General features: G+C 57.3%; 48 protein-coding genes and 4 pseudogenes (1 of these 52 running past the window's edge). 23 read left to right on the top strand and 29 right to left on the bottom strand.

What is annotated here, in order from left to right:
* The 6 genes from ACQRAX_RS14620 to exbB all read right to left on the bottom strand — a co-directional run.
* A protein-coding gene (locus tag ACQRAX_RS14620; RefSeq protein ID WP_412040371.1) for an aminoacyl-tRNA deacylase and HDOD domain-containing protein crosses the window boundary here: on the bottom strand, nt 1–263 show its start. It extends 1,138 nt beyond the left edge of the window; only the first 263 of its 1,401 coding nucleotides appear in the window; its start codon is at nt 261–263; its stop codon lies beyond the left edge, outside the window.
* 78 nt (nt 264–341) lie between these two features.
* Nucleotides 342–2,417: an ATP-dependent DNA helicase RecG gene (gene recG, locus ACQRAX_RS14615; RefSeq protein WP_412040370.1), complete on the bottom strand. Its 2,076-nt coding sequence runs from the start codon at nt 2,415–2,417 to the stop codon at nt 342–344.
* A gap of 9 nt (nt 2,418–2,426) precedes the next feature.
* Nucleotides 2,427–3,347 carry a hydrogen peroxide-inducible genes activator gene (locus ACQRAX_RS14610; RefSeq protein WP_107024495.1) on the bottom strand — a complete coding sequence of 307 codons (921 nt, stop codon included), beginning with the start codon at nt 3,345–3,347 and terminating at the stop codon, nt 2,427–2,429.
* A 93-nt stretch (nt 3,348–3,440) separates the two neighbouring features.
* Nucleotides 3,441–4,178, bottom strand: a complete 738-nt coding sequence (locus ACQRAX_RS14605) for an energy transducer TonB (RefSeq protein WP_412040369.1) — start codon at nt 4,176–4,178, stop codon at nt 3,441–3,443.
* Complete coding sequence (exbD, locus tag ACQRAX_RS14600) at nt 4,175–4,600, bottom strand: TonB system transport protein ExbD (protein WP_412040368.1); 426 nt, start codon at nt 4,598–4,600, stop codon at nt 4,175–4,177. Before exbD ends, ACQRAX_RS14605 begins: the two co-directional genes overlap by 4 nt.
* A gap of 3 nt (nt 4,601–4,603) precedes the next feature.
* Nucleotides 4,604–5,599 carry a tonB-system energizer ExbB gene (exbB, locus tag ACQRAX_RS14595; protein WP_412040367.1) on the bottom strand — a complete coding sequence of 332 codons (996 nt, stop codon included), beginning with the start codon at nt 5,597–5,599 and terminating at the stop codon, nt 4,604–4,606.
* A 196-nt stretch (nt 5,600–5,795) separates the two neighbouring features.
* On the opposite strand from exbB, the gene ACQRAX_RS14590 reads away from it, so the two are divergent.
* A complete protein-coding gene (locus ACQRAX_RS14590; RefSeq protein ID WP_412040366.1) occupies nt 5,796–6,653 on the top strand; it encodes an SDR family oxidoreductase in 858 nt (285 codons plus the stop codon).
* Between the two features lies 1 nt (nt 6,654).
* On the opposite strand, the gene ACQRAX_RS14585 is transcribed toward ACQRAX_RS14590, so the two are convergent.
* The 5 genes from ACQRAX_RS14585 to ACQRAX_RS14565 all read right to left on the bottom strand — a co-directional run bounded on the left by ACQRAX_RS14585 (nt 6,655) and on the right by ACQRAX_RS14565 (nt 11,374).
* Nucleotides 6,655–7,389, bottom strand: coding sequence for a hypothetical protein (locus ACQRAX_RS14585; protein WP_412040365.1), 735 nt, complete (start codon nt 7,387–7,389; stop codon nt 6,655–6,657).
* A gap of 59 nt (nt 7,390–7,448) precedes the next feature.
* Nucleotides 7,449–7,829, bottom strand: coding sequence for a RidA family protein (locus tag ACQRAX_RS14580; protein WP_045186183.1), 381 nt, complete (start codon nt 7,827–7,829; stop codon nt 7,449–7,451).
* Nucleotides 7,830–7,852: 23 nt separating this feature from the next.
* The gene (gene spoT, locus ACQRAX_RS14575) at nt 7,853–9,961 is read right to left on the bottom strand and encodes a bifunctional GTP diphosphokinase/guanosine-3',5'-bis pyrophosphate 3'-pyrophosphohydrolase (RefSeq protein WP_412040364.1); all 2,109 of its coding nucleotides are present in this window, start codon (nt 9,959–9,961) and stop codon (nt 7,853–7,855) included.
* Between the two features lie 60 nt (nt 9,962–10,021).
* A complete protein-coding gene (gene rpoZ / locus ACQRAX_RS14570) occupies nt 10,022–10,288 on the bottom strand; it encodes a DNA-directed RNA polymerase subunit omega (RefSeq protein WP_412040363.1) in 267 nt (88 codons plus the stop codon).
* Nucleotides 10,289–10,495: 207 nt separating this feature from the next.
* A complete protein-coding gene (locus tag ACQRAX_RS14565; RefSeq protein ID WP_412040362.1) occupies nt 10,496–11,374 on the bottom strand; it encodes a LysR family transcriptional regulator in 879 nt (292 codons plus the stop codon).
* Nucleotides 11,375–11,618: 244 nt separating this feature from the next.
* Here ACQRAX_RS14565 and ACQRAX_RS14560 point away from each other — a divergent pair, with 244 nt between their 5' ends.
* The 4 genes from ACQRAX_RS14560 to ACQRAX_RS14545 all read left to right on the top strand — a co-directional run bounded on the left by ACQRAX_RS14560 (nt 11,619) and on the right by ACQRAX_RS14545 (nt 16,973).
* On the top strand, nt 11,619–13,001 hold the full coding sequence (locus ACQRAX_RS14560; RefSeq protein WP_412040361.1) for a glutamine synthetase family protein: 1,383 nt from the start codon (nt 11,619–11,621) through the stop codon (nt 12,999–13,001).
* Nucleotides 13,002–13,019: 18 nt separating this feature from the next.
* Nucleotides 13,020–14,513, top strand: coding sequence for an aldehyde dehydrogenase (locus ACQRAX_RS14555; protein WP_412040360.1), 1,494 nt, complete (start codon nt 13,020–13,022; stop codon nt 14,511–14,513).
* Between the two features lie 14 nt (nt 14,514–14,527).
* The gene (locus ACQRAX_RS14550; protein WP_412040359.1) at nt 14,528–15,307 is read left to right on the top strand and encodes a gamma-glutamyl-gamma-aminobutyrate hydrolase family protein; all 780 of its coding nucleotides are present in this window, start codon (nt 14,528–14,530) and stop codon (nt 15,305–15,307) included.
* A 112-nt stretch (nt 15,308–15,419) separates the two neighbouring features.
* The gene (locus ACQRAX_RS14545) at nt 15,420–16,973 is read left to right on the top strand and encodes an APC family permease (RefSeq protein ID WP_412040358.1); all 1,554 of its coding nucleotides are present in this window, start codon (nt 15,420–15,422) and stop codon (nt 16,971–16,973) included.
* A gap of 21 nt (nt 16,974–16,994) precedes the next feature.
* Here ACQRAX_RS14545 and gmk read toward each other — a convergent pair whose 3' ends face one another.
* Both gmk and ACQRAX_RS14535 read right to left on the bottom strand, forming a co-directional pair.
* Nucleotides 16,995–17,615 carry a guanylate kinase gene (gmk, locus tag ACQRAX_RS14540; protein WP_412040357.1) on the bottom strand — a complete coding sequence of 207 codons (621 nt, stop codon included), beginning with the start codon at nt 17,613–17,615 and terminating at the stop codon, nt 16,995–16,997.
* Nucleotides 17,616–17,628: 13 nt separating this feature from the next.
* Nucleotides 17,629–18,492 (bottom strand): YicC/YloC family endoribonuclease, encoded by an 864-nt coding sequence (locus tag ACQRAX_RS14535; protein WP_412040356.1) that lies wholly within the window; start codon nt 18,490–18,492, stop codon nt 17,629–17,631.
* A 240-nt stretch (nt 18,493–18,732) separates the two neighbouring features.
* On the opposite strand from ACQRAX_RS14535, the gene rph reads away from it, so the two are divergent.
* The gene (gene rph, locus ACQRAX_RS14530) at nt 18,733–19,455 is read left to right on the top strand and encodes a ribonuclease PH (RefSeq protein ID WP_045186166.1); all 723 of its coding nucleotides are present in this window, start codon (nt 18,733–18,735) and stop codon (nt 19,453–19,455) included.
* Nucleotides 19,456–19,479: 24 nt separating this feature from the next.
* Nucleotides 19,480–19,848, top strand: a complete 369-nt coding sequence (locus ACQRAX_RS14525; protein WP_045186164.1) for a DUF4870 domain-containing protein — start codon at nt 19,480–19,482, stop codon at nt 19,846–19,848.
* 63 nt (nt 19,849–19,911) lie between these two features.
* Here ACQRAX_RS14525 and ACQRAX_RS14520 read toward each other — a convergent pair whose 3' ends face one another.
* Nucleotides 19,912–20,691: an exodeoxyribonuclease III gene (locus tag ACQRAX_RS14520; protein ID WP_028942456.1), complete on the bottom strand. Its 780-nt coding sequence runs from the start codon at nt 20,689–20,691 to the stop codon at nt 19,912–19,914.
* An 80-nt stretch (nt 20,692–20,771) separates the two neighbouring features.
* Between ACQRAX_RS14520 and pyrE the strand changes: the two genes are divergently transcribed.
* Nucleotides 20,772–21,413, top strand: coding sequence for an orotate phosphoribosyltransferase (gene pyrE / locus ACQRAX_RS14515; RefSeq protein WP_412040355.1), 642 nt, complete (start codon nt 20,772–20,774; stop codon nt 21,411–21,413).
* 265 nt (nt 21,414–21,678) lie between these two features.
* A complete protein-coding gene (locus ACQRAX_RS14510) occupies nt 21,679–22,680 on the top strand; it encodes a formylglycine-generating enzyme family protein (protein ID WP_412040354.1) in 1,002 nt (333 codons plus the stop codon).
* Between the two features lie 166 nt (nt 22,681–22,846).
* On the opposite strand, the gene ACQRAX_RS14505 is transcribed toward ACQRAX_RS14510, so the two are convergent.
* Nucleotides 22,847–23,224 carry a hypothetical protein gene (locus ACQRAX_RS14505; protein WP_412040353.1) on the bottom strand — a complete coding sequence of 126 codons (378 nt, stop codon included), beginning with the start codon at nt 23,222–23,224 and terminating at the stop codon, nt 22,847–22,849.
* A gap of 341 nt (nt 23,225–23,565) precedes the next feature.
* Between ACQRAX_RS14505 and ACQRAX_RS14500 the strand changes: the two genes are divergently transcribed.
* Nucleotides 23,566–24,558 carry a formylglycine-generating enzyme family protein gene (locus ACQRAX_RS14500; RefSeq protein WP_412040352.1) on the top strand — a complete coding sequence of 331 codons (993 nt, stop codon included), beginning with the start codon at nt 23,566–23,568 and terminating at the stop codon, nt 24,556–24,558.
* 52 nt (nt 24,559–24,610) lie between these two features.
* Here ACQRAX_RS14500 and ACQRAX_RS14495 read toward each other — a convergent pair whose 3' ends face one another.
* The 5 genes and pseudogenes from ACQRAX_RS14495 to coaBC all read right to left on the bottom strand — a co-directional run bounded on the left by ACQRAX_RS14495 (nt 24,611) and on the right by coaBC (nt 31,635).
* Nucleotides 24,611–27,109 carry a LysM peptidoglycan-binding domain-containing protein gene (locus ACQRAX_RS14495; protein ID WP_412040351.1) on the bottom strand — a complete coding sequence of 833 codons (2,499 nt, stop codon included), beginning with the start codon at nt 27,107–27,109 and terminating at the stop codon, nt 24,611–24,613.
* 407 nt (nt 27,110–27,516) lie between these two features.
* Complete coding sequence (gene argB / locus ACQRAX_RS14490) at nt 27,517–28,422, bottom strand: acetylglutamate kinase (protein ID WP_045181313.1); 906 nt, start codon at nt 28,420–28,422, stop codon at nt 27,517–27,519.
* Between the two features lie 29 nt (nt 28,423–28,451).
* Nucleotides 28,452–29,828 (bottom strand): annotated as a pseudogene (locus tag ACQRAX_RS14485) (phosphomannomutase/phosphoglucomutase); the annotation flags it as partial.
* 136 nt (nt 29,829–29,964) lie between these two features.
* On the bottom strand, nt 29,965–30,420 hold the full coding sequence (gene dut, locus ACQRAX_RS14480; RefSeq protein ID WP_412040350.1) for a dUTP diphosphatase: 456 nt from the start codon (nt 30,418–30,420) through the stop codon (nt 29,965–29,967).
* A 6-nt stretch (nt 30,421–30,426) separates the two neighbouring features.
* Nucleotides 30,427–31,635: a bifunctional phosphopantothenoylcysteine decarboxylase/phosphopantothenate--cysteine ligase CoaBC gene (gene coaBC, locus ACQRAX_RS14475; protein WP_412040349.1), complete on the bottom strand. Its 1,209-nt coding sequence runs from the start codon at nt 31,633–31,635 to the stop codon at nt 30,427–30,429.
* A 134-nt stretch (nt 31,636–31,769) separates the two neighbouring features.
* Here coaBC and radC point away from each other — a divergent pair.
* The 7 genes and pseudogenes from radC to ACQRAX_RS14440 all read left to right on the top strand — a co-directional run.
* Nucleotides 31,770–32,282: pseudogene (gene radC, locus ACQRAX_RS14470) on the top strand (RadC family protein); the annotation flags it as partial.
* Nucleotides 32,283–32,567: 285 nt separating this feature from the next.
* Nucleotides 32,568–33,356, top strand: coding sequence for a hypothetical protein (locus tag ACQRAX_RS14465; RefSeq protein ID WP_412040348.1), 789 nt, complete (start codon nt 32,568–32,570; stop codon nt 33,354–33,356).
* Between the two features lie 410 nt (nt 33,357–33,766).
* Complete coding sequence (locus ACQRAX_RS14460) at nt 33,767–34,336, top strand: hypothetical protein (RefSeq protein WP_412040347.1); 570 nt, start codon at nt 33,767–33,769, stop codon at nt 34,334–34,336.
* A gap of 529 nt (nt 34,337–34,865) precedes the next feature.
* Nucleotides 34,866–36,875 carry an alkyl/aryl-sulfatase gene (locus tag ACQRAX_RS14455; RefSeq protein ID WP_412040500.1) on the top strand — a complete coding sequence of 670 codons (2,010 nt, stop codon included), beginning with the start codon at nt 34,866–34,868 and terminating at the stop codon, nt 36,873–36,875.
* A gap of 112 nt (nt 36,876–36,987) precedes the next feature.
* Nucleotides 36,988–37,649, top strand: a pseudogene (locus tag ACQRAX_RS14450) (DUF3313 domain-containing protein).
* A gap of 656 nt (nt 37,650–38,305) precedes the next feature.
* Nucleotides 38,306–38,548 (top strand): cold-shock protein, encoded by a 243-nt coding sequence (locus ACQRAX_RS14445; RefSeq protein ID WP_412040346.1) that lies wholly within the window; start codon nt 38,306–38,308, stop codon nt 38,546–38,548.
* A 121-nt stretch (nt 38,549–38,669) separates the two neighbouring features.
* Nucleotides 38,670–39,782: a hypothetical protein gene (locus ACQRAX_RS14440; RefSeq protein ID WP_412040345.1), complete on the top strand. Its 1,113-nt coding sequence runs from the start codon at nt 38,670–38,672 to the stop codon at nt 39,780–39,782.
* Between the two features lie 150 nt (nt 39,783–39,932).
* On the opposite strand, the gene ACQRAX_RS14435 is transcribed toward ACQRAX_RS14440, so the two are convergent.
* Nucleotides 39,933–40,103, bottom strand: coding sequence for a hypothetical protein (locus ACQRAX_RS14435; RefSeq protein WP_412040344.1), 171 nt, complete (start codon nt 40,101–40,103; stop codon nt 39,933–39,935).
* Nucleotides 40,104–40,406: 303 nt separating this feature from the next.
* Between ACQRAX_RS14435 and ACQRAX_RS14430 the strand changes: the two are divergent.
* The 3 genes and pseudogenes from ACQRAX_RS14430 to ACQRAX_RS14420 all read left to right on the top strand — a co-directional run.
* Nucleotides 40,407–41,012, top strand: a pseudogene (locus tag ACQRAX_RS14430) (HAD family hydrolase); the annotation flags it as partial.
* 162 nt (nt 41,013–41,174) lie between these two features.
* Nucleotides 41,175–42,740 carry an arylsulfatase gene (locus ACQRAX_RS14425; protein WP_412040343.1) on the top strand — a complete coding sequence of 522 codons (1,566 nt, stop codon included), beginning with the start codon at nt 41,175–41,177 and terminating at the stop codon, nt 42,738–42,740.
* 920 nt (nt 42,741–43,660) lie between these two features.
* Nucleotides 43,661–44,811 (top strand): IS3 family transposase gene (locus ACQRAX_RS14420; protein ID WP_274071371.1). Its coding sequence is split into 2 segments (ribosomal slippage): nt 43,661–43,904 and nt 43,904–44,811, totalling 1,152 coding nucleotides; the frame shifts between segments, so codons are not numbered across the junction.
* 462 nt (nt 44,812–45,273) lie between these two features.
* Here ACQRAX_RS14420 and ACQRAX_RS14415 read toward each other — a convergent pair.
* Nucleotides 45,274–45,501, bottom strand: a complete 228-nt coding sequence (locus ACQRAX_RS14415) for a hypothetical protein (protein WP_412040342.1) — start codon at nt 45,499–45,501, stop codon at nt 45,274–45,276.
* Between the two features lie 297 nt (nt 45,502–45,798).
* Between ACQRAX_RS14415 and ACQRAX_RS14410 the strand changes: the two genes are divergently transcribed.
* The gene (locus ACQRAX_RS14410) at nt 45,799–45,984 is read left to right on the top strand and encodes a hypothetical protein (protein ID WP_412040341.1); all 186 of its coding nucleotides are present in this window, start codon (nt 45,799–45,801) and stop codon (nt 45,982–45,984) included.
* A gap of 1,121 nt (nt 45,985–47,105) precedes the next feature.
* On the opposite strand, the gene ACQRAX_RS14405 is transcribed toward ACQRAX_RS14410, so the two are convergent.
* The 3 genes from ACQRAX_RS14405 to ACQRAX_RS14395 all read right to left on the bottom strand — a co-directional run bounded on the left by ACQRAX_RS14405 (nt 47,106) and on the right by ACQRAX_RS14395 (nt 50,161).
* On the bottom strand, nt 47,106–47,555 hold the full coding sequence (locus ACQRAX_RS14405) for a VOC family protein (protein ID WP_412040340.1): 450 nt from the start codon (nt 47,553–47,555) through the stop codon (nt 47,106–47,108).
* 226 nt (nt 47,556–47,781) lie between these two features.
* Nucleotides 47,782–48,447, bottom strand: coding sequence for a carbonic anhydrase (locus tag ACQRAX_RS14400; RefSeq protein ID WP_412040339.1), 666 nt, complete (start codon nt 48,445–48,447; stop codon nt 47,782–47,784).
* A 409-nt stretch (nt 48,448–48,856) separates the two neighbouring features.
* Entirely contained in the window at nt 48,857–50,161 is a 1,305-nt protein-coding gene (locus tag ACQRAX_RS14395) for an MFS transporter (RefSeq protein WP_412040338.1), read from the bottom strand.
* A 233-nt stretch (nt 50,162–50,394) separates the two neighbouring features.
* On the opposite strand from ACQRAX_RS14395, the gene ACQRAX_RS14390 reads away from it, so the two are divergent.
* Nucleotides 50,395–53,172: an AMP-binding protein gene (locus ACQRAX_RS14390; RefSeq protein ID WP_412040337.1), complete on the top strand. Its 2,778-nt coding sequence runs from the start codon at nt 50,395–50,397 to the stop codon at nt 53,170–53,172.
* A 75-nt stretch (nt 53,173–53,247) separates the two neighbouring features.
* Here ACQRAX_RS14390 and ACQRAX_RS14385 read toward each other — a convergent pair whose 3' ends face one another.
* From ACQRAX_RS14385 to ACQRAX_RS14370, 4 genes are all read right to left on the bottom strand, one after another.
* Nucleotides 53,248–53,397 (bottom strand): hypothetical protein, encoded by a 150-nt coding sequence (locus tag ACQRAX_RS14385; protein ID WP_412040336.1) that lies wholly within the window; start codon nt 53,395–53,397, stop codon nt 53,248–53,250.
* A 127-nt stretch (nt 53,398–53,524) separates the two neighbouring features.
* Nucleotides 53,525–53,842, bottom strand: coding sequence for a YciI family protein (locus ACQRAX_RS14380; RefSeq protein WP_412040335.1), 318 nt, complete (start codon nt 53,840–53,842; stop codon nt 53,525–53,527).
* Between the two features lie 824 nt (nt 53,843–54,666).
* A complete protein-coding gene (locus ACQRAX_RS14375; protein ID WP_412040334.1) occupies nt 54,667–55,644 on the bottom strand; it encodes a c-type cytochrome in 978 nt (325 codons plus the stop codon).
* A gap of 88 nt (nt 55,645–55,732) precedes the next feature.
* The gene (locus ACQRAX_RS14370) at nt 55,733–56,422 is read right to left on the bottom strand and encodes a c-type cytochrome (RefSeq protein WP_412040333.1); all 690 of its coding nucleotides are present in this window, start codon (nt 56,420–56,422) and stop codon (nt 55,733–55,735) included.
* 305 nt (nt 56,423–56,727) lie between these two features.
* On the opposite strand from ACQRAX_RS14370, the gene ACQRAX_RS14365 reads away from it, so the two are divergent.
* Entirely contained in the window at nt 56,728–57,648 is a 921-nt protein-coding gene (locus tag ACQRAX_RS14365; RefSeq protein ID WP_412040332.1) for a malate dehydrogenase, read from the top strand.
* The last annotated feature ends 23 nt before the right edge of the window (nt 57,649–57,671 follow it).

The following is a 57,671-nucleotide window of genomic DNA, read 5'->3' as shown; positions in this document are numbered from 1 at the left end:
TGCTTGAGGCGGTCCAGTGGCACGGCGGCCAGTTTGCGCCCGGTCAGTTCGGCCAAGCGATTGAGGTCGAGCAGTTGGTTCTGCGGGAACAACACCATCAGTGCACCGACTTCGTCATCGAGCAGCACCGCCTGGACCTTGCGCTCAGGCAACAGGTTGGGGCGGTCGAGTACTTCGCGATAGGCGATGCCGAGCTTTTCCAGCAGCAGCCGGATAACAGACGGAGCGTGGGGGGTTGCGGTGTCCAAGGCAACTTCAGTCATGGTCTGCATCCAGAAATTTTACAATCGCAAGAGTATAACCAGCTTGAGCCTTCAGCTGGATCCATTCTGGGACGGGCGTCACACCTGTCCATATTGCTGGCCATGGCGCAGCCAACGCTCCAGAAGCGGGCTGACATGCTCCGGCCAACGTGCCTGCAACGCCTGCGCGGCATCACGTACCGCCGGTAGCAGGTCGGCATCTCGCATCAGGTCGGCGACCTTGAACTGCAACAGGCCGGTCTGGCGGGTGCCCAGCATCTCACCCGGGCCGCGCAATTCGAGGTCTTTCTCGGCAATGATGAAGCCGTCGTTGGTTTCGCGCATGATCCCCAGGCGCTCACGGCCTATTTGTGACAGCGGCGGATGGTAGAGCAGTACACAATGGCTGGCGGCGCTGCCGCGGCCAACCCGGCCACGCAACTGGTGCAGTTGGGCCAGGCCCAGGCGTTCGGGGTTTTCGATGATCATCAGGCTGGCGTTGGGTACATCGACACCGACCTCGATTACCGTGGTCGCCACCAGTAATTGCAGGTGGCCTTGTTTGAACTCCGCCATGACTGCGGCCTTTTCGGCGGGCTTCATGCGCCCGTGGATCAGACCGACACGCAACTCGCCCAGGGCGCTGCCGAGCTCTTCAAAGGTGGTTTGCGCGGCTTGGCAGGTCAGCTCCTCAGACTCTTCGATCAGGGTGCAGACCCAATACGCCTGACGTCCTTCGGCGCAGGCAGCACGCACCCGTTCGACCACTTCGAAACGGCGGCTGTCAGCCACCAGCACGGTGTTGACCGGGGTGCGTCCGGGCGGCAACTCATCTAGGATCGAGGTGTCCAGGTCGGCGTAGGCGCTCATTGCCAGGGTGCGCGGGATCGGCGTTGCGGTCATGATCAGCTGGTGCGGGCAGAGCTGGCCGCCGACACCTTTCTGGCGCAGGGCCAGGCGTTGCTGAACGCCGAAACGATGTTGTTCGTCGATGATCGCCAGGGCCAGATTCTTGAACTTCACTTCTTCCTGGAACAGGGCATGGGTCCCGACCACCATGGGGGCACCACCAGCAATCTGTTCCAGAGCACTGGCCCGGGCCTTGCCCTTGAGCTTGCCGGCCAGCCAGGCGACTTCAATGCCCAGTGGTTCCAGCCAGCGCTTGAAGGTCACGAAGTGCTGTTCGGCGAGAATCTCGGTGGGGGCCATCAGCGCGACCTGATAGCCGGCCTCCAGGGCCTGCAGGGCCGCGAGGGCGGCAACCACGGTCTTGCCGGCACCAACGTCACCTTGGACCAGGCGCAACATCGGCTCCGGCTGGCTGAGATCGTAGGCTATCTCGTTGCCGACCCGTTGCTGGGCGCCAGTCGGGGAAAATCCGAGGTTGGCCAGGTATTGCTGGGGCAAGCGTGTGGCTTTGGGCAGTACCGGTGCCTGTTGTGCGCGCAGGCTTTCGCGCAGGCGCTGCTGCGATAACTGATGGGTCAATAGCTCTTCGAACGCCAGACGATGCTGGGCCCAGTGCTGGCCTTCGGCAAGCTCATCGACATCGGCATCGGCGGGCGGGTGATGCAGGTAGCGGATGGCGTCGGCGAGTGGCGCCAGTTGATAATCCCGAGCCAGTTCGGCTGGCATCCAGTCGGGCAGGCTGCGCGGGCCGAGCATCGCCAGGCTCTGCTGGCACAGCTGGCGCAGGCGTTGTTGGGTCAGACCTTCGGTGGTTGGATAGATCGGTGTCAGGGTCTGTTCCACCGGTACCGGTTCGTCGCCAGTCAGGGCGCGGTACTCCGGATGGTAGATCTCCAGGCCCGAGGCACCGGGACGTGCTTCGCCGTAGCAGCGCAGATGGGTGCCGCGTTTCATGCCTTCCTTCTGCGCGTTGCTGAAGTGGTAGAAACGCAGGCTCAACACGCCAGTACCATCACCCAGACGTACCAACAGGCTACGGCGCTTGCCCATGACCACGTCGGTGCCGCTGACCACGCCTTCGATGACCGCATCCTGGCCAGGGCGCAGGGCGCCGATCGGGACCACACGGGTGCGGTCCTGATAGCGTAGGGGCAGGTGGAAGAGCACGTCCTGGAGGTTCTCCAGGCCGACCTTGGCGAGCTTCTCGGCCATGGCTTCGCCCACGCCCTTCAAGGCAGTCACCGATACCTGGGACAACTCCGGCATGGCGACTTCCTACTGGCTCACAGCGGGTTTGGCCACCGAGCACAGGCGGATAGAGTCGGCGAGGATCTCGATCGCTTTCGGCCGCGGGAAGCTGGCGCGCCATGCGATCGCCACGGTGCGAAAGGGTGCTGGCGGGCTCAATGGGCGTACTTCGATGACGCCAGGGGCATAGTGATGGCTGTGCACCGCCGACAACGGCAGGATCGACACGCCAAGACCGGAAGCCACCATGTGGCGGATGGTCTCCAGCGAGCTGGACTCGACGGTGGTGTGTTTGGCGCCGTCGCTACCCTTGGCCAGCGTAGGACAGGCTTCGAGCACCTGGTCGCGGAAGCAGTGGCCTTCACCGAGCAGCAGCAGGCTCTTGTCGTTGAGCAGGCTGGCGTCGATGGTGTCTTTCTTGGTCCACGGGTGTTCGCTGGGCATCAACACATAGAACGGTTCATCGTACAGCGGCAAGGTCAGAACATCGGCCTCGTTGAATGGCAGGGCGATGATCACCGCGTCCAGCTCACCGTTGCGCAGCTTGTCGCGCAGGATGTGAGTGAAGTTTTCTTCGATGTACAGCGGCATCTGCGGGGCGACCCGGTGCAGCTGCGGGATCAGGTGCGGGAACAGGTACGGACCGACGGTGTAGATCGCCCCGACCTTCAGCGGCGCGGTCAGCTGATTCTTGCCGGCCTGGGCCAGTTCGCGGATGCCTTGGGCTTGTTCCAGGACCTTCTGGGCCTGAGCGACGATACCTTCGCCAACTGGAGTCAGGCGTACCGCGCTTTTGCTGCGCTCGAAGATCAGTACACCGAGTTCGTCCTCAAGCTTTTTCACGCCCACCGACAGGGTCGGCTGGCTGACGTGGCAGCGTTCGGCGGCGTGGCCAAAGTGTTGCTCTTGGGCGAGGGTGACGATGTAGCGCAATTCTGTGAGGGTCATAACGTGCGTCCATGAAGTTGCGGCCCCAGCATAGCGGCTGCAATCGATAGACGCACGTTATCAGAGTTGCTTGTTTGTGACAGAAACAAAGCGTTAGCGTTTGTCCAACGAGTAGACGAAAGGCGCAATCACTTCAATGCTGCCGTTGGTGAGCAACTCTTTCGGCGGTGCTGGTACCGGCTGGGCGCGACGGATCATCTCCAATGTTGCCCGATCCAGTGCTGCACTGCCCGACCCGCCAGCCAGGGTGTAAGACAGGATCTTGCCTTCGCCATCGACCACGAAACGCAGCCGGTTGATGCCTTCCATGCGCATGCGCCGGGCGTTTTCCGGGTAGCGTTTGTACTTCGCCAGGTGACGCAGCAGGTCGCTCTGCCAGGTCGGCAGGGCATTGCTGTTGGTGGCGATGCTCGGCGCTGGAGCCGCCGATTTTTGCGTCGGCGCAGTCGTCGGTGGGGTATCGACCACTTCTTCGTCGGCAGGCTTTTCCTGCGGCGGCTCAGGCTTTTTCTCAGGCTTGGGCGGCTGCGGTTTAGCTTTTGGCTTGACCTGTTTGGCAACAGCAATCTTCGGCTTTGGCGCTTCGGCTAGCTTCGGCAACGGCGGTTCTTCGACCGGTGCTGGCGGCTGTGGCGGGGTCACCACCTTAGGGGGCGGTGGCGGTGCGGGCTCCGGCATCGGTGCCATTTCGATCATCATTGCCGCAGGCGGCAACTCGATTGCCTGGGGGACCGACCAATTGAGCGTCAGCAGCACGGCGATGGCATGGATACCCAGCACAACCGCCAGACTAGTGCCGTAACGCGCAAGCTTATGGCGCGTCTTGATCATTTCTTGGCTGCCGTCTCAAGCCCGACCAGACCGACTTTCAGGTAACCGGCCGCGCGCAGCGAATTCATGACTTCCATCAGATCGCCGTAATCCACGCCTTTGTCAGCCTGGAAGAAGATCGTGGTGTCTTTATCGCCCTTGGTCTTGGCGTCGAGTACTGCACCGAGCTGCTCGCGCTGGACCTGCTCTTCGCCAACATAGACATTCTGGTCGGCCTTGACGCTGAGGAATATCGGTTTCTCTGGCCTCGGCGCCGGTTTGGCGGTGGAGGCGGGCAGGTCGACCTTGATATCAACGGTTGCCAGAGGCGCTGCCACCATGAAGATGATCAGCAGGACCAACATCACATCGATGAACGGCGTGACGTTGATTTCGTGGTTCTCGGCGAGGTCGTCGCCACCTTCGTTAAGATGCAGGCCCATGGATTACCCCACTTTCACCATGTGAGGTGCAGTGGCGCGTTCACCTGGCTGATGATCCAGGTCGCGGCTGACCAATAGCAGGACTTCAGCCGAAGCATCCGATACCTGGGCTTTGTAGCCGGCAATGGAGCGGGCGAAGACGTTGTAGATCACGACCGCCGGAATCGCTGCAACCAGGCCCAGCGCAGTGGCCAGCAGGGCCTCGGCGATACCAGGGGCAACAACAGCGAGGTTGGTGGTCTGGGTTTTGGCGATGCCGATGAAGCTGTTCATGATGCCCCACACGGTACCGAATAGACCAACGAACGGTGCGGTGGAACCGATGGTCGCCAGTACGCCAGTACCGCTGCTCATGTTACGGCCGCTGGCGGCTACCAAGCGCTCAAGGCGGAAGCTGACACGTTCCTTGATGCCTTCTTTCTCGCGGGCATTGACCGACAGGCGCATTTCATCCAAGGCGTCATGGACCAGGACGTGAGCCAGGGTGCCCTCCTTGTTGGCGCCTTCGCTGGCTTCCTTGAGGGTGGTAGCACGCTTGAGGGCAGCGATCTCGCCACGCAGGCGACGCTTGGCGCCCATCAGCTCGAAGCCCTTGGCGATCCAGATGGTCCAAGTGATGATCGAGGCAATGGCCAGGCCGATCATGACGATTTTGACCACGATGTCGGCGTTTTTGTACATCCCCCATGGCGACAGGTCGTGGGCCATGCCCAGGCTGGTGTCTTCGACCAGTGCTTCGACTTCTTCGGCTTCGCTGACGGGCTGACCATCAACTGGCGCGGCGGCAGCGGCGGCCGGGTTTGCAGCAGGATCGGCCGGGGTTGCTGGCTGGCTGGCGCCGGACGCAGCAGGGGCTACGGCGGCAGCGGGAGTGGCGGCAGGGGTGGTCGGCTCATCGGCCAGTGCAACCGGGGCCATGACCAGGCTGAGCATCAGCGCGGCAATGGCGCGCCATGCGCGCGGCGTGGTTGGCGAAGCGGAAGGTTGAATACGTGTCATGCTGGCCGGACCTGATGAAGAAGAAAGAGGTGCTTGTCCTTCTAGGCCTCGAGACAGGCCGAGAACAAAATTTGGGCGGCCATTATTGCAAGTAATTCTTGTTAGCAGAAGTAATAAAGTTACTTTTTTTCCACTATAGCTAGCCGCCTATCGATTTATTTGGATAGGCTGGGCCTTTGATTTTTGGAGTTTCAGGATGTCTGCGCCTTCAGTTCTGGTCGTCGGTTGTGGCGATGTCGGTGGCCGTCTGGCCAAGCAAATGCTGGCCGATGGCTGGCAGGTCAGCGGGCTGCGCCGCAGCATCGGGCACATTCCTGAAGGGGTGAAAGGCGTGGCTGGCGACATGTTCGACAGCCGCTGCCCTGACACCTGGCCGGTTGCCGCGCCGGACTATCTGGTCTATTGCGTAGCCGCCAGCCAGCATGATCAGGCGGGTTATCAGGCCGCTTATGTTGAAGGGCTGCGCCATGTTCTGAGCTGGTTGGCCGAGCGGGGCCAGCAGCCGCGGCGCTTGCTGTTCGTTTCCAGTAGCGGTGTATATGCGCAGCAGGAGGGCGAGTGGATCGATGAAAACTCGGTAACCGAACCGCACAATTACACCGGAACGGTCATGCTGGAGGCTGAACGCTTGGCGTTGGCCAGCAGCATTCCGGCGACCATCGTGCGCTTGACCGGAATCTATGGTCCGGGTCGTGAGTGGTTGCTCAGTCAGGTGCGTCAGGGTTATCGAGTAACCGAAGAGCCGCCGCTGTACGCCAATCGCATTCATGCTGACGACGCCGCCGGCTTGCTCGCTTTTTTGCTCAAGGCTGACGCCCAGGGGCAGGCGTTGGAGGATTGCTACATCGGTGTGGACGATGCGCCAGCAGCGTTGGCCGAAGTGGTGGCCTGGCTACGCCAATACATGGGGGTCACGCATTGGTCGGAGCAGGAGCGGGTGCGCCGTACCGGCAGCAAGCGTTGCAGCAATGCCCGCGCTCGGGCGCTGGGCTGGGTGCCACAGTACCCGAGCTACCAGGAAGGCTATGCAGCGATCCTGGAAGGCAAAGGCTGAGTCAGTCGCGCTCGAGTAGCCACTGGCGAGGGCCAGGGCTGAGTTGCGGTTTTTCATCAGGCTGCGCGCTGTTGAGGGCGCGCAGAATTTCCAGCTGATCGCCGTCGCGCTTGAAGATATACGGCGCGCCGCGCTGATTGCGCTCTAGCCAGAGGCTGTCGTTGGCGCCGCTCATGTCAGCGCAGTCGCCAGCCAGGCAAAGTGCATAGCGGTCCAGGCTGGGCAAGCCCTCGACAACACCATTGTCGCGAAAATGCACCGTTCCGCCCTGGCCTGGGCCTGCCATGATCTTCCATTCACCACCCAGGTAGGCACTGTACAGGGCCTGTTCAAAGGTGGTGCCGGTGCGAGCCCCCATTGGCGCAGGGGTGCGGGCTTTTTCGAAGCTTTGCTGTGGCGACCACTGGCTGGTGTTCTGGACGAGTTCGTCACCCTTCAGCGTCAGGGTCTCAACGTGGTTGCCAGGAAATATCACCTGGTATTGCTTGTCACCGGCCGTGAGCTGGCCTTCCCCGAGCTCAAAGCCATTATCAACGCTGGCTTGTCCAGCAGCGATATTGAGCTTCCATTCGAAGTTCGGGCCGTTGTCGCGCAGGGCTTGGCGCAGGCTGACGCCTTTGGCGGCGCTATCAATCGCTTTCTGGTTGATCCAGATGCCGTTGTAGTCTTCAGGTTTGTGGCTAGCGCATCCGCTCAGCAGTGCGGCAGCCAGGGTCAGGGCGAGCGCGTGACGCATATCGGGGTCCTTTCCGGGGCAAAGCGAGGGCGGGCCGGGCGACCCGCCGCGCGGGGGTATTACTCGAGGACCAGGATCGCGTCCATTTCAACTTGCGAGCCACGTGGCAGCGCAGCAACGCCGATGGCGGCGCGTGCCGGGTACGGCTGCTCGAAGTATTTGCCCATGATCTCGTTGACCTTGGCGAAGTGGCTCAGGTCGGTCAGGAAGATGTTCAGCTTGACGATGTCCTTGAACGAACCACCAGCAGCTTCAGCAACGGCCTTGAGGTTTTCGAAGACTTGCACGGTCTGGGCTTCGAAGCCTTCAACCAGTTCCATGGTTTTCGGGTCCAGCGGGATCTGGCCGGACATGTACACCGTGTTACCGGCCTTGATCGCCTGGGAGTAGGTGCCGATGGCGGCTGGGGCCTTGTCGCTGGTGATGACGGTCTTGGACATGATGACTCCTTGCTGTTATTGGGCTACGTGCGCATGCGGGTGATGCGGATCACTCCGGTCAGGGCGCGTAGTTTCTTGATCACGCGGGCCAGGTGCACGCGGTCGTGAACACTGACCACCAGTTGGACCACGCTGATGCGACCATCGCGCTCGTCCATGCTGATTTTCTCGATGTTGCCGTCGGCGGCGTTGACGCTGCTGGCCAGCAGAGCGATCAGGCCGCGTTGATGTTCCAGCTCGACACGCAACTCGACATTGAATTCGCCGGTGACATCCTTGGCCCAGGACAGCTGCACGCACTTCTCCGGGTTGTGGCGGATTTCACTGATGTTTCGGCAGTTTTCCAGGTGCACAACCATGCCTTTACCGGCCGACAGGTGGCCGACAATCGGGTCGCCCGGGATCGGTGTGCAGCACTTGGCGTAGCTGAGTACCAGGCCTTCGGTGCCACGGATCGCCAGCGGCCCTTCAGGGCTCGGCAACTGCTCGCCCTCAGTGGACAGCAGGCGGCGGGCGACGACATAGGCCATGCGGTTGCCCAGGCCGATGTCTTCGAGCATATCCTCGAGCTGCTCCAGGCGGTACTCGCTGAGCATGGCCTGGATGCGCTCCTGGGGAATTTTGTCCAAGGCGCTGTCGAAGCCATTGAGCACCTTGTTCAGCAGGCGTTCGCCGAGGCTGATGGACTCGGAACGGCGCTGCAGCTTGAGCGCGTGGCGGATGTGCGTGCGGGCCTTGCCGGTGACCACGAAGTTGAGCCAGGCAGGATTCGGGCGCGCACCGGGTGCGCTGACGATCTCGACTGTCGAGCCGCTTTGCAACGGTTCGGACAGCGGCGCCAGGCGGCGATTGATCCGACAGGCAATGCAGCTGTTGCCGACATCGGTGTGCACCGCATAAGCAAAATCGACCGCTGTGGAGCCTTTGGGCAGCTCCATGATCCGGCCTTTTGGCGTGAACACGTAGACCTCGTCCGGGAACAGGTCGATCTTCACGCTTTCGATAAATTCCAGGGAGTTGCCCGCGCGCTGCTGCATTTCCAGCACGCCTTTGACCCACTGGCGGGCACGGGCATGGGTGCCCTTGGGTTGTTCGTCGTCACTGGACTTGTACAGCCAATGGGCAGCAATGCCGTTATTGGCCATCTCTTCCATTTCGCGGGTGCGAATCTGGATTTCGATCGGTACACCGTGCATGCCGAACAAGGTGGTGTGCAGCGACTGATAGCCGTTGGCCTTGGGGATCGCGATGTAGTCCTTGAAACGTCCGGGCAGCGGCTTGTACAGGTTATGTACGGCGCCGAGCACGCGGTAGCAGGTGTCTACCTTGTCGACGATGATGCGGAACGCATAGACATCCATGATCTCGTTGAAGGCGCGGCGCTTGCCGCGCATCTTCTTGTAGATGCCATAGAGGTGCTTTTGTCGGCCGCTGACTTCGCCTTCGATACCGTCGACAGCCAGGCAATGGGCCAGCGACTCTTCGATCTTGTTGACGATTTCCTTGCGGTTGCCACGAGCGCGCTTGACCGCCTGGTAGATGCGCGCGGAGCGCATCGGGTGCATGGCCTTGAAACCGAGGTCTTCGAATTCAACGCGCACACTGTGCATGCCCAGGCGATTGGCAATGGGGGCGTAGATTTCCAGGGTTTCTTTGGCGATGCGCCGACGCTTTTCGCCTGACAGCACCTCAAGGGTGCGCATGTTGTGCAGACGGTCAGCCAGCTTGACCAGGATCACGCGGATATCCCGGGCCATGGCCATGGCCATTTTCTGGAAGTTTTCCGCCTGGGCTTCGGCTTTGGTCTCGAAGTTCATCTGGGTCAGTTTGCTGACCCCATCGACCAGTTCGGCCACGGTCTCGCCAAATTGCGAGCTGAGAGCTTCTTTGGCGATGCCGGTGTCTTCGATCACGTCATGGAGCATGGCGGCCATCAGGCTCTGATGGTCCATGTGCATGTCGGCAAGAATGCTTGCCACCGCCAGCGGATGCGTGACGTAGGCTTCGCCACTGCGACGGCGTTGGCCATCGTGGGCTTGTTCGGCGTAGAAGTACGCTCGGCGCACCAGGTTGACCTGGTCTGCGCCGAGGTAGGTCGACAAGCGATCGGCGAGGGCGTCTATGCTCGGCATGGGGTTATCTCCTGCCGAGGGACGAGGACACGCGCCGTACTGCGTCGACCAGGCATAGGCTTAGACGGCCTCGTTGGCCTCTTCCTCACTACCGAAGGCAAAAGCAGGCTCGACTTCGATAATGGCTTCAGCGGCCATGAATTCAGGAGTGCAAATGCCTTCGGCGATTTCACGCAGGGCAACGACCGTAGGTTTGTCGTTTTCCCATGCCACTTTCGGCTCTTTGCCGCCGGTGGCCAGCTGACGGGCACGCTTGGTAGAGAGCATGACCAGCTCAAAACGGTTATCCACGTGTTCTAGGCAGTCTTCAACGGTTACGCGGGCCATGGTCTTCCTCAAGTAGCAAATGCGGTGTTCAGCCCGAATGGGCGAGCGGACTCGATAGTTTAAAAAATCACCAGCCTTTAGGGAAGCGCTGATTTCATTTCGAGTCCTTGATAAGCCGACAATACCCAGTTATAGGGCTCTAATTCAACTGTCTTGTGGTGGTGTTGAATTGGCCGTTGTTGATATCTACAGGTCGTAGCCTGGCGGCTACTGCCGACTGAGGGCATCGCGCAGGCGCGGCGTGAGTTCGTCGAACAGGGTCTGGACTGAGCGCAATGCGCGGCAATCGGGTCGGGTCAGCAGCCATAGCTCAGTATCGCATCCCGGCAGGGCATCGCTCAGCGGCTCCACACCCGGCAGGGTGTTGGCCATGTAGTCGGGCAGCGCCGCCACGCCCAGGCCTGCGGTTACCAATTGGGCAATCGCAGAAATACTGCTGCAGCGATAGCGCGGCATCACCCCAGGCAAGTGCTCGCTGCGCCAGACCACGGTGGAGTGGTCCTGCATGGTGTCATCCGGGGCGATCCACGGCAGGCTGGCGGGGGCTTCCTTGAGTTTTTCGCGATATTCCTCGCGCCCACACACCACGTAGGAGGCCGAGCCCAGGCAACGACCGACCAGGTGTTCTGGCGGCGAATTGGTCAGGCGCAGGGCTAGGTCGGCATCGCGGCGGCTCAGATTGGCGAAGGTATTGGAGGTCGCCAGTTCCAGCGACAGCGCTGGGTAGGCCGGCATGAATTCGGCCAATGCCGGGAGCAACAGGCTGTGCAGCACGGCATCGGTACAAGTCAGACGAACGGTACCGCTGACCACCTGCTCACCATGCTCCAGCGCCACCCGTGCAGCATCCAGGGCCTGTTCGGCGCGCTCGGCCTGCTCGGCCAGGGCTTGGGCGGTGCCGGTAGGGATGTAACCTTTGCGGCTTTTCACGAATAAGGCAGTACCCAGGGCCGCTTCCATGCGCCGAATTGAGCGAAAAACCGTCGAAACATCCACCCGCAGCAGCTCGGCGGCCTTTGCCAGTGAGCGTCCGCGAACCAGGGCGAGTACCAGTGAGAGGTCGGCGTGACTGATCTGATATTGCATGGGTGCACTCTTTGCTTGCCTAAATGCCAATGTCTGTTGCGCTGGGGCCATTCTATAGTGAGCCAGCAGTCGTGAATCAACTCCTGACGTTGTCAGCATGTGGAACGAGAGTCCCAGATGACAGCGATCTGCAGTTCCCCACGATGGGACTACTTAAAAGAACAAACGAAACCATCGCCGCTCCCAGTAGCGCCGCAGTACCTCCTCGACAATCGCTCGACAAAAAATCAAAGGATGCCTAGCCATGACGTCGGTCTCCCCGCGCGCCATCCCTCTCGACGAGATGGGTGAATTTCTTAAGGCCCACCCTGAGGTGCAATTTGTCGACCTGCTGATTGCCGACATGAACGGCGTGGTACGTGGCAAGCGCATCGAGCGTGCGAGCCTGGTTAAAGTCTACGAAAAAGGCATCAACCTGCCGGCTTCTCTGTTCGCCCTGGACATCAACGGTTCAACCGTGGAAAGCACCGGCCTGGGCCTGGACATTGGCGATGCCGACCGCATCTGCTTCCCGATCCCTGGCACTCTGGCTTACGAACCTTGGCAGAAGCGTCCTACCGCGCAGTTGCTGATGACCATGCACGAACTGGACGGTGCGCCGTTCTTCGCCGACCCGCGAGAAGTGCTGCGCGGCGTGGTGGAGAAGTTCGACGCGCTGGGTCTGGATATCTGTGCGGCATTCGAGCTTGAGTTTTACCTGATCGATCAAGACAACCTCAACGGTCGGCCGCAGCCACCGCGCTCGCCGATTTCGGGCAAGCGTCCGCAGTCAGCCCAGGTGTACCTGATCGATGATCTGGACGAGTACGTCGACTGCCTGCAGGACATGCTGGAAGCGGCGAAAGAGCAAGGCATTCCAGCCGATGCCATCGTCAAGGAAAGCGCGCCAGCTCAGTTCGAAGTCAACCTCCATCATGTTGCTGACGCGATCAAGGCCTGCGATTACGCGGTTCTGCTCAAGCGCCTGATCAAGAACATCGCCTACGACCATGAGATGGATTCCACCTTCATGGCCAAGCCTTACCCGGGCCAGGCGGGCAACGGTCTGCACGTGCATATTTCGTTGCTGGACAAGAAAACCGGCAAGAACATTTTCACCAGCGACGACCCGGAGCAGAGCGAAACCCTGCGTCACGCCATCGGTGGCGTGCTGGAAACCATGCCGGCGTCGATGGCCTTCCTTTGCCCGAACGTCAATTCCTACCGCCGCTTTGGCGCCCAGTTCTATGTGCCTAATGCGCCAAGCTGGGGCCTGGACAACCGTACCGTAGCCGTCCGAGTGCCGACCGGCAGCAGCGATGCTGTGCGGATCGAACACCGCGTGGCCGGTGCCGATGCCAACCCGTACCTGATGATGGCGGCGATTCTGGCCGGCATTCACCACGGCCTGACCAACCAGATCGAGCCGGGCGCGCCAATTGAAGGCAACTCCTACGAGCAACTGGAGCAGAGCCTGCCGAACAACTTGCGCGATGCGCTGCGTGAACTCGATGACAGCGAAGTGCTGAACAAATACATCAGCCCGGACTACATCGATATTTTTGTTGCCTGCAAGGAAAGCGAGATGGCCGAGTTCGAGGTGTCGATTTCCGACCTCGAATACAACTGGTACCTGCATACCGTGTGATGCCCGGAGAAAATAACAATGACAATTGCGCCACGTGAACACTGGGAACAGCTGTTCCAGACCCTGAAGATCGAAGGCCGCGCCTTCGTCGACGGGCAGTATTGCACCAGTGTTGCTGGTGACACTTTCGCTTGCTCCAGCCCGGTCGATGGCCGCCAGCTAGCACAGATCGCCAGCTGCGACAGCGCTGATGCCGAACGTGCCGTTGCTGCCGCTCGGCGCAGTTTTGACAGTGGTGTCTGGGCACAGCAGGCACCGGCGCAACGCAAGCGAGTGCTGATCGCTTTCGCCGACTTGCTGCTGGCCAACGCCGAAGAGCTGGCGTTGCTGGAAACCCTGGACATGGGCAAGCCGATTGCCGATTCCCTGAGCATTGATATTCCGGCGGCGGCCAATGCCATTCGCTGGCATGCCGAAGCCATCGACAAGATTTATGACGAAGTTGCTGCAACCGCGTCCGATCAGCTGGGTCTGGTCACCCGCGAGCCGGTCGGCGTGGTTGCGGCCATTGTTCCGTGGAACTTTCCACTGATGATGGCCTGTTGGAAGCTCGGCCCGGCCCTGGCCACCGGTAACTCGGTGATCCTCAAACCGTCCGAAAAATCACCCCTGACCGCAATCCGTATTGCCCAGTTGGCACTTGAGGCCGGTATCCCGGCTGGCGTGCTCAACGTCCTTCCCGGATACGGTCACACCGTTGGCAAGGCCCTGGCCCTGCACATGGATGTCGATACTTTGGTGTTCACCGGTTCCACGCGCATTGCCAAGCAGCTTATGGTTTATGCCGGTGAGTCGAACATGAAGCGGGTCTGGCTGGAAGCCGGCGGTAAAAGCCCGAACATCGTCTTTGCTGACGCCCCCGACCTGCAGGCGGCCGCGGATGCGGCAGCCGCCGCCATCGCCTTTAACCAGGGTGAGGTGTGCATCGCCGGTTCGCGCTTGCTGGTTGAGCGCAGCATCAAAGAGCGTTTCCTGCCGATGGTGGTCGAAGCCCTCAAGGCCTGGAAACCGGGGCACGCCCTGGACCCTGAGACGCGCGTCGGCGCCTTGGTCGACAGCACTCAGCTCGATACCGTGCTGGGCTACATCGAGGCCGGCAAGGCCGATGGTGCGACCTTGCTGACCGGTGGCGAGCGTGTATTGGAAGACACCTGTGGCGTCTACCTGCAGCCTGCGATTTTCGATGGTGTGACCAACGCCATGCGCATCGCTCGCGAGGAGATCTTTGGCCCAGTGCTTTCGGTGATCACCTTTGACAGCGCCGATGAGGCGATTGCCATTGCCAACGATTCCCCATTTGGCCTGGCCGCAGCAGTGTGGACCAACGATATCTCCCGCGCCCACAAGGCCGCTCGCGCTCTGCGCGCTGGCAGCGTGTGGGTCAACCAGTACGACGGCGGTGACATGACCGCGCCCTTTGGCGGGTTCAAGCAGTCGGGCAATGGTCGCGACAAGTCGCTGCATGCTTTCGACAAATACACCGAACTCAAGGCGACCTGGATCAAGCTGTAAGGGAGGGTGAACCCATGCAAACTACCAATGACCTGCCGCCTTTGATTGGCATTTCTGCCTGTCGTCAGCAGTTGGGCAACAATTCCTCGCACACGGTTGGCGACAAGTACGTCGAAGCGGCGGGTTTCGCCGGAATCCCTGTAATCCTACCAGCACGCGCCGAGCCGGTTGACACGCAGCGCGTGCTGGAGCGCCTCGATGGCATTCTTTTTACCGGATCGCCTTCAAATGTCGAGCCGCATCATTACAATGGCGCCCCCAGCGTGGAAGGTACGAAGCACGATGTGTTTCGCGACCGGCTGACCCTGCCGTTATTGCAGGCCGCCATTGCCACCGGTGTGCCGGTGTTCTGCATTTGCCGTGGATTTCAGGAATTGAACGTCGCCTTGGGCGGCAGCCTGCATCAGCGTGTCCAAGAGCTGCCAGGTTTCCTCGATCACCGCGAGCCGCAGGACGCACCACTGGAAGTGCAATACAGCCCCCGCCATAGCGTGACCGTGCAGCCCGGTGGGTTGTTCGAACGGCTTGGGTTGGAGCAGAGCTTCATGGTCAATTCGCTTCATAGCCAAGGCATCAACCGCCTGGCTGGCGGCCTGCGTGCCGAGGCCCTGGCGCCGGACGGATTGATCGAAGCGGTGTCCATGGAGGACGCCTCGGGCTTTGTGGTCGGTGTGCAGTGGCACCCCGAATACCGCTTGGCCGACAACCCGGTTTCATTGCGTCTTTTCCAGGCGTTTCGTGAGGCATGTCTGGCCCGTGCAAGGGGCGAGCGTCAGCGGGGGAAGGCCCTATAAGGTCAGCCGAGTGAGCCGGAACAGCAGCACCAGATAACAGGTTTCAATGAGTGAAAGCGGGCGCGCTGCGGGGCGTCTTGAAAAACAATAGTAAAAGCGGCGGCAACTACTCATGAGCGAATACGAAGCAGGCCTGTCCCCGGGTATCGGACAGGCTCGCCCCCAGGCATCAAGCGCATCGGGAGCAACCAAGGGGCTGGCCAAGGGCCGGCTCGGATTGCTGGCGAGCATTGTCCTGGGCATCTCCACCATTGCACCGGTCTACACCCTCACCGGTGCGTTAGGCCCAACCGTGCGTGAAGTCGGTGCGCACCTGCCGGCCGTGTTTATCGTTGGCTTCCTGCCCATGCTGTTGGTCGCACTGGGCTACCGTGAGCTGAACTCGGCGGAACCTGACAGCGGTACATCCTTTACCTGGTCGGCGCGGGCGTTCGGCCCGATGATCGGCTGGATCGGCGGCTGGGGCTTGGTCACGGCCACCACCATCGTCCTGTCCAACCTTGCGGGGGTGGCAGTCGACTTCTTTTATTTGTTCCTCGGACAGATCACCGGCAGCCACGAGGTGGCTGCGCTGGCCGACAATCTGCTGATCAATGTCATCACCTGTTGCGTGTTCATCGCCATGGCGGTGTGGATTTGCTGTCGCGGCATTGCCACCACCATGACCGTGCAGTACGGCTTGGTAGCGTTGCAGTTGGTGGTGCTGGTGGGCTTTGCCTTGGCAGCCTTCGGCGGCTCATCTGCACAAACCCCGCCACTGGAGTTCGATCTGGACTGGTTCAACCCCTTTGGCGTTGAGTCGTTCTCGGCGTTTACTGCGGGTCTGTCGCTGTCGATCTTCATTTTCTGGGGCTGGGATGTCTGCCTGAGCATCAGTGAAGAGTCGGTGGGCAGCGGTGATACACCCGGCCGCGCGGCGACCCTGACGGTGCTGCTGATTCTCGGCCTGTACCTGGTGACCGCGATTGCCACGCTGCAGTTTGCCGGTATCAGTGATATTGGCCTGGGGCTGAACAATCCGCGTATTCAGGAGAACGTCTTCGCCCACCTGGCCGGTCCAGTCATGGGGCCGTTGGCGATCCTGATGTCGATTGCCGTTTTGGCCAGTACCGCTGCTTCGCTGCAGTCGACCTTCGTGTCGCCGGCGCGCACTTTGCTCGCCATGGGGTACTACGGTGCAGTACCAGAGCGCTTCGCCAGCGTCTGCCCGCGGTCGAAAACCCCGCGTTACGCAACCATCTGTGCCGGTGTGGCGGCGGGTGTGTTCTACGTCACCATGCGTACCTTGAGTGAGAACGTGCTGGCCGACACCATCACTGCCCTGGGCATGATGATCTGCTTCTACTACTCGCTGACCGCCTATGCCTGTGTCTGGTACTTCCGCCACAGTCTGTTCGATAGCGTGCGCCACTTCCTGTTGCGTGGGCTGTGCCCGCTGCTCGGTGGCGGCATTCTCTCAGTGATTTTCCTGCAAACCGCCTACGACAGCGCTTCGCCATCGTTTGGCAGCGGTTCGCATGTGGGTGGATTGGGCTTGGTGTTCGTAATCGCGGTGATCATCACCCTGCTGGGGTTGGGGCTGATGATGCTGTCACGCCTGCGGGCGCCGGCGTTCTTCCTGGGCATGACCTTGCGTCGTCATGCCACGGTCTCCAGCCGCCGCTAAGCGGCTGGAGTTACCGGTTGCTCAGGCAAGCAATTGCTTGAGCAGTTGGCCATGACGCTGCTGCTGGTTAGCCTGCAGCAAGCGGTTGGCGCGGAACACCGCCTTGAGGTCTTCCAGCGCAGTGGCGAAGTCATCGTTGATGATGACGAAGTCATATTCGTCGTAATGACTCATCTCACTGACCGCTTCACGCATCCGTCCTTCGATGATTTCGTCGCTGTCCTGACCACGGTTAGTCAGGCGTTGACGCAGGGCTTCCTGGGTCGGCGGCAGGATGAAGATCGAGCGCGCCTCAGGCATCAGTTCACGCACCTGTTGAGCACCTTGCCAGTCGATTTCCAGGATCAGGTCGTGGCCTTGGTCGAGGGTCTGCTGCAGTGCGCTGCGCGAAGTCCCGTAATAGTTACCGAAGACTTCGGCCTGTTCGAGAAAGTCGCCTTGCTCGATCATCAGCTTGAACTCGGCGTGCTCGACGAAGTGGTAGTTCACGCCGTGCACTTCACCAGGGCGCATGGCCCGGGTGGTGTGCGAAACCGACACCTGGATGCTGTTGTCAGCGTCGATCAGGGCCTTGACCAGGCTGGTCTTGCCAGCGCCGGAGGGGGCAGAAACGATATAAAGGGTGCCGCTACTGTGATTCATGGTCGGGGTGGCCTTACTCAATGTTCTGTACTTGTTCACGCATCTGCTCGATCAGTACCTTGAGGTTGACCGCGGACTGGGTGCTGCGTGGGTCGAAGGCTTTGGAGCCCAGGGTGTTCGCTTCGCGGTTGAGCTCCTGCATCAGGAAGTCCAGGCGCCGGCCAGCAGCGCCGCCGGACTTGAGCACCCGGCGAACTTCGGTGATGTGGGTGCTCAGGCGGTCGAGCTCTTCAGCGACGTCGCTCTTTTGCGCCAGCAGGACCATTTCCTGCTCCAGGCGCTGCGGGTCGAGTTCGGCCTGCATGTCGGTGAAGCGGTCGAGAATCTTCTGGCGCTGGGCAGCGAGCATCTGCGGCACCAGGGCGCGCAGGGTGGTGACTTCGCTGGCCATGCCGTCCAGGCGCTCGTTGATCAGGCGGGCCAATTCGCTGCCTTCACGGTTGCGACCGTTTTTCAGCTCGTTGAGCGCCTCGACAAACAGCGCCTTGGCTTCGTTGTTGAGGGTTTGTGGATCATTGGCATCGGCCACCAGCACACCAGGCCAAGCCAGCACTTCAAGCGGGTTCAGTGGCGCTGGTTGTTTGATCAGGCTGGCGACGGTCTCGGCAGCGGCCACCAATTGTGCAGCGCGCTCACGGTCAACTTGCAGCGGCTTGCCGGCGTTTTCTTCATTGAAACGCAAGGTGCATTCGACCTTGCCGCGTGACAAGCCCTGGCGCAGTGCTTCACGCACTGCACCTTCGAGGTCGCGCAAGGCTTCGGGCAGGCGCAGGTGAGGTTCCAGGTAGCGATGGTTGACCGAGCGGAGTTCCCAGATCAGGGTGCCCTGGCTACCGGCGCGCTCGACACGAGCAAAAGCGGTCATGCTGTGCACCATGGGAAGTACCTCGCAAAAAAGGGTCAAGAGAAAGCCAACCGGCTGCAAAGGCGCAAGATTGTAGCGCAGTGCGGCGCAGGCTCCCAATCCACTGATGGTACAAACACTCACGCAACTCCCGGAAAAAACCGACCAACGCCTCTGGGCCCTCTGTTTCGGGGCCTGCGACAATAGGTATGCCCTCAAGGCCCGGTACGCTTATAATGCTGGGCAGATTCAAACCCAGTACAGGTATCCCAAATGAAACGTCCAAGTGGTCGCGCTGCCGATCAGCTCCGCTCGATCCGCATCACCCGCAACTACACCAAACACGCCGAGGGATCAGTACTGGTCGAGTTCGGTGACACTAAAGTCGTCTGTACGGTCAGTGTCGAGAACGGCGTACCGCGCTTTCTCAAAGGCCAGGGCCAAGGCTGGCTGACCGCCGAATACGGCATGCTGCCGCGCTCCACTGGCGAGCGTAACCAGCGTGAAGCCGCCCGTGGCAAGCAGGGTGGTCGTACCCTCGAAATCCAGCGCCTGATCGGCCGTTCGCTGCGTGCCGCTCTGGACATGAGTAAGCTCGGTGACATCACCCTGTACGTCGACTGCGACGTGATCCAGGCCGACGGCGGTACTCGCACTGCCTCGATCACAGGTGCAATGGTTGCTCTGGTAGACGCCCTGCGCGTGGTCAAGAAGCGTGGCGGCCTGAAGGGCGGTGACCCGCTCAAGCACATGATCGCCGCCGTCTCGGTTGGCATGTATCAGGGCGAGGCCGTACTTGACCTGGACTACCTGGAAGACTCGGCTGCCGAGACCGACCTCAACGTCGTCATGACCAGCCAGGGTGGCTTCATCGAAGTCCAGGGCACCGCCGAAGGCGCGCCGTTCCAGCCGGAAGAGCTCAACGCCATGCTGGCGCTGGCGCAAAAGGGCATGGTTGATCTGTTCGAACTGCAGCAGGCCTCGCTGGCTGACTGATTTCGACACGGCAAGGAGCAGAACATGAGCGAGCAACCGTTGCAGTTGCCCACCCCCAATGCCGAGATTCGACAGTGGGCGATGTTCTGCCACCTGGCCGCGTTGCTGGGCCTGATCGTGCCTTTCGGCAACCTGTTGGGTCCGTTGGTGATGTGGATCTGGAAGAAAGACCTTGATCCGTTCATCGATGCCCAGGGCAAGGAAGCGCTGAATTTTCAGCTCACCGTGTTCCTGGCCTCGATCATCTGCTTCGCGCTGATGTTCGTGCTGGTGGGAATCGTGCTGTTTGGCATGTTGATGGTTGCCGTATTGGTGTTGACCATTGTTGCTGGGGTCAAGGCCAATGACGGGCAGCCCTATCGTTACCCGATGACCTGGCGACCGATCAAATAGTGATCAGCTCATAGCAGGCACAAAAAAACCGACGTGATGTCGGTTTTTTTGTGCCTGAACGAATCAGATCGTCAGCGTCCAGTCGTAGTCCACGATCAGTGGCGCGTGCTGGGAGAAGCGTGGCTGGCGCGGCAGGCGTGCGCTACGCACGAAGCGGCGCAAGCCCGGGGTCAGCAGCTGGTAGTCGAAACGCCAACCCAGGTTGAGCATCTCGGCCTGCTCATTGTCCGGCCACCAGCTGTACTGGTCACCTTCACGGCTGACTTCACGCAGGGCATCAACATAGCCCATGTCACCGACAACGGTGTCCATCCACGCGCGTTCCGGCGCCAGGAAACCCGGCGACTGCTGGCCGTCGCGCCAATTCTTGACGTCGAGCTTCTGCTGCGCCACGTACAACGAGCCGCAATAGATGTACTCGCGACGCTTGCGTCGCTGCTTGTCCAGGTACTTGGCGAAGTCGTCCATCAACTTGAATTTCTGGTTCAAGTCTTCGTCGCCGTTCATTCCCGAAGGCAGCAGCAGCGTTGCGATGCTTACCTTGTCGAAATCGGCCTGCAGGTAACGTCCGTAGCGGTCGGCTGTCTCGAAGCCCAGGCCGCTGATGACTGCCTTGGGCTGCAACCGCGAATAAAGTGCCACGCCGCCTTGGGCGGGAACTTCTGCGTCGCAGGCATAAAGGAAGTAGCCATCAAGCTGAAAAGCTGGGTCGTCGAGTTCAAAGGCCGAGGCGCGGGTATCCTGAAGGCAGATGACGTCGGCATTCTGGGCTTGCAGCCAGCTGAGCAAACCACGCTCGACTGCAGCCTGAATGCCATTTACGTTCACACTGATGATCCGCATAAATGGCCCCAAAAATCTCGTGCGTGTATGATACCCGAGCTGTACTCATTTAGCTAAATCCGTGGTATCCGGGACTCTTCATGCAGCCGTATCAGCGCGACTTCATTCGTTTTGCCATCGACCGCGGGGTTCTGCGCTTCGGTGAATTCACCCTCAAATCCGGGCGCACCAGCCCGTATTTCTTCAATGCCGGCCTGTTTAACAGTGGCTCGGCCCTGGCTCAGCTCGGGCGTTTCTATGCGGCGGCGATTGTCGACAGCAAGATTTCGTTCGACGTACTGTTCGGCCCGGCCTACAAGGGTATCCCCCTGGCGGCAGCCACTGCCGTGGCTCTGGCCGAGCATCACAACCTCGACCTGCCATGGTGCTTCAACCGTAAAGAGGCCAAGGCCCACGGTGAAGGTGGCAGCCTGGTCGGTGCGCCGCTGGAAGGTGACGTGCTGATCATTGACGACGTGATTACTGCGGGCACCGCGATCCGTGAAGTCATGCAGATCATCCAGGGTCAGCAGGCCAAGGCTGCTGGTGTACTGATCGCACTGAACCGCCAGGAGCGCGGCAACGGTGAACTGTCGGCGATCCAGGAAGTGGAGCGTGACTTCGGCATTCCAGTCGTCAGCATTGTGTCGCTGACCCAGGTGCTGGAGTTCCTCGCCGACGATCCGGCGCTCAAGCAGCACTTGCCGGCCGTCGAGGCCTATCGGGCCCAGTACGGGATCTGAGGTTGGAAAAGAAAAAGGCGCCTATGAGCGCCTTTTTCTTGCGGTACACTTTCGTATTCGAAAGAAAATCCAGGTTTAAATAGAGGTAACAGGATCGCGCCTCAGAACTGCACTAGTGCGTGGCATTTAAATGAGCATGCATGAGACGATTCTGAATAATTAGTAGGACTTTTCTGAAATTTATGGCTAAGGCGTTTGTTCTAAATTATCGAAATAGAAGCATGATAGTCTCCAGGTTTCGATTGGCAAACGCTGGAACGTTCTTATGGCAAAGCAGATCTTATTGTCCATCTATTCTCTATTGCTGCTGACCGCCTGCCAAGTACAAAAATATCCACTGCCTGAAAGTCAGAAACTATCTATCGAGAAAGTCGCCAAGATCGCGGTGACGATTGATCAAAAATACCCAGGACTTTCCGCCGAAACGCGCAGCAGGCTGTTGAATACTGTTGTGCAGTCACTGGACAATATGGTGTTTATCGAGGGTGGTGAATTCCAGATGGGGGATTTTGGCTGGCCGTATGACGACGACCCGACAAATATGTGTGGCTGGCCATGCGGTGTGGAGCCAGACCGGATGGGCCGTATAAGCATACACAGTGACGACGATTTCGTTCATCCCGTTAAGCTGAGTAGTTACTCCCTATCGAAATACCAGACGACGCTTAGGGATTTTGATCTATTTTTTATCGCTCAGGGCAAGCCGTTGTTTGATGCGGAAAATCGTAAGCGAGAAGATCTGAAGGAAATTATTTACGCACCCAACCTACCTGCACCGACCAAAAGCTGGCAAGAAGCCAAGGAGTACTGCGGTTGGTTAGGGGGGCTGAGTGGCTTTCCAGTGGATCTGCCTACAGAGGCCCAGTGGGAATATGCCGCGCGGAATCGTGGCCAGCACGTGGTATTTTCTACCGACAATGGGAGCCTGAACTATGGGCGTAACTTTCCTTCATCGGGCAAAGGTAAACGTCTTACATTTGCCGTTGATAGTTTTGTCCCTAACCCTCTAGGGATTTACAACCTATCAGGGAATGCCACTGACTGGGTCAATGATTGGTACGAAAAAGACTACTACCGTCGTTCACCGCTGGAAAACCCTACCGGCCCCGAAACAGGCACGCTTCGGGCTCTTAGAGGGTCAGGGTATGGTGAGGCCCCGTTGATCAGTGCTAGTACGGTGCGGCGATGGGGGGAGGAGCCTGTGAGAAAGCGGCATGTCCCAGGCTTCAGCTTCCGTTGCGCTGTTCAGTCCGATCAGTCTCTTTAGACTAGAAAATATTAATTACCAGGCTGTCAATAAAACGATTGAATTGATTTTGTTCATGTCCGTTGAGCAAGGCGTTAATACGCTCCAAACTCTTCATGGCATTAACCTTTTTTTCGTCGACCGAACAATGCTCTAGCACTTCGATAAATTGCCGCCAGTGACGTACTTAGGAAAGAAGAATGACCAGAGCCTGCTCCTGATTTTCGATGAACATGCCAGTCACTCCCGCGGCCACACCTTCTGTCAGCAGGTAAACCATGGGGCCAATGGTTTCCGGCGGCAATACGCGCAGAGGTACATCCTGCTGACGATTTTTTATGACTTTATCTTCCTTATGTGCAATCAAGTAGTCAGCCAGTGCCTCAGCTTCAACCCTGGTTGCCTGCCTCTCTTTCCACCATAAAATCATATCGTTAAAGCCGTCCTCAAACGCCTTGGTGATCGTCGTAGCAGGAGATGTAGTGGCGCCGGGTGGGGTCGCTGAACAGGATGATTTCCACCACCGTGATATCGGACCTGGTTTACTTGCCACGTTGGCTTTCAAAAGCCGCATCCCTTGCCATGTCTAAAGCCGGGTTTTACTGACTACTGATACGTTTTTCTGCGCCGCCAGTTGCGTGCACAACATATTGATTGCCCTCTCCATCGACAGGAAGCACCCGGATCTAAGCGAACAACTAATAAAAATTTCAGATCGCGAGCAGAAATAAATCAATAAGTTAATTCTGATAGATTAGTGGGAATTATCCGAAATTGAAATTATAAAAATAATACGACCACCAAAAATCATACCACAATAATCTGATTGAATAATTTATTCATCGGCGCCATGCTAAAGCTAATGAAGCGACGCAATTATCCACTTTACATGTATAAGGACATCCTGTGGCAAGAAAAGTCATATTCCCCCTCTGCGCGTTACTAGTGCTATTCGGCTGCCAAGCGCAATCGATACCACTTCCTAAAAGCCAAAAACTTTCCCCAGACAAGGTCGCTCAGATTGCTGCAACCATCGAACAGAAATATCCAAAGTTTTCCACCGAGCTGCGTGGCAAGCTACTCAACACCGTGGTGCAGTCTTTAGACAACATGGTGTTTGTCGAAGGGGGTGAATTTCAGATGGGGGATTTTGGCTGGCCGTATGACGATGACCCTGCAAATTTATGTGACTGGCCATGCGGGATAGAGCCGGAGCGAATGGGGCGTATCACCCCGTTTGGGGAGGATGACTTCGTTCACCCGGTGAAATTGAGTAGTTACCACCTGTCGAAATTTCAAGTAAAGCTTGAGGACTTCGATTTGTTTTTTATTGCTCAAGACAAACCAGTATTTGATACAGAAGATCGAAAACGGGAAGGCTTACAAGATCTCTACCAATCAGATCTTCCAGCTCCCACTAAAAGCTGGCAAGAAGCCAAGAATTACTGCAACTGGCTCGGCCAACTGAGTAGCTACCCCGTAGACTTACCAACTGAAGCGCAATGGGAGTATGCTGCTCGAAGTCGCGGTCAGTACGTGGTCTTTCCTACGGATAATGGCAATCTGAACTACGGGCGAAACTTTCCTGAGCCCGATAAAATGGACACTTTTCCAGTCGACAGTTTCGTCCCCAATCCACTGGGACTCTACAATCTCTCAGGCAATGCGACTGACTGGGTCAATGACTGGTACGGCAAGGATTATTATCGGCAATCCCCCGTGGAGAATCCGCAAGGGCCAAGCACTGGTACCCAAAGGGTCAGGCGGGGGGCAAATGTGCTAGAGGGCCCACTTCTGAGCGCTAGCGCCGTTCGCCGTTGGGGCGATGATCCAAATCAAGGCTTTTATAATCCTGGCGCCAGCTTTCGCTGCGCAATTCAGTCAGAAGAGCCATTGTGATTTAGAAATAAAGACGCCTTGACGCGCCTTCATTTCTAAATGCGTAAATAATTTAAGCTAAGCCATCAAACCGCCCGCTGTTACGCGCCGCCAGCAACACTTTTTCCTTACGCCAAGCATTGCTTGGCTTCCACGCCACTCTGGCCGAGGGCTCGGCCAGTTGGTTAATTGCCAAATTTTCAATAAATCGGTTGAACTGGCTTTGCTCATAGCCGTCTAATATGGCGTTGATCCTTTCCAAACTCTCCATGGCATTGACTTTTCCCGCCTTGGGCGAGCAATGTTCAAGTACCTCGATAAATTGCCGCCAGCTTCGTATCTCTGAGAGGAGAATGACAAGCGCTTCTTCTTGCAGCTTGTTAAAGCTCTCGACAAACCCTTCGGTCAGCACATAGACCATCGGGCCCAGGGTTTCGGGTGGAAGCAAGCTAAAAGGCAGAAGCTCGCCCCGAACTATCATGACTTTATCGGTTTTGTGCTTGTCCACATATCTCGCCAAGATTTGCGCTTCAGCCTTGGACGCCGATCGCTTCTCCCACCACCGGTTTATTAATGAAGCACTGCCATCAAATGCTTTACTAGTTGCATTCGCGGGTGAAGTTGCCACCTGATACAGGCCTGCAGCTAAATAACTAAAAGCCCCTTCCGTAACCCCCAACAGGTATCTATAGTCCATATCCGCCAAAGCATTGCAAAACAGCAAGGTCAACTTTCCAATCTGCTCAATGTCCACCACTGTAGCAAATCCACCTCCGGCACCGGGGCCCAACACCATGGAGCCTCTACAGCTAAGCACTAATCGATCTTTCGAAATTTCGAGGCCAAACTCACCGCTTCCCCCCACTCCCAAAGCCGCATTCCCTTCCGCACTGATTTTCGCCAACGCGACCCAATTGCTGCTGGCATTGGCCTGGCCGACGACGGCCTTTCCCGTCCCTTGCTTGTCCGGCGCAACCCACTCAAATGCGCCACTTAGAGCGCCGCCAGCCTGAGCACCGGCAAACGTTTCGCACTTGACGCCGATGTGGCCACTGGGGCCGAGCGCTATGGCCGGAGTACCTAGCAAAGCAGTCGCACCTGCTGGGGTTTCACTAGGCTTGTATTGCGTTTTAACCCCAGCTTCCCCCTGTAACTTGGCACCGACAAAACACGAAAACTCCAACTTGCCACTCAGGCGAAACACGCCCACGGGATGCAGCACTTCCATACCCAAGGCATTGCGATAGGACATGTTCGCGACATGCCCACCCTGGTCAGGGAAGTACGAGTTCAACGACGCCGAAGCTTCTGCCAAAGAGAGTGCCGCGCTACCTCTGACACCGACATCGATACTGCCTTCCATGGGATTCCAGTTATTCACGCCGGCACTGGCGCTGGCCGCGAAACGCAGGGCGTGGGCTTCTGCCGTTACGGCATAAGGGGCGGCGTCGCTCTGGTTAGAGGTCCAGGATACTTCCTGATGCAGCGTGTTGAGCAGGTTGTCCTCCTTGCTGTTCCAGCTGCTGATCTTCAGCTCCAGGCTGCCCAACGGACCCGCCTTGCGCCCTTTTCCGATCGCCTCCTTGATGTCTTTAATCAAGTCAGTGGCCAGCTGCTTGTTGAACGGTTTGCCAGCCATAATCCGCGTTGAGGCGCGAACCTTCCAGGAGGTGGTTTCGCGGTACGGGATCGAGATGTAGTGGCGCCGGGTGGGGTCGCTGAACAGGATGATTTCCACTACGTTAATGCCAGTCTTGGTTTGCTTGCCTTGCTGACGCTCAAAGCTCCTCCCCATGCCATGTCTCAAGTCGGGCGCCGCACTATTGGCAGTGCTGAAACTGTCTTCCGGCTCGGGTGCTCGCTGCGCCGCCAGTTCGGCGCGGAGTTTGCCGATTTCACCATCCAGTTCCAGGACCTTCTTGCTCTGCAAGGACTTCCAGTTGGATTCAAATTGCGTGGTCCTCAAAGCACTGGGCTTGTAATCCTGATACCAATCACGCGCTTGCTGTAAGGTCGCCAGGCGGCCCTGCAGGTCTTTGTCAGTGGTGAGGGGCGCGATTGTGCTGGGCTGGGGCTTGGTCTCGCGTACCAGCAACCCGGCGCCTTCGGCTTTCTGCGCCCAGGCATCTTTGACGCACCCCGCACAGGTGCAACTGGCCATGGGGGCCTGAAGCTTCTTGCACTGCAGGGCAGGCAAGGCTTTAGCCAGGTTCTGATGCAGTTCATCCATGAGCTTCTGCACCGCGTTGATTTCCTGCTTCAGTGCTTTGGACTGTTTGGCGGTCAGTACATAGAAATGCGGCTCGCCAGTAACGTGGGCGACGTCAACCAGTTCCTCGTCACATTCGGCCTGCCCCTTGAGCGCAATCGACGTAGTGCTATGCGCATGCATCGGTGGCGGTAGTTCAGGTTTTGGCGCGGCGCCGGGAAGCTTTAACTCCCAACCGGCTTTGATATGGTTAGGGTCACCAATGATCGGGTTAAGCGCCTGGATCTCAGATACTTTAGCGCCATGTCGTTGGGCAATTTGCCCTAGGGTATCGCCATGTTTAACCGTATAAGTGCTGCTCATGCATCATCATCCTTGTGATTCAAAGACGCTCAAGCTCAATCAGTTTTTCGCCTGGCGTTCACCTTGGTTTGTCTGTAAGCAGCGCAGGTGAGTACAAGAGGCGTGCCATTAATTGCTAAGGCCAGGTAATCCGCGGTCTTCAGCACCGGCCCCTGTGTCTGAAGCCGCTTTTAGCCGCAAAAATCGATGAAAAGTGCGCAACTTCTTGCGCAGTACTGCGCAAGAAGTTGCGCACTCGGCTGTAAGCCTTGAAAGACTTGGCTTGTAGCGATGGCTAGGGGGAGTTATCCACAGGTGGGTGCGCAACTTCTTGCGCACTTGACTATAAAGTCAAAGATGGGGGCACGAGCCACCGCATAGATACAAAAAAGGCGACCCTGAGGTCGCCTTTCTTTAGTCTTCTCGTCTTAACGAGGCTTACTGTTGGTAATCAACGTACCCACACCACTGTCGGTAAAGATCTCCAACAGCACCGCATTCGGTACCCGGCCATCAATGATGTGCGAGCTGTTGACGCCGCCTTGCACCGCTTCTAGAGCGCAACGGATCTTCGGCAGCATGCCACCGTAAATAGTACCATCGGCGATCAGTTCGTTGACCTGCTCAGTGGTCAGGCCGGTGAGCACGGTGCCTTGCTTGTCCATCAGGCCGGCGATGTTGGTCAGCAGCATCAGCTTTTCAGCCTTCAGTGCTTCTGCCACTTTGCCCGCGACCAGGTCAGCGTTGATGTTGTACGACTCGCCGTTGGCACCGACGCCGATTGGTGCGATGACCGGGATGAAGTCACCTTTTACCAGCATGTTCAGCAGGTCGGTATTCACCCCGACCACTTCGCCGACATGGCCGATATCGATGATTTCCGGGGTGGTCATCTCTGGCGTCTGGCGAGTAACGGTGAGCTTTTTCGCACGGATCAGCTGGGCGTCTTTGCCGGTCAGGCCAATGGCGCTGCCGCCATGGCTGTTGATCAGGTTGACGATGTCCTTGTTCACCTGGCCGCCAAGCACCATCTCGACCACGTCCATGGTCTGCGCGTCGGTAACGCGCATGCCATCGATAAAGTGGCTTTCGATCGACAGGCGCTTGAGCAGATCACCGATCTGCGGTCCGCCACCATGCACGACCACCGGGTTGATGCCGACCGCCTTCATCAGCACGATATCGCGGGCAAAACCGGTTTTGAGCTCTTCGCTCTCCATCGCGTTGCCGCCGTATTTGATCACCAGGGTCTTGCCGACAAAGCGTCGGATGTAAGGCAGCGCTTCGGACAAAACCTGGGCGACATGGGTGGCGGCATCGCGATCGAGGGTCATGCAGGGCTCCAGTTGGAACAGATAGTCGGTCAGAACTTGGGTTGCAGATCAGGAGCAACGCGCTTCAACTGGGCGCGGAATACTTCCTGGATACGCTGCAGTTCGGCGTCGGTGTCGGCCTCGAAGCGCAGTACCAGCACCGGTGTGGTGTTGGACGCGCGAACCAGGCCCCAGCCGTGGGGATAGTCGACCCGCACACCATCAATGGTGGTCAGGTTGGCGTCTTGGCCCCAGTCAGCCTCGCGTTGCAGTGCATCAATGATGCTGAATTTACCTTCGTCGGTCACATCAATATTGATTTCCGGCGTACAAATGTCATTCGGAAACGCATCGAACAGCTGCTCGGCATCGGTCTTGGCTTTGCTGAGAATCTCCAGCAGGCGTGCGGCACTGTAGATGCCGTCGTCAAAACCATACCAACGCTCCTTGATGAAGATGTGTCCGCTCATCTCGCCGGCCAGGAGGGCACCGGTTTCCTTCATCTTCTTTTTGATCAACGAGTGACCAGTCTTCCACATTAGCGCGCGACCACCGTATTGCTCGATCAGCGGGGTCAGGCGGCGCGTGCATTTGACGTCAAAGATGATTTCGGCACCCGGATTGCGCTCAATGACATCCTGGGCAAACAGCATCAGCAGGCGATCGGGGTAAACAATGCTGCCGGTGTTGGTAACGACGCCAACGCGGTCGCCATCACCGTCGAAGGCCAGGCCCAGGTCGGCGCCGCTTTCCTTGACCTTGGCAATCAGGTCAACCAGGTTCTCGGGTTTGCCCGGATCCGGGTGATGGTTGGGGAAGTTGCCGTCGACTTCGCAGAACAACGGGATCATTTCGCAGCCCAGGGCTTCGATCAGTTGCGGGGCAATGACACCCGCGGCACCGTTGCCGCAATCGACCACGACCTTGAGTTTCTTCGCCAGCTTGATGTCGCCGGTGATCTGCTTGAAGTAGCGCTCAAGAATCTCGACCTTTTCCACACGGCCTTCGCCACGGCTCAGGTCGTTGGTTTTCAGGCGCGTCAGCAGGGCCTGGATCTGTTCGTTGGCCAGGGTGTCACCGGCAATGACGATCTTGAAACCGTTGTAGTTCGGCGGGTTGTGGCTGCCGGTGAGCATCACACCGGACTTGCCGGCGAGGACGTTGGCGGCGTAGTACAGGGCAGGGGTCGGTACCAGGCCGACGTCGCTGACCTGGCAGCCGGCGTCGACCAGGCCTTTGATCAGTTGCTCGACCAGCATCGGGCCAGACAGGCGGCCATCACGGCCGACGGAAATGTTCGGTTCACCTTGGGCCAGGGTTTGCGCACCGATGGCGCGGCCGATCCAGTAGGCGGTTTCGGCGGTCAGGGTGTCACCGACCACGCCACGGATGTCGTAAGCGCGGAAGATGCTTTCTGGAAGTACAGGTACCAGGTGTGCCATGTCGTTCATCTCTGGGGAGCTCCAATATCGAGGGCGTGCAGGGCAGGCTCAAACTGAACGCTTTGACGGTCATTTCGCCAGAGAGTTCGCCATCCTTGGCGCACAGTGGGCAGTTGGCGGATCAGTTGCTGCCCGAATGGCCAAAGCCGCCAGCGCCACGCTGGCTCTCGTCGAAGGCTTCGACGATATCGAAATGAGCCTGCACCACCGGTACCAGGACCAGTTGCGCAATACGCTCACCGACGGCGATGGTGAAGGGCGTCTGGCCACGGTTCCAGCAGGAAACCATCAGCTCGCCCTGGTAGTCGGAATCGATCAGGCCGACCAGATTACCCAAGACGATGCCGTGTTTGTGCCCAAGGCCCGAGCGCGGCAGGATCAGTGCGGCCAGGCCAGGGTCGCCGATGTACACCGACAGACCGGTAGGGATCAGCAAGGTCTGGCCTGGCTCCAGGACAGTGTCTTCCTTGAGCAAGGCGCGCAGGTCGAGACCGGCCGAGCCTGGAGTGGCGTACTGCGGCAGCGGGAATTCGCTGCCAATGCGTGGATCAAGAATCTTGGCTTGTAGAGCGTGCATACAGAGTTAAACCTGGTTGAGACGGTCGGCGATGAAAGCAACCAACTGGCGGGCGATCTTGCCCTTGCTGGTCTGTGCGAAGAGTGTTTCGTGGAGCTGGCGATCGATCACGCTGCAGGCGTTCTCCTCGCTGTTGAAGCCGATGCTGGGGTTGGCCACATCGTTGGCGACAATCAGGTCGAGGTTCTTGTCCTTGAGCTTGCGCGCAGCGTAGTCGAGCAGGTGTTCGGTTTCGGCAGCGAAGCCGACGCTGAACGGGCGATCAGGACGGGTGGCGATACTGGCGAGAATGTCCGGGTTGCGCACCATCTGCAGCAGCAGGCCGTCACCTGTCGTGGGGTCTTTCTTGAGTTTCTGTGGGGCAACCACTTCTGGGCGGTAGTCCGCGACCGCAGCCGAGGCGATGAAAACATCGCAGGGCATCGCCGCTTCGCAGGCGGCGAGCATGTCGCGGGCGCTGACCACGTCAATGCGGCTGACCCGGTCAGGTGTTGGCAAATGCACTGGGCCACTGATCAGGGTGACTTTGGCACCGGCCTCGACCGCCGCTTCGGCCAGGGCAAAGCCCATTTTTCCGGAGCTGTGGTTGGTGATGTAGCGCACCGGATCGATGTTTTCCTGGGTCGGCCCGGCAGTGATCACGATGTGTTTGCCGGTCAGTGACTCACGTTTGAAGCTTTCTGCGGCGCACCAGGCCAGGTCGTTGGCTTCGAGCATGCGCCCCAGGCCAACATCGCCACAGGCCTGACTACCGGAAGCCGGGCCGTAGACCTTGATGTCGCGGCTTTGCAGCAGTTCGAGGTTGGCCTGGGTGGCCGGGTCGCGCCACATGGCCTGGTTCATCGCCGGGGCGACGGCCACAGTGGCGTCGGTGGCCAGCACCAGGGTGGTCAGCAGGTCGTCGGCTACACCTTGGGCCAGGCGCGCGAGCAGGTCGGCGGTGGCTGGCGCAATCAGCACCAGGTCGGCCCACTTGGCCAGCTCGATATGGCCCATCGCCGCTTCGGCAGCAGGGTCCAATAGGTCCATGTGCACCGGGTGGCCGGAGAGTGCTTGCAGGGTCAGTGGCGTGATGAACTCAGCGCCACCGCGGGTCATGACGACGCGCACCTGCGCACCGTGTTCCAGAAGCCGGCGAACCAGTTCGGCACTTTTGTAGGCGGCGATGCCGCCGCCGACGCCGAGAACGATGCGCTTACGATACAGCCGCTGCATAGGCTTGCCTTTTGCTCAGTGATTGCACGCGGCGACGACGCCTCCCCAGGCCGAATCGTCGCGTAAAAAAGTGCGGGTAATGTAGCACAGGGTACAAACACAGGAGCAGCAACCGATGGACAGGGAGGTGGGGCATGAGTATCAGGGATTGGCCTGAGGCGGAGCGGCCGCGGGAAAAACTGTTGGAACGTGGGGCAGGCAGCTTGTCGGACGCTGAGCTGTTGGCAGTATTTTTACGCACAGGTGTCGCGGGTATGAGCGCCGTTGACCTAGCGCGGCATCTGTTGAAGCAATTTGGTGGACTGCGTTATCTGCTGGAGGCTGATCAGGCCACGTTTCAGCGTGAAGTTGGGCTGGGGCCGGCGAAATACACCCAGTTGCAAGCCGTGATGGAAATCGGGCGGCGGCACTTGGAGCAAACCATTGTTCGCGATTCGGCACTGCAAAGCCCCGACGCGGTACGACGCTACCTCAAAGCCAAGTTGCGCCATGAAAGCAGCGAAGTGTTTGGCTGCCTTTTTCTCGACACCAAACACCGGCCATTAGGTTTTGAGGTGCTCTTTCGTGGCTCAATCGATAGCGCCAGTGTCTATCCCAGAGAGGTCATCAAGCGCGCACTGGCAAACAATGCTGCCGCGTTGATCATAGCCGGTTATGGTGTCAACAGAAATGTTGCAATCATCTCTATTCCTTGAGATAGAGCATCTCCAATCGGCTTTCGCTATTTTTAGTGTTTCATCAGCCTTGTTGCATCTTGGGGGCTTCTCATCATATGGGCATGGGCTAGCGGTGAGGTTTTGGAAGGGGCAGCCAACCTCCCGCCCTAACCTCAGAGGATCTCTGAATCGTACATCTATCCTTCCCACCTTGTTCGCAGCACCGGTACGACATTTACAGAATGCACAATCACTCATCTATCAAGGACTTGCTGTGTGAACGATTTCATCGCTACTTTCGAAAAGACCTTCCATGTGCAAAAAACCTGGGCTCTTGCCAGTACCTTGACACACGTTTATGCGGAGATGGCGGAAGAAGCATACAGTCTCTATTTGAAAGACCACCACAACCGGGTGCCTGAGCCACCTGCAGATGGATACTCCGCCAAACGAGTGGAGCAGGACCATCGCATGACCCAGCACGGAATCAAAAGCATCGTCTTCACGGCAATGGCTTTGGAGTCCAGTGTCTTCGAGTTGGCTACTATCAATCTTGGCGACAAGGCCGCAAGTGCCTTAGACAAGGCCAACCTTGACGGTAAGTGGCGAATCGTCCCGCAGATGATTTGCGGACAGTCACTGTCGGAGGAGCCAGTGCTAAATGAGCTGCACGCGCTCAATAAGGCAAGGAATAAGCTAGTACATCATAAGTCAGAAATCTTGCCTGGCTATAGGCCTCTGCCAGGCTATGAAGGAGGGGTTGACGCTGAATCTAACCCTCAGTGGACCGAGGAATCGATCGAAGCAGTGGATAAAGCCTTTTCAGCCATGAACGCCCGTTCTGAAAGATTTCATACCGCCGTTCGGGCTTCTTTTAAAACACTAGTTCGGGTTTCGCTGGAGCTTGAAAGTCTTATTGGACACGCAGGGCCTTTGCCAAGATTTAGCACAGGTGCGAGCAGCTCTGGCCTTCGGAGGTCTAAACTGCTAAAAAATGCCATCAGCGAATGCAAAACTGGTTTTGGAAAGAAACACAAGAAAGCAGGTTCTGTTGTCAGTCAATAAGACTGAGCGCCCGCAGATTTCGACTCGAATCCGATCATATCCGCGATTCATCGCCACCGCTCTTTTGCTCTGAACTGCTGAGGTGTAAAGCACTTTTTTTCACTGTAAACCACAGTTGCTTACAGTGAAAAAAGTGGTTTACACGGTGCTTCGCGTAGACCTGCTCTGCTGATTTGGAAGTGTGCTTCGATCGCGCTTGATTCGACAGGCGGGCCTGCCCTGCACCTGCGCTTTGGAGCACGGCTGTCAGCTAGTGCTGAATCTCATCCGTTTACGGAGCTGTAATCGAAGCCGTACTACGCCATTCTTCAGCCAAGGTGGGAATCAGGAGGCCGTAGCTGCTGGCCGACTTGACCACCTTTACCATGCAGGTGGAAATTCATGTGCGACTTCAACCTTGGAGCAGACTTATGGATGAGTATCGTGACTCACCTGTTCGACTAGATTTTTTCCGCTTGGTTAATCGGCTCAATGAATACCTGACCAACCTCGGTGCCGAGCGTATTGATGAGGAGGTTCAAGAAGCTTGGGCCGGTTACTTCCAGGAAATGGCAATCACCCAAGATGAGATCGACTTCATCGGACCTTGGTACAACAAGCACTATTCTGTCGCTATCTCGATCCCTTCTCTACGCCATTATGTAGAACATCTTCGAAAGTACTCCTCCTTGCCGGACCAACGACTCACCGATCGGACTGAAAGCGATGCTGTCCCGATCCTTGAGGCGTGCGCATCACTGGGTCTCGATCACCTTAGGCTTTCTGACGCGCTTTTCCAGGCTGCTGCATTGGTCCATCGAGCCTCGTTTCGTCGAGATCTCCCTAACATAGAGCCGGACTACATCCGGCAGGAGATAGAGAGCCGTGCACGGCTTGCAGATTACTTCTCTCGTGACATTCTAAACGAGGCTCAGGCAGGAGTCGGGGCAACAGCCAAGCTGGGCAGACTCTTTTTCAATGACTGCCAGGTAAGGTCCTAGCCTAGTCAGTGGGAGATTTCATTGTTGTACTGGAATGATCAGAGCAAAACAGATCTGACGAATAGCACGCCTAATCATGCATACAGAGTCGGGCAGCCACCAATGGCGTAGGACTTGAAAATACAAGGTCTGCGCCACTTGCTGCAGGCCTTTTCGTTAGATTTCAGTATGTGTACCGTTAGCGCTAATTCGAGTTGCTCGCGGACATGACAGCGAAGGTGAAGGGGCGATACGGCTTCGACGTCTGCGACATTGCTCATCAGGAAAAATCTGAGTCTCTGAGTGTCGAGAAATCACACCGCAGCAACCACCTATCGCTATTTCTTTCGATCTGCTGATTCGCCGCAAGCGCATTTTCCGTGAGGTGGTTGTGAAATCTCCTTCAACCGCAGCACCAACTCTAGCCGTTTGATCGCGACCGTGTCAAAAGTAGTCATTTGAAGAATATCTACTAAGTTTACCTATGCTCGCGCTTACCGGTTTGGTAGTGCGATTTCCGACTAGCAGGAGCATAGAAATGAGTATAGAAATGACGTCAAGGCAGTTCTTCCCTCGTAGTGTTTCAAAAGCACGGAAAGTGGCGGGCGTGACATGCTCACTGGTAGTCGCTCTCGCGCTGGCCACCGAAGTAGTGGCGGCAGATAAGCCGAAGCCTGCTTCGGAGGCGACGAAGGCCGCTAACAATGCCTTGCTCAAAGAGCTACCGTTCAATGACAAGACCTCATTCGAGCTGGCCCATAAAGGCTTCATTGCCCCACTGCCTAGCGAGGTGGTTAAAGGCGCTTCAGGCAATGTGATCTGGGATCCAACCAAATATGCCTTCATCAAAGAAAGTGAAGTGGCGCCTGATACCACCAACCCCAGCCTCTGGCGTCAGTCCCAGTTGATCAATATCTCGGGCTTGTTCGAGGTCACCGACGGCATTTACCAGGTCCGCAACTACGATCTGTCGAACATGACCATCGTCGAGGGCAAAGAAGGGATCACCATTTTCGATCCGCTCATTTCTATCGAGACGGCTAAGGCTGCTCTGGAACTTTACTTCAAGCACCGGCCGAAAAAGCCCGTGGTGGCGGTGGTTTATACTCACAGTCATGTCGACCACTATGGTGGCGTGCGCGGCGTGGTGAATGAAGAGGACGTGAAGTCCGGCAAGGTCAAAATCTATGCACCTCTCGGTTTCCTGGAGCATGCGGTAGCCGAAAACGTCATGGCCGGTACGGCCATGAGCCGGCGTGCCAGCTACATGTACGGCAACCTGCTGCCACCGACCCCGACAGGGCAGTTGGGCGCGGGCCTGGGTAGCACCACTTCGGCCGGTACCGTGACACTGATTCCGCCGACCGACATCATTGAGAAAACCGGCGACACCCGTGTCATCGACGGCCTGACCTATCAGTTTCTGTATGCCCCCGGGAGTGAAGCACCGGCCGAAATGCTCTATTACATCAAGGAGAAAAAGGCGATCAACGCTGCCGAAGACTCCACCCACACCATGCACAACACCTACTCGCTACGTGGCGCCAAGATCCGTGACCCGTTGGCCTGGTCGAAATACCTGAACGAAGCTTTGAAGATGTGGGGCGACGAGGCTCAGGTGATGTTTGCCATGCACCACTGGCCGGTCTGGGGTGGCAAGGAAGTTCGTGATCAACTGGCGTCTCAGCGCGACATGTACCGCTATATCAACGACGAAACCCTGCGCCTGGCCAACAAAGGTTACACCATGGTTGAGATCGCCGAGCAGATCAAACTGCCGAAAGAACTCGCCACGCGTTTCTCCAACCGCGGTTACTACGGTTCGCTGAACCACAACGTCAAGGCGACCTACGTGCTGTACCTGGGGTGGTTCACTGGTAATCCGGCGACCTTGAACGAACTGCCGCCGGAAGAAGGTGCCAAACATTACGTCGACATGATGGGCGGGGAAGAAGCGCTGCTCAAGAAGGCCAAGGAGTACTACGACAAGGGCGAATTCCGCTGGGTGGCCGAGGTGGTCAACCATGCGGTGTTTGCCAACCCGAGCAATCAGGCGGCGAAGAACCTTCAGGCCGACGCACTTGAACAGCTGGGTTACCAAGCCGAGAGCGGGCCGTGGCGCAACTTCTATCTCACCGGCGCCAAGGAGCTTCGCGAAGGTGTGATGAAACTGCCAACCCCGGACACCGCCAGCCCTGACACCGTGCGCGCCATGGACCTGGATTTGTTCTTCGACTTCCTGGCCATGCGTCTCAATGCGCCGAAAGCCGAAGGCAAGCGCCTCTCGCTCAACTTCGATTTCACTGATTTGAAGCAAAAGTATTCGCTGGAAATGGTACATGGTGTGCTCAACCACACCGAAGGTGTGCAAGCAAAAGACGCCGATGCCACCGTAACCCTGACCCGCGACACTCTGAACAAAATCGTGTTGAAGGAAACCTCACTGAAGGATGCGTTGGCGGCCGGGGATATCAAGGTCGATGGCGCGCAAGATAAGCTCAATGAATTGGTGTCCTACCTGGACAACTTCGATCTCTGGTTCAACATCGTGACGCCGTAACTCGCCATCTACGGGGAGATGGCGGCGGCAAATGGACTGCCGCCGCCATCATGCAAAGTCGTTGACCTTTGCTGTTTCAGACTTAAGCCAGTTGGTTAAATCGGAGTTCTATTTGCAGTTCAAATCACTTGCCGCATCGTGGTGCGAGCTTTCTCCGGTGCTCTCGGGTTGCGCCAGCAAATATGTTGAACCTGATCAATATTCCGGCTTTCTCAAACACTACAGTGCCGTGAAGGAGGAGAAATCCCCCTCACGTGCATCCGTAATGCTCTGGATTGACCCGAAAGTGGACGCCAACAAGTTTAGTCGCGTCTACGTTGAGCCGAGCCAGTTGTACCCTAAGCCACAGGCGACGGAGAAAATCCCAGACGCCACCCTGCAAGGCATCACTCAGTACTACAACCAGGCCCTGCAAACCCAGTTCTCCAAAGTATTGCCTCTGGCTAAGGGCCCTGGCTAGGGTGTGTTGGTCGTGCGGCCGGCAATCACTGCGGTGAGTGCTAAGACCAAGGGGCTGCGCCCGTATGAAGTGATCCCGATCGCTCTGGTTGCTGCCGGTGTGAGTGCCGCTACCGGTATCCGCGACCAGGACACCAGCCTTTCGACTGAAGCGCAGTTCCTCGATGCAGAAATAACCAAGTGGTACGCAAAGGTGCTGGAGCCGACCTGGATAACTCCGACCAGGTGATGACGACCAAAGACGCACGGGCGGTGCTCGATGGTTGGGCCCTCGACATTGTTAAGTCGTTCGAGCAACTCAAGACCAGGCACTAAGGCGTGGCCTTCGGCCTGCCGACATTGCCGGCAGGCCGTAATCAATGGATTGACCTTGAGGTGTCCTATTGATGAGTAATCCGGCGGGTGTCACCGAGTCAGCCCCCTGCCAGTTCCAGCATTGACCAGATGCGCACTTTGCGGTTGATGCAAAAATTGAAGAACCAGTTAATTAGAGACCCCGTCTGCTCTGCCATTTTCCGGGCGTAATCGTTTCCGTTTATCTCCGCCACCGCTGCCGGCACAAAAGCGCTCCCTGTGTTGCTGGGGTCAAGCGGTGAGAGCATGTGCAGCATCACCAATATAGAGTCAGTACTGCCGTTTCAGTGCACAACGAGTGGGACCTGATTTCTCGTACTATCCTGCCAGTCAATGAACAATACGACCTGGCACCCAACGGCGTCACGAACAAGTCCAGCACTGTCGATGTTACCCAGAGTTTTTCATCTAACTGGCGAAGCCCATGGACTGCGGTTGGATTCTTGGGGGCGGTCGCATGGCTGTTGCCTCGAAGCAACCCAATGGCTGGAAATGGGGCATCCTGGCCGACCATATCTGGAGACTGGTCGGAGGTGAACACCAAGTCAACCTACAATTGGCAAACTCGTAAGTGGTCAGTGCCGGTCAATCTGATGCTCAGACTACACTAGATCAGGATGCTTCGAGTCGTTATACATGAGGAGGAAACTGGCATGGAAACAGGTAAGGTTTTGTGGTTCAACGATGAAACAGGTCACGGCAGGATCGCCCCAGATGCGGGTGGAGAGAGCTTATTTGCATCTTACAAATGCATTCGTGGTGAAGGGCTGGATACGCTAACCGACGGCCAAAAGGTCTCGTACCAAAGGGTGCGAGGCCCGAAGGGGTTACATGCAGAGCGTATTGCTCTCTTGAGCTAACCTCCACCGCCTCCAGACACCTTAAACAACGCTAATAATTTCCAGGAGTATACATAGTGCTTGATATTAAAAATAAGAATATAGGCTTAATTATTTCAGAAGAAAGTTAAAGCGTTGATGAATGAAAAACTTGCGCTTTTTTGTCTACCGTATCAAGGCCACCTATCCGGTATTTCTAAAAGAGGCACTTATGATGAATAAAAATACACCTGCAATCAATCTATCAGCGTGTATCGCATTGATAGCAGCCCTTACCAGCCTTTTCCCAGAACAGCTTCTTGCGGCCACCGAGAATTCATCGCCAACTGTCGGTACAGACAAAAAAACCTCTGAAGCACCTGGGGCAGCCGATAAAGAAACCTCTAAAGGTCCTAGCCAAGCCGAGCTTGAAAAGCTCGCAAAAATGTCTGCAAACCCGTTGGGCGCGGCGTGGATGCTGTGGCTACAAAATGATTATACCCACAAGGATGGTGATAACGACGCACTGCCCAGCAACGGCCGCTGGACCAACACCACGAACTTCCAACCGGTAATGTCCTTCCCGATCAGTTTTGGTGAAGATGACTGGAACCTGATTGTTCGTCCAGTCATTCAATACTCCTCAACTCCTATGGACGAGAGTTTCGGTGATGCGCTACAGGGACGCCCTGGAAATATTCCAAGCTCAGATTTGTCCAGCCACAACTACCCGTTCAATGACCGTACAACCGGCTTTGGTGATACGGCACTGATGACCCTCGCAGGACCTGCTCGCGATGATGGTTTAGTGTGGGGAGCGGGTATCACGCAGATTTTTCCAACGGCAGAACACGATGTGCTCGGCCAGGGCAAATATCAAGCTGGCCCGGCACTCCTGCTGGTTTCCTTGGCGCCTAACCCTGGAGGCTGGAACATCGGCGCACTGGCCCAGCATTGGTGGTCGTACTCAGGTGACAGCGACCGCGAGGATACTAGCCAAACCGATATCCAATACTTCCTGAACTATCGGTTGAGCGGCACAGAGCTGGTAGGCATGACCCCTAACATACGCGTCAACTGGAAAGCCGACAGTGGCGAAAAAGTGAACTTCCCTATCGGTCTGGGTTACTCGAGTGTCACTAAATTTGGCTCATTGCCGGTGCGGTGGGCGGTAGAGTTCCAGTACAGCGTTATCAAGGGTGACGATTACGATGCGGACTTCAACTTACGCTTCATGTTCATCCCTATCATCCAAAACCCATTTGCAAGCTATTGACTCAGAAGACTAAGTGCCATCACTGGTCATCCGGATTTCCCGCACCAAAATTAAAAGCAAAGCGCCCGTCAATGATGGGCGCTGGCTTGGCGGATACTGGACAACGGTCTGCAGGAAGGCTGCCGCCTTGCGTTCACCCTGGAACAGCAGTTAGGTGTTGTTGGTCAGTCCGTCGTAGTACTGGTTCGAGACCATATCTGGCAGCCCATAAAGGTCGATGCGCAGGTCGAGCAGTTTTGGCACCTGCAGGCAGGTAAACGGTGAACCACCCCAGGTTTCCTTACTTGATGGCAGCTTCAGCTCGACTCGTGAGTTGGCCATCTCAATCACTACGTTTCAGCGACACACAACTTTCAGCCGAGCCGATAGAGCTGGAGTGTAAATACTTACCCGGCAACCGCAATTGATCGGGCACTACCTTTGGGTTTGACGCGGTAGCGGTTAGCGCACGCTGTCAGAATTTTCCGACGAAGCGAAAAAACATTCACTAGACTTGCTCAATGCTGGCGCAGACACGGCGGCAGATGAACCAAAGCAAGGTTGAAGATTCGCAGCTTGAACTCAAACCATTGAATCCCTGACTCACACGAGCCAGGCAAACAGGGAAATGTTCAAGGATATCCTATGCCTCAGATGTCACAGCTGCGTTGGTTATTGAGTCTGTTGCCGCTTTGGGCTCAGGCACCGGCCCCTTTGCAGTCGTGGTACAGCGCGGCCTCGCGCCAAGCGATCGAACAGTTTGGCGGCGCCGTCACCGAAGAGGGCGGTAAAGACTTTGTCGCACCGAACGAGCGCATTGCAGTGTTCGACAATGACGGCAACCTGTGGAGCGAACAGCCGATGTATTTCGAGGTGCTGTTTGCCCTTGATGACGTCAAGCGACTGGCCCCGAAACATCCGGAGTGGAAGACCCAGCAACCGTTCAAGGCTGTGCTCAATGGCAACCAGAAAGATCTAGCTGACAGTGACATGGACGGTCTGCTGAAAATCGTCGCGGCCACTCATTCAGGCATAAGCACCGAGGCCTTCATTGACCAGCCCCGGCGCTGGCTGACTACGGCCAAGCATCCCAAGTCTGGTAATCCCTACACCGAGATGGTCTTCCAGCCGATGCTGGAGTTGATGGACTACCTGCGGGCCAATGGCTTCAAGACTTACTTTGTCTCCGGTGGTGAAGTCGCGTTCATGCGCGCGTTCGCCGAGGAGGTCGGCGGTATTCCACCGGAGCAGGGGTGGATATGGCCCGCGAATGGCGCCGGATCTATCCCTTCGACAGAATCGAGGACGAGTAAACGAAAATCCGCAGGCGCACAGGGAACCTTCCAAATGGGGACCTCTGATGCACGTAGTCGTGGCCGATGCCAGTAAACGTGAGACGGAGAAAGTGCCCCTATGAAACTCAATAGACGATGGATAACAACAATGACCCTTGCCGCGAGCGTGGCGGCGGTGATGAGTGGCGCGCAGGCCGCTGAAAAACCCAACATCCTGGTGATCTTTGGTGATGACATTGGGCAGACCAATATCAGTGCCTATGGCAAGGGTGTGGTGGGCTATCAAACCCCCAACATCGACCGGATTGCCAAGGAAGGCATGATGTTCACCGATTACTATGCCGAGAACAGCTGCACGGCAGGTCGCTCCTCCTTCATCACCGGGCAGACACCGTTGCGTACCGGTCTGTCCAAGGTCGGCATGCCGGGGGTACCGGTTGGCTTGCAGGCGCGTGACATCACCATCGCCCAGGCCCTCAAGGCTGAAGGCTACGCCACCGGCCAGTTCGGCAAGAACCACCTGGGTGACCGAGATGAGTACCTGCCAACCAATCACGGTTTCGATGAGTTCTTCGGCAACCTTTATCATCTCAACGCCGAAGAAGAGCCCGAACGCGAACTGTGGCCTAAGGATGACCCGGACTTTGTCAAAGCGGCGTCTCCGCGCGGTGTGATCAAGTCCAGTGCCGACGGCAAGATCGAGGACACCGGCGCGCTGACCAAAAAGCGCATGGAAACCATCGACGACGAGACCACTCAGGCGGCGATCAACTTTATGGAGAAGCAGGTCAAGGCGGAGAAGCCGTTCTTCGTCTGGATGAATACCACCCGCATGCACGCTTTCACGCACGTGCGTGAATCGATGAAGGGACATAGCGGCATGCCCGGCAACGAGTATGCCGACGGCATGCTTGAGCATGACGGTGACGTCGGCAAACTGCTCAAATCGCTTGACGATATGAAGATTACCGACAACACCATCGTCGTCTACACCACCGACAACGGACCGAACCAGTGGTCGTGGCCGGACTCGGCAACCACACCGTTCCGCAACGAGAAGAACTCCAACTGGGAAGGTGCCTATCGGGTACCGGCAATGATTCGCTGGCCCGGCAAGGTCAAACCCGATGTGATTTCCACCCAGATGTTTTCAGGCCTAGACTGGTTCCCGACGCTGCTGGCAGCGGTAGGCGACACCGACATTAAGGAGCGTTTGCTCAAGGGCGCCGATGTTGGCGGCAAAAACTTCAAGGTGCACCTGGATGGGTTCAACCAGCTGGATTACTTGACGGGCAAAGCCGACAGGAGCGCACGCAACGAGTTCTATTACTTTAACGACGATGGTGAGCTGGTCTCCATGCGTTTCGGTGACTGGAAACTGGTGTTCTGTGAGCAGCGCGCCCCCGGTGGCTTTGCCGTGTGGAGCGAACCGTTCACCTGCCTGCGGGTGCCGAAAATGTTCAACCTGCGCATGGATCCGTACGAGCGGGCAGACGTGGTATCAGACCAGTACTATGACTGGATGACCAAGAACGACTACTTGGTCTTCCAGGGTACCCGCAAAGCGGCAACCTTCCTGCAGACCTTTGTTGAGTATCCGCCAAGCCAGCGTCCGGCGAGCTTCAGCATTGACCAGGTTCGCGCTGACGTAGACAAGAAGATTGAAGAGAAGATGAAGAAGTAAGGCAATGCCAGCGCCCGTCCCAGACGGGCGCTTCTTTATGTGCGCCCGGCAAACGGTCATTGTTGTAGCTCTGCTGACCTGCACTTTGCACTTATGTTCATGAGAAGGCGAAACGGCACTTTGATGGCTGCCATAGGGAATTAAGCGGTTGGGGGTTCCAATCGAAGCGAACCCATGGTGGATATGGAAGGGATTGTCCAGTCGCACTATGAAATTACAATCTTTACACCTGTCTTGCTCTCAATCCATTGGGCTCGAACCTACAGGTCTGGTTTTCGACAAAATCTCCTGTATTCATCGGACTGAGTAAAAGGAATTTTTCTCCTATAGCCAAGCTTTTGTGGTCGCTGATACCAGCCCATAGATTGATTCGGACCTAACAGGCTAAGCGCCTGAGAATCCCATTTCTCGAATAACCGGTTGAATATTTTTTAAGCCTTCGTTTGAAGCTGTCCACATTTCATGGAATGTGGACAGCTTCAATTTTGCACATCCACGCTAGTCAAGCCTGTCGCGACCGGCAGCACTGTATTGCATTGTGAGATAGAGTGAAATCACGCGCAAAGACGTGGATGACTGTGAAACGCAAAGTATTTGGTTTTTTTGTCATCCTAGCGGTGCAGGCCGCCAATCTCGACATAAGTTCGAAAGTAAAAAGCCCGCACTGGGCGGGCAGCTTTTCCGCACGGGTCGCTGGTCCTTCAGCTGATCTAAACTCTAGCAGATCGATGTCGTTTTTCCAGAAATGAACACCTCAGCGCTGGGAGTGAGGGAGTCTTCCAGACGCAATTTAAATCGAAGGCAAAGAAAGCCCGCACAGGGAGCGCGGGCCTAAGGTACCACAAGGAGTAGAAGTATGAATCGCCCCTGGTTTCGTAGACACCTCCAAGCCTCATAATGAGGCCCAAATAGGAGGTGCCATGAGTCGTCAGCGTTACCCCGAAGAGTTCAAGATCGAAGCGGTCAAGCAAGTGACCGAGAAAGGCAAACCCGTCGCCGATGTCGCCCAGCGCCTGGGCATGTCCGTGCACAGCCTTTACGCTTGGATCAAGCTCTACAGCAAGCCCCAAGAGCAGCGTCAGCAAGACGACGATCAGCAGGCTGAGCTGCGTAAGCTGCGCGCTGAACTCAAGCGCGTGACGGAAGAGCGAGACATCTTAAAGAAGGCCGCCGCGTACTTTGCCAAGGAGTGCGGCTGAAGTACGCCTTCATCAAGAAGCACTCGACGGATTATCCAGTGCGGCGCCTTTGCCAAACCCTCAAGGTGCATCCCAGCGGCTACTACGCTTGGCTGGCCGAGCCTCAATCTGCCCGAGGCAAAGAAGATCAACGCCTGCTTGGCTTGATCAAGCATGCCTGGTTAGAAAGCGGAGGCGTATACGGCTACCGCAAAATTCACGATGACCTGCGAGAGCTAGGAGAGACATGTGGGCGGAATCGAGTCGGTCGTTTGATGCAAGCAGAGGGACTGCGTTCGCAAACTGGCTATCGGCGGCGGCCAGGGTTTTACGGTGGAAAACCAACAGTGGCCTCGCCCAACCACCTCGCGCGGCAGTTCAAGGTCAGTGAGCCGAATAAGGTCTGGGTGACCGATATCACCTACATCCGTACCTATGAAGGTTGGCTGTACCTGGCGGTTGTGCTGGATCTGTTCTCTCGCCAAGTCATCGGTTGGTCAATGAAGCCCAGGATGTGCAGCGACCTAGCCATCGACGCCATGCTGATGGCCGTGTGGCGACGCAAGCCACAGCAGCAAGTGATGATCCACTCAGACCAAGGTAGCCAGTTCAGTAGCTCGGATTGGCAAAGTTTCTTGAAGGCCAACAACGTGATTAGCAGCATGAGTCGCCGAGGAAACTGCCACGACAACGCCGTGGCCGAGAGCTTTTTCCAGCTTTTGAAGCGGGAGCGAATCCGGCGCAAGATCTACGCAACGCGTGACGAAGCCCGAAGTGATATTTTCGATTACATCGAGATGTTCTATAACCCTAAACGCCGACACAGCAGTGCTATGCAGCTGTCGCCAGTAGAGTATGAGAAACGCTATTTTCTGAGCTTGGAGAGTGTCTAGGAAATCAGGGGCGATTCAGTACTATGCCATCAAGAGTGTGAAAGAGGTGTGAAAGAATGCCGCCGCCCAAAAAAATTAGCCAACTGAGACTGGCTTGCACATACATACCACCATGAAAAGGCGGGTCAAGTTTTATTGATTATTGCAATTGCCAAGGCCAGTTCTCCATTGGGTATTAGAGGCGGACTGTAGTTGATGCAATAGTACCTATATCGCGGCTCTGGCTTGCTGGACTGCGCTCATAGGTGTTTGATCTGCTGCGCCCCAAGATGGTCTGAATCTGATCTTGGTGGCTTCAATCAAACCACGCAGTGGAGCTAAATACGTATATCGTCGAACTTGGAGTGAAGCAGATTGCACCCTGGTCGAGCGTTTCGCTGATCTCGGGTTATACGAGCAACGTCCTGAGTCTTAACTTGTGCCATGGCTCGAGATTGTGTGGCTAGCAGTAAATTGTCTAGCTCACAATTTAGCGGAGATTTCGTAGGTGCAATAAGATTCCTTGTTCTTCAATTCGCAGACTACTTCTGCATCATATTTTTTAAGGTAGCTCGGTTTCAGACGTTTTTTCTCCTTGTTGTCATAAATATCGAAGCCACCTGAAACGGTTTCTGCATAGAAGCGGTTGCCAATGCGAAATGACTCTTTCTCAATCGGAACAGCCGGAACAACAACGAACCTTGAAAGCATTTTGTGAGCCTCCCCAAGCGGGACTAAATCTCAGTATTAGTCGAGAAAAGCGTATAGGGTACGCAAATTTTCCTTTGGAGCGACAAATGGTTAATTGCCATTTCGATAGCGTCATGCGTGTACGTGGGTAATGCATCATTTGCTCAAGAACGCCTCGGCATTCACACACAACCCTGCCAGAATGAATTTCGTTACCGAGAGCCGGCATAGGCAGTTAGACACACGCGCGATTGGCGCCAATTTGTCACCACCTGCTGTGCGAGCTGGAAAACTGGCAAACGCAAGGCAAGGCAAGATATGAAAACACTGGAGCTGCAGGTGAAGAGGTTTGTAGCTGTTCACGCCGGAGTGATTCGAGCTGTTCAGTTAGCTGGCGGAATGAGCGCACTTGAGCGATTCTGGAACGAATACAAAGAAGTGGGTAACGCAGTACAAGCACTCGACGCTGCTCCGAAGAGAGCTGATGTTCTGGACATTACATAGCCTTTGTGCACGCATTAATGCAACATGGAAACGGCCCTCAGAGTAGGCAATAAAGCGCTGTCGCGTCTTCGGATAGCCTATCTAGATAGGTGATAATGTCGCGAAGATACCATTGGTAGGGGCCATCGCCAGTTTGTGATCAACGAGGAACTATAGCTCATCAAGTTTTCAAGAGTGCATAACTCTGCAAAGGATCGAAAATCACTCCTTGATTCATTTTTTCACACTCGGCGGCTGCTTCCTTCTGTGTCGGGTAGCTCGGTTTAAGCCTTTGTTTTTCCTGGTTATCGTAGATGTCGTAAGCATTCTGAATAGCATCGGAACAAAGCCGCTCGTTCCTGTGAAGCGCGTTCGGGGTATCTGGGAGAGCGGGAACGATAACGTATCTTAGTAACATTTACTGATACCTCCCTGGCCGGAGCTTTAACTATTAGCTATCAATTTTGATGGCTTCAAGAAAGCTTAAAAGGAAGGCGACCGATGGCACGAGCACCTATTTTTTGACGTCATAATCCGCCCCTGGAGTATTGGGGCGAGAGATAGTTACAGCCAAGTAAAATAGCCCGTCTGAATAATGCCTTTCGCTAGAAGTCATTTTGATGGGCTAAATAACGCTCCACGCTTGGTCAAAAGTATGTTCTGAGCTGACTTCAGAAGATACCCGGAAGGGTCTCGCACTCCGCTGTAGGTGAAGGTTCCGGAAACCATATTCAGTTCCTTTAGGCCCCTCAACCCCTCAAGAACAAGGTGTTGGTCTCCTGCAAGCGATGCGGAGTCGCATGGATTGTCGACCGAAAGCTGAGCGATAATTGATCGTAGTAGCAATGCATTTTCTTCAACGTTCATGACTTGCCAACCCGCTGCGGCCGTAGTGCCCTTACTTGCGCTTAGCCTGAGCCTGCTGCTTTGTTGAAGAAGTTTAGCCATTCTCTGCGCAATGAGATGGCCGAAAAACAAAAATCCCGTTATGGCAGACGGGATTTTTGCTGACGGGGGCTGGTCCTTCAGCTACTCACAGTGTAGACACGAATGAAGAGGCCACCAACCAGGTCGAGAAAATCAGCTTGAAAATTGGCAACCATTCGTTGGCCTGCCCACGTCCTTCCCCTGGCTCGACGGTATTACTTGAACGTGACCGGTTCGCCGTTGACGGCCCAGTTCACGCCGAAGCGGTCAGTCAGCATGCCAAAGGTCTTGGCCCAGAAAGCAGGGGCCAGTGGCATCGTCACCTGGCCACCTTGCGACAGAGCGTGGAAGGTACTGTGGGCCTTGTCGATCGTGTCGTACTGGCGTGCGAGCATCACGCCTTTGATCCCTTCGTATGGCAGTCCGGGTGGGGTATCGCCGGCAAACAGCATCGCGCCACCGGGCAGCACCAGGCAGCCATGCATGATGCTGTCTCCTCCGGGAGCGTAGCCACTACTACAGCCTTCGTCGGAGTTAGCGGAAGCAGGCATGTCGGCGTAGCTCATCATGGTTTCGATCTTGGCACCGAGCGCCAATTCGTAAAATGCAAAGGCCTCGCGAGTATTGCCGTTGAAGCTGAGATAGGGATTTAGGGTGGTGCTCATGGTGGGCTCCTGTTGCCAACGTGGATGAACTCGATGTGTCGACATCATCTAGACGAACGGTTTCGACGCTTTTCGACAGCCGCAACAAAAAAATTCCCCAACCCCAACCTACGCTTAACGAAGCGTTCATCAGGCACGTCGATGGACCTTCAGGGGTCGTGTCTACCACTATTGTGCAGATTGCATCACGATCCTTCACAGTTTGCCCAAGGTGTCGTCCTGAGATCTAAGGTGCCGAAGGCAAACGGCTCTGGAATGTGCCGTCGATTGGTTCAAAGACACCACTTTTCGGATCACGAACCAACAGGCGACCGGAAGCTACGCCAAAGAATGCTCCATGCAATTCTAACTCCCCTTGCTCCACGTGACTTTTCACCCAAGGGAATGTCATCAGGTTCTTTAGGCTGAGTTCGACGGATGCGAATTCGAGCTTGCGTAAATATTCGTCGCGATCATGCCGCTCTTTATCCCCGAGGCTTTCAGCCGCCGGAGCAATCTGCGACATCCAGCGTCCGATGAAGTCGCCTGGCGATAATGGCTCCTGCTCGTCGGCGAAAGCCCGGATGCCGCCACAATGCGCATGACCAAGTACGACAATATGCTTTACGCCCAAGGCTTGCACGCCAAACTCCAGCGCAGCACTTGTACCGTGCTGCGTGTCGCCATGCGGCTCGTAAGGTGGAACAATGTTGGCAACGTTACGAGCAACTAGCAATTCGCCGGGCGCAGCGTCGAATATGACTTCCGGCGACACCCTCGAGTCTACACATCCAATCACCATAATCTCTGGATGTTGGCCTTTCTCGGCCAAGAGCTTATATCGCTCATGCTCGTTGATGAAACGCTTTTCCTGGAAAGCACGGAAGCCGTCGATCAATTTCTTTGGAAACATCAAGTTGCTCCTTTCTCGCCACGATCAGAAGGTTACGCAAGGCCTCATGGAGCCTCGTATTCTAGCGATCCTCACGGGTGTGCCGCAGGCAAATGGTGGAGTCCGTTATCCCATTGCGCATCTCGTAGAACCCGACCAGCATCTGTCACGGCTAGCATACGAAAATGGCCGTGCTCGAATTCAGCGCGATTTTCGGCTCAGATTAGCCGCCATAGACGCATATCTTGCATTTAATCCTTGGAAAACTGCGAAATTGCACTCAACTTTCCCAATCTTTGCATTCGACCTGACCACGGATTGCATCCGATTTGACCAACACGCTTCGTAATTATGACCGGCAAAGAACGACCCGAAGCCGACGGTCAGGGGCGGGTTGATTCTTTGTACGCAATGGGTCCCCATCACACACTCAATCTTCGAGACTCTCGGTACGGCTGACAGCTATCTGCCGCCCGCGCTCCAGGTCGACGCTAGCCAGGATCAGCAGGCCGACGACGAAATAGCTGCCAGTAATCAGCATCGCCAGACGGTGATCGCCTGCGGACAGCCAACTGGTCAGGCCGTAAGTCATGGGGCCGAGGATTGCCGAGAGTTTGACCGCCAGCCCCCAGAGGCCGAAGAACTCCGCAAGCCGTGTCGGCGGCGCAAGCAGACCAACTATCGCACGTCCGGCCGATTGGCTGGCGCCCATGCACAAACCGGCGAGGTTGGCTGCCAGCCAGAACAGCTCGGGGCCGCGCGCGACCCAGACCAGACCGACCATGCCGAGCCAGCCCAGCAGGGTCAGCGCCAGTGTGGCGCGATGGCCGAGGCGGTCCTGCAACCAACCGAACAGCACTGCACCGATGGAGGCCGTGATATTCACCACTAAGATCAGCAGCAGCGTGTCTTGGGTACTGAAGCCCATGACCTTATTGGCATAGATGGCAGCCAGGGTGATCACTGCCGAGATACCGGCCTGGTAGCAGACAGTGCAAGCAAGGAAGCGCAGTAGGTCGCGATAGCGTTCGGCTTCGCGCAGCGTCTGCGCGAAGCGCGTTAGCACCGCTTGCGCGATAGCCGTGTCGCCGCACACGGGCTGCGGCTGGCTGCGTTCGCGCAGGAGCAGGAAGGTCGGCAGGCTGGCGACGGCGAACAAGGACGCGGTGATCAGCATGCACACCGGCACGAACTGCGCTGCAGTTTGGCCCTGCGTCTGGGCCCAACTGACGAAGGCCAGGCAGGCGCCCAGGCTGACCAGGCCGCCGATGTAGCCGAATCCCCAGCCCCAGCCGGACACCTTGCCTATGGCATCCGCACGGGCGAGTTCGGGCAGGAAGGCGGCGATCAGGTTTTCGCCGCTGCCGAAGCAGAAATTGGATAGCACGATGAAAAGGATCGCGACACCGAGTTCCCCCGGTCCTGCCAGCGCGAGCCCGGACGTAAAGACGACGCAACCGATCGTACTGAACAGCAGAAGGCGTTTCTTACAGGCGAAGGCGTCGGCATAGGCGCCAACCAGCGGCGCGGTCAGGATGATCAGGGCATAAGAGAGGGCAATGGCGCTGGTCCAGGCCAGGGTACCCCAGGCTTCGCCCTGGGCTACCACCGCGACGAAGTAGGCGTTGAACACAGCCGTGATTACCACCGTCGTGTAGCCGGAATTGGCGAAGTCGAACATCGCCCAGGCCCAGATTTCTCGGCGTGTCACTCCGGGGGCAAGGCTGGCTGGCATGGCGATCTCTCTACTGGCCTGTGGCGGAAAGCCCCCTCGCTACAGGTGCAATGTTGTCTCAAAGTCCTTAGCTGACTGGTATTGAGCCTAGCCCTGGCCCACCGATCCTGCGAGCGTATAATGGCAACTGGCAAGGATTTACACGCAGAGTTTCCTGTCATGAGGGGCCGCCGATGTCTCGTCCGCCTCCAGAACCCTCCGCCGTTCCCCCTTACGATGGGAGCGCGGAAAAATTGCTCGAAATTGTCCAGCGCACAGTAGTCGAGTTGCACCCGCGAGCGGCAGAAGGTTTGCAAGTCACATTGCACAGCCTGCTGGACCGGGACCTGGGCGTAGACAGCCTGGCTCGAGTCGAACTCTGGTCGCGTATCGAGCACGAATTCGGTGTGCACCTACCGGAAAACCTGTTCGCCTCGGCAGAAACCCCCGCCGACGTACTGTACGTGCTGCACGGCAGACATGGCGCCGAGGTCATACGTCCGTTGCCCTCCAGCGACGCCATCGAGGCCCAGACAACAACAGCGCAGACGCCGGACGCAGCGCAAACCTTGATCGAAGTACTGAACTGGCATGTACGCCAGCAGCCGCAGCGTCTCCATGTGCGCCTGCTGGGCGAAAATGACCAGCAGGACGATATCAGCTATGGCACCTTGCACCAGGGCGCCCTGGCCGTTGCCGCCGGGCTGCAACGCTGTGGCTTGCTCGCCGGTCAGACCGTCGCCCTGATGCTGCCCACCGGCCGTGATTTTCTCCATGGCTTTTTCGGCATCCTGTTGGCCGGTGGTGTGCCGGTGCCCATCTATCCACCGCTACGCCTGTCGCAGATAGAGGATCATCTGCAGCGTCAGGCCGGCATCCTGCGAAACGCCGAAGCCAAAGTGCTGATTACCGTGACGCAAGCGAAACTGCTTGCCCGGCTGCTCCAGTCACAGGTCCCGAGCCTGACTCACATCGCCAGTGTGGCCGATCTGACAGCTGAGGGCGGCGAGTGTGTCACACCGCCACGGCAAGCGAATGACATCGCATTCCTGCAGTACACCTCGGGCAGCACGGGCCAGCCCAAGGGCGTGATGGTCAGCCACGCCAATCTGCTGGCCAACCTGCGCACCATGGGTGGGGTGCTGAAGGTGGGGCCGCAGGACGTATTCGTCAGCTGGCTGCCGATGTACCACGACATGGGCCTGATCGGCGCCTGGCTGGGCAGCCTGTATTACGGCTACAGCCTGGTGCTGATGTCGCCGCTGGCTTTCCTTGCGCGACCGGCGCGTTGGTTATGGGCAATCGACCGCTTGCACGGTACGTTGTCGGCGGCGCCCAACTTCGCCTACGAACTGTGCCTGAGCAAAACTCCCGACAAAGACCTCCAGGGTCTGGACCTGAGCCGTTGGCGCGTAGCCTTCAACGGTGCCGAGCCGGTCAGCCCGGATACCTTGCAGCGATTCACCGACCGCTTTACTCGCTACGGCTTTGCACCTACGGCGATGGCCCCCGTCTACGGGTTGGCCGAGGCCACGTTGGGTGTGGCCTTTCCGCCCTTGGGCCGAGGGCCATTGATCGACCGGGTGCAGCGCGAGGCGTTCCAGCTCCACGGCATAGCACGGCCTGCGGCAGCGGATGCCAGCGCAGTGCTGCGCTTTGTCTCCAGCGGCCGACCGCTGCCGGGCCACCAGATTCGCATCGTCGACACCAGTGGGGTCGAACTCCCCGAGCGCAACGAAGGTCACCTGCAGTTTCGCGGGCCTTCCACCACCGATGGCTACTATCGAAACCCTGAAGAGACTGGCCGGGTGCTGCGTGCTGGCTGGTTCGACTCGCTCGATTTCGCCTACATGGCCGGCGGTGAGGTCTACCTAACCGGTCGCGCCAAGGATCTGGTCATCCGTGCCGGGCGCAACATCTATCCCTACGATGTCGAAGCGGCGGTCGGCAATATGCCCGGTTTGCGCAAAGGTTGCATTGCGGTGTTCGGCAGTCCTGACCCCGCCACCGGCACCGAGCGCCTGGTGGTGTTGGCGGAGAGCTACGAAAAGGACGCTGCCGCGCGGCAACACCTGCAGCAGGAGGTCAACCGCATTGTGGTCGACCTCACCGGTGTGTCGCCCGATGATATCGTTCTGGCGCCACCGCATAGCGTACTGAAGACCTCCAGCGGCAAGATTCGCCGTGCGGCCAGTCGCGAACTGTATGAGCGCGGCGAGGTGGGGCGGCCACACCTCGCCGTGTGGCGCCAGCTTCTGCGCCTGGTGATGCAGGCCGTACGCCGACATATCGGCCGGCGCTGGCAGACCTGCCGCACGGCGCTGTATGCCGCTTATATCTGGCTGCTGTTCTGGCTGGTCACCCCCCTGACCTGGTTGGGTGTCGCGATCCTGCCGCGCCAGAGTTGGTGCCGCCGCTTTACCCGCATGGCCGCACGGCTGTTCGTGTGGTTGACGGGGGTGCCGTTCAGCGTCAAGGGACTGGAGCACCTGCCTGAGTCTGGGGTGAGCGTGTTGGCCGTAAACCATGCCAGCTACCTCGACGGCGTCATACTCTGCGCGGCCCTGCCGCCGCGATTCAGTTTCGTTGCCAAGCGCGAACTGGATGGGCAGTGGATCGCCGGCCGGTTCCTGCGCAAGCTCGGTGCCCGCTTCGTCGAACGCTTCGATCTCCAGCGTAGCGCCGCAGACACCGAGTCCCTGGCCGAGGCGCTACAGACTGGCCAGTCCCTGGTGTTCTTCCCCGAGGGAACCTTTACCCGTGAGCCAGGCCTGCGAACGTTCCATATGGGTGCCTTCGTGCTCGCCGCGCGTGCCGGCGTGCCGCTGTTGCCGGTCGCAATCTGCGGTACGCGCAGGGTGCTGCGCGATGGTCAGTGGTTCCCACGACACGGTGCACTCCACGTCAACGTCTGCTTCCCGCTATTGGCGCAAGGGCCGGACTGGATGGCGGCAATCAAGCTGCGGAATGCGACGATAGCGGTGCTGCTAGAGCATCTGGATGAGTCGGAACGCGCCCAGCGCGCAGGTTAGGTAACTACTTTGCTGTCGTCCTCTTCCCGGAGCCGTTTATAGCGAGGCACACATCAAAAACTAAGCTGGATCGGATCAATCATCGCCATTACTCTTGACCTCCTTTTTGTACTCATCTCGCTTGGCATCGATCTTGACCTTGCAACCACGCTCAGAGAGGGGCTTCTGCTCAACACGGTTTCCTGTGTTCCAAGGCTGATGGCTGTATCTAGCAATAGTGTTCATGGCTCGTCCTCCATGTTGAGGGAGGACAAGGGTAGATCATCACAACGGCTGATGGCGCTACCCGACCCTAAGCGGACGTTTGCTTGTCCTTGCTTTCAGCCATTAGGCAGCATCAGCGAAAAGAGCGTCATTTTTTCGGATGGTGGCCCCCTTCATTGAACTGCCCCATCCGCCAACGTAAGCGCCAGTGAATGATCTCGACATGAGCACGGATCCCGGCCTTGGCATATGGGTCGTTGGCTTCAAATGCTATCGCCTCTGACCGACTCTCTGTATCGATCAGTGATGCACCACCAATTATGATTTCACCTGCCTCATCCAATATCGCGCCAGATGAAAGCAACCTCTCGCCATAGGATGCTAGGTAAGCCCGATGCGCATGGCGGACTCGCTCGCGTGCATCCTCCATCGCCTCATGATCGAGTGCAATGATCAAGTAGGGCATTCCGTGCTCCTCCGTACAGTTTGTTTAGATAGTCAACAAGCTCGACATAACTAGACTCTTCCCCTCTCATCGCACCGGCCCCCCCCAAAAAAACCAAAGTGAAGCGTCGTGCGCGCGCCGAGGTTGGGGCTCGCCTTGCTACGCGGCCAGCCAGCGAGAATTTCTCCTCCGTGGCCACGCACTGATAAAACGGTTCGATGGTGTCGGTGCCCGTCACGCGTCCTACTTGATTGCCAATGCGGATCCAGTCGCCCTTGTAGGTGCTAGTAATAGTCGCTTGGTCGGCAAAGTAACTAAATACTGTCCCGGTAGCCTGTGCGTGCATCTCTAGGGTAGTTCCCTAGTAAAGGTGCTCGATGATGAACGCGGTTGTGCGTTCAGCCGAGCAGCAATCCAGACGGTTCTGGGAGCGCCGTGAGAATAGTAGCGACAGAGTACATCATGGAGTGAAGAGGCATTTTTAGGACGAAGTGTCGCTGTCTTGTTGCTTGAGCCGTAGTGAGATACCTCGCTCGCTCGTCTCAATGACCAAGACATCTCCTACCTTCCAACCTAGTTGCTCCAGTAGTTCGGATGGAAGGTCAACGATGACATCGCCGGTGCCATCACCTGGGTCTTGGCATGTAACTTTCCAACTGTCATGTATGGTCATGGCGTTGCTCTCACGTTCAATACTTAGCCTTCATCAAGTCGCTTATCCCTGCTTCAGGAAAAATATGGTGCTCGAATTGCAGTTTTGGCGCGACCGATGCTTCTACCACAGGTAGCTGGAGCTGCAATATGGGGGGAGCAAAGAGGTCGACTGTCTGGACATCTGTCTGCAATTAGGGCTGAATCCCGGCAGGAAATGCCTGACTTCCCAAGGGGGCACCCTCTACGCTCTTGCCGTAATACCCTTGGTCCGAGCCATGAAATTTCTTGGCCGTGTTGCTCAGGTCACCGTCGAAACGGGGATCCTGCGGGCGCTCACGGCTGTTCATGAAGGCCGCCACATCCCACGCCTGCTGAACAGTAAGTTGCAAACCTTTACCCAGTGGCATGTTCTCGAAGATGAAGGTAGCTGCGGTATTGACTCGGTGCATTCCTGCGCCCCAATTGTAGGACTGCGGGCCCCAGAGTGCAGGGAGCACTGGTACGCCGGCCATTTCTCGTCCTTGGCCTTGGTCGCCATGGCATACCGCGCAGTGTTGTCTGTAGACCTGTTGACCACGTGACGGCGAAGCGACCTGGGGCGGCTCGGCCAGAGTAGCGAAAGCCCGCCCCGGCATGTGCTCGCGCCCAGCCATCTTGACGCGTCCTGCCAGAGGCCCGGGCAGGCTGAAGGTTTCATCTTTGCCGCCCAGTTGCAGCTGCTGATCGTTGAGTTCGGGTACTGGTTTGTCCTGCATGCCGAACATATCCAGTAAACCGCCCATCAGGAGCCAATAAGCATAGGCGGACATGGCCACCAACTCGGGGGAGTCAATGGCGGGTGCTTTCCCATTCATCGAGTAGTTGAAGCAACCCTGAATGCGCTCAGCAAAGTTGTTCACTCGGTTATCTTTTTTACGAAATGCGGGGTAGGCCAGGTAGGCAGCCCACATTGGCGCGGCATAGGCTTTGGTACCTGCATCCAGGTGACAGTTGGTGCAGTTGAGGGTGTTGCCGACGTAGCGGCCTTTGAGTTGCTGGGTATTAACGAACAATTCATAACCCTTGCGCACTTTGTCACCAAAAGCCCCGCTGGGAATGCGGGACATACCTCGCGGAGTGAAGTAGTGCATGTCTGCCGCTTTGGGCTGGGCGGCAATCTCTTCTTGCATGTCCGGATATGCCGCAAGGGCCAGATTTGGTAGTGCACACCAAAGCAACATCGTCTTCCAGCAACGGTCGAATATCATGCTTGGTTCCTCACCGAATTGCCGCCAGGTAACCAGCCAGCGCCTGAATCTCTTTTGTGTTCAATCTTTTGGCGATAATGCCCATCATGTTATCGGGATCACCTTTCCGTTCGCCCTTCTGCCAAGCCACCAACTGCGAACTCAGGTAGTCCGCCTGTTGACCGGCCAGCCGCGGGAAGGGGCCGCCCCCCACTGCCGCTGGACCGTGGCAGCTGTAACAAGCTGGAAGGTCACGTGATGAGTCGCCTTGGTAATAGAGCTGTTCGGCGGGCGAAGTAGCCAGACGATCGCCTCGCAGTTGCAATTGCGGCTGTTTTCCTTGGCTGGCGAAATAGGTCGCGACCGGCTTGCGCAGTTGTGGATCGGTATAGGCTTGCGCCATCGGCGTCATCAACACGTTGTGGCGTTGCCCGGAAATGAAGTGGTCGATCTGAGTGTCGATATATGATTCAGATAGCCCGGCAAGCATCGGTCCCTGGGCTGTACCCTCGCCACGTTCGCCATGGCAGGCGACACAGGGTTGCGCTTCCCTTGGTATTTCTTGCGCACAAACGGCACCTGAATGCCCAGCAATCAGCGCTACCAGCGCTGCGGCCTTTCTCACGAAACCCATGAACCACCCCCAGGTCATCAGCTTGGGCAAGGATGCCATCAGCATAGGCGAGGATTGGAGTGTGGACCGCTGCGTCAGGCGTTTCACGAAGACTGCTGCTAGTAACAGTGAGGTGCTTGAGATCTCGACAACAGCAGTGCGTACAACTCAGAACAGGTAATACGCCGTCCCCTTCACGGCGGATAACGCTAGACTTGGAACAGCCTGCTAAAAGGCCACAAGGCTCGGCCAATGGGGCTTATCAGAGGCTAAAGTAGGGTTGCTATGGGAATTGCGAAAAGTAGGTAAAACAACCACAGACCACCTTCGGGTGGTCTTTTAGCATTCGCGGGTAATACTTCTCTGTACAGGCGGGCATGCTGCTGGTGGCGCGACCCGCAGGGAGGTGCGAGGTGAATAAGCTATCAATTGTGGGTGCCGGAATAGTGGGTGAGGCGGCGGCGCAGATCATTGCCCGGGAAGAGTTCTGTCGTGAGTTGATGTTGATTGATGTTCAGGGTGAGCTGGCACAGGGCAAGGCGCTGGACCTCTGGCAGGCGGCCGTTGAGTCAGGTTCTGATACCAGGGTGTACGGCGGCGCCAATGCCGAATTGCTGCAGGATTCTGACCTGGTGGTGATTACTGCGGGTGTGCCGCGTAAGCCTGGTCAGTCGCGTCAGGATGTACTGAGTATCAATCTGCCAATTCTCGATAGCATCATGCGGGATATCAATCGGCATGCTCCGGCGGCGACGGTGTTGGTGGTGTCGAACCCGGTTGACGTGCTCACCTACCGGGCTTGCAGTCTCAGTGGGCTGGGACGCAAAAGGGTGTTCGGGCAGGCGGGGGTTCTGGATACCGCGCGCATGAAATGTTTCATTGCCGAGGAGACAGGGTTTTCTGCTCGGGATATCACCGCGCTGGTGCTGGGAGGGCATGGCGATAGCATGGTGCCGCTGATGCGCTACTGTGCGGTTGGTTCGGTGCCGCTGGCGCACTTCCTGTCCGATCAACAGATAGAGCGGATTGTGCGGCGCACACGGCAGGGTGGCGGCGAGATTCTGGGTTTGAAGAAGGTCGGGAGCGCCTGCGATGCGCCGGGCGTGGCCATTGCAGAGATGGTCGATGCTATCGCCAAAGGGAGAAACCGCATTTTGCCGACGGTCGCGATTCTCGAAGGCGAGTACGGGCGAACAGGCATAGCCATGGGCGTCCCCTGCGTGCTGGGAGAGCTGGGGGTTGCTCGGGTGATCGAGTTGCCGCTGGATGCGCAGGAGCAGGGTAAGCGCTCCATAAACCCCACCAAACTCAATATGGGTGGCGCGCTCAGCTAGGCGATGCGGGTGAGCAGTTCCAC

The sequence above is a fragment of the Pseudomonas sp. UM16 genome (assembly GCF_050312595.1).
Lineage (GTDB): Bacteria > Pseudomonadota > Gammaproteobacteria > Pseudomonadales > Pseudomonadaceae > Aquipseudomonas.
The sequence above is the reverse complement of the archived record's forward strand: the minus strand, read 5'-3'. Positions and strand labels throughout refer to the sequence as shown.

Bases quoted from the DNA above. Each gene is read 5' to 3' on its own strand.
- ACQRAX_RS14410 (WP_412040341.1), top strand. From the start codon at position 45,799: ATGAAAACACTGGAGCTGCAGGTGAAGAGGTTTGTAGCTGTTCACGCC.
- ACQRAX_RS14560 (WP_412040361.1), top strand. From the start codon at position 11,619: ATGACGTCGGTCTCCCCGCGCGCCATCCCTCTCGACGAGATGGGTGAA.
- dut (WP_412040350.1), bottom strand. From the start codon at position 30,420: ATGCACGCTCTACAAGCCAAGATTCTTGATCCACGCATTGGCAGCGAA.
- ACQRAX_RS14565 (WP_412040362.1), bottom strand. From the start codon at position 11,374: ATGCAATATCAGATCAGTCACGCCGACCTCTCACTGGTACTCGCCCTG.
- ACQRAX_RS14545 (WP_412040358.1), top strand. From the start codon at position 15,420: ATGAGCGAATACGAAGCAGGCCTGTCCCCGGGTATCGGACAGGCTCGC.
- ACQRAX_RS14580 (WP_045186183.1), bottom strand. From the start codon at position 7,829: ATGTCCAAGACCGTCATCACCAGCGACAAGGCCCCAGCCGCCATCGGC.
- spoT (WP_412040364.1), bottom strand. From the start codon at position 9,961: ATGCCGAGCATAGACGCCCTCGCCGATCGCTTGTCGACCTACCTCGGC.
- argB (WP_045181313.1), bottom strand. From the start codon at position 28,422: ATGACCCTCGATCGCGATGCCGCCACCCATGTCGCCCAGGTTTTGTCC.
- ACQRAX_RS14605 (WP_412040369.1), bottom strand. From the start codon at position 4,178: ATGATCAAGACGCGCCATAAGCTTGCGCGTTACGGCACTAGTCTGGCG.
- ACQRAX_RS14435 (WP_412040344.1), bottom strand. From the start codon at position 40,103: ATGGCCAACTCACGAGTCGAGCTGAAGCTGCCATCAAGTAAGGAAACC.
- ACQRAX_RS14440 (WP_412040345.1), top strand. From the start codon at position 38,670: ATGAAAAACTTGCGCTTTTTTGTCTACCGTATCAAGGCCACCTATCCG.
- pyrE (WP_412040355.1), top strand. From the start codon at position 20,772: ATGCAGCCGTATCAGCGCGACTTCATTCGTTTTGCCATCGACCGCGGG.
- ACQRAX_RS14555 (WP_412040360.1), top strand. From the start codon at position 13,020: ATGACAATTGCGCCACGTGAACACTGGGAACAGCTGTTCCAGACCCTG.
- rpoZ (WP_412040363.1), bottom strand. From the start codon at position 10,288: ATGGCCCGCGTAACCGTTGAAGACTGCCTAGAACACGTGGATAACCGT.
- coaBC (WP_412040349.1), bottom strand. From the start codon at position 31,635: ATGCAGCGGCTGTATCGTAAGCGCATCGTTCTCGGCGTCGGCGGCGGC.
- ACQRAX_RS14610 (WP_107024495.1), bottom strand. From the start codon at position 3,347: ATGACCCTCACAGAATTGCGCTACATCGTCACCCTCGCCCAAGAGCAA.
- ACQRAX_RS14510 (WP_412040354.1), top strand. From the start codon at position 21,679: ATGGCAAAGCAGATCTTATTGTCCATCTATTCTCTATTGCTGCTGACC.
- gmk (WP_412040357.1), bottom strand. From the start codon at position 17,615: ATGAATCACAGTAGCGGCACCCTTTATATCGTTTCTGCCCCCTCCGGC.
- ACQRAX_RS14380 (WP_412040335.1), bottom strand. From the start codon at position 53,842: ATGCCCTACTTGATCATTGCACTCGATCATGAGGCGATGGAGGATGCA.
- ACQRAX_RS14550 (WP_412040359.1), top strand. From the start codon at position 14,528: ATGCAAACTACCAATGACCTGCCGCCTTTGATTGGCATTTCTGCCTGT.
- ACQRAX_RS14415 (WP_412040342.1), bottom strand. From the start codon at position 45,501: ATGCTTTCAAGGTTCGTTGTTGTTCCGGCTGTTCCGATTGAGAAAGAG.
- ACQRAX_RS14520 (WP_028942456.1), bottom strand. From the start codon at position 20,691: ATGCGGATCATCAGTGTGAACGTAAATGGCATTCAGGCTGCAGTCGAG.
- exbB (WP_412040367.1), bottom strand. From the start codon at position 5,599: ATGACACGTATTCAACCTTCCGCTTCGCCAACCACGCCGCGCGCATGG.
- ACQRAX_RS14405 (WP_412040340.1), bottom strand. From the start codon at position 47,555: ATGAGCACCACCCTAAATCCCTATCTCAGCTTCAACGGCAATACTCGC.
- ACQRAX_RS14395 (WP_412040338.1), bottom strand. From the start codon at position 50,161: ATGCCAGCCAGCCTTGCCCCCGGAGTGACACGCCGAGAAATCTGGGCC.
- ACQRAX_RS14535 (WP_412040356.1), bottom strand. From the start codon at position 18,492: ATGGTGCACAGCATGACCGCTTTTGCTCGTGTCGAGCGCGCCGGTAGC.
- ACQRAX_RS14385 (WP_412040336.1), bottom strand. From the start codon at position 53,397: ATGAACACTATTGCTAGATACAGCCATCAGCCTTGGAACACAGGAAAC.
- ACQRAX_RS14425 (WP_412040343.1), top strand. From the start codon at position 41,175: ATGAAACTCAATAGACGATGGATAACAACAATGACCCTTGCCGCGAGC.
- ACQRAX_RS14375 (WP_412040334.1), bottom strand. From the start codon at position 55,644: ATGCAAGAAGAGATTGCCGCCCAGCCCAAAGCGGCAGACATGCACTAC.
- ACQRAX_RS14445 (WP_412040346.1), top strand. From the start codon at position 38,306: ATGCTTCGAGTCGTTATACATGAGGAGGAAACTGGCATGGAAACAGGT.
- ACQRAX_RS14525 (WP_045186164.1), top strand. From the start codon at position 19,480: ATGAGCGAGCAACCGTTGCAGTTGCCCACCCCCAATGCCGAGATTCGA.
- ACQRAX_RS14455 (WP_412040500.1), top strand. From the start codon at position 34,866: ATGACGTCAAGGCAGTTCTTCCCTCGTAGTGTTTCAAAAGCACGGAAA.
- exbD (WP_412040368.1), bottom strand. From the start codon at position 4,600: ATGGGCCTGCATCTTAACGAAGGTGGCGACGACCTCGCCGAGAACCAC.
- ACQRAX_RS14400 (WP_412040339.1), bottom strand. From the start codon at position 48,447: ATGTTTCCAAAGAAATTGATCGACGGCTTCCGTGCTTTCCAGGAAAAG.
- ACQRAX_RS14460 (WP_412040347.1), top strand. From the start codon at position 33,767: ATGGATGAGTATCGTGACTCACCTGTTCGACTAGATTTTTTCCGCTTG.
- rph (WP_045186166.1), top strand. From the start codon at position 18,733: ATGAAACGTCCAAGTGGTCGCGCTGCCGATCAGCTCCGCTCGATCCGC.
- ACQRAX_RS14590 (WP_412040366.1), top strand. From the start codon at position 5,796: ATGTCTGCGCCTTCAGTTCTGGTCGTCGGTTGTGGCGATGTCGGTGGC.
- recG (WP_412040370.1), bottom strand. From the start codon at position 2,417: ATGCCGGAGTTGTCCCAGGTATCGGTGACTGCCTTGAAGGGCGTGGGC.
- ACQRAX_RS14495 (WP_412040351.1), bottom strand. From the start codon at position 27,109: ATGAGCAGCACTTATACGGTTAAACATGGCGATACCCTAGGGCAAATT.
- ACQRAX_RS14585 (WP_412040365.1), bottom strand. From the start codon at position 7,389: ATGCGTCACGCGCTCGCCCTGACCCTGGCTGCCGCACTGCTGAGCGGA.